Below are 56,224 nucleotides of genomic sequence, written 5' to 3'. Positions count from 1 at the left end.
TCCTTTTCAATGCCATTAACATAAACATTCTCCTCTCAATTTTGAAAATATATGATAAAACAAGTAAAACCAAATGTAATGCACAGTCAAGCAGGTACAATATTAGGAGATGTCCCTCTTGGCTGCCATTTTAAAGCTGCTCTGAGCAAGGGATACATCTATGCTCAGAAATAATCAATCTATATATCATTTACAAGTAGCTTTGCATCATTTTAAACGTCGGCATCATAACAGCCGAAACGATAGCCCCTACAACACCTGTCAACAATAAAATCATTAAAGGTTCAAGAAGCGCCTTCAGACGGTCAGCCATTTGATCTACATCGGTTTCGTAGAAATCGGCTACCTTGTCAAGCATGTCCTCCATCGCTCCAGAGCGCTCGCCGATCGCAATCATTTGCACAACCATCGGCGGAAACAGCTTGGATTGCTTTAGCGGTCCCGACATCGCTTCTCCGACGATCACTCTCTCCCTGATATCTGTGAGCACCTTTCCGATTGCCTCGTTGCCAACAACATTTGAGACGATAGTCAACCCTTGTATGAGCGGAATAGCGGCCGCTACAAGCGAGCTGAATGTTCGCGAGAAACGGGCAATCGCTTGCTTATGCCATAACGTTCCAAACACCGGTAATTTGAGAAGCCAGTAATCCACCCTCTGCCTGCTGGCAGCCGTTCGCCGAATAAGCTTCCACACCAAGATTGGCACGAACATCGCGGCGATCACGATATACCAGTAGCTCTGTATGAATTCACTAGCTCCCATGACAATGCGTGTCGGCAAGGGAAGCTCGATCCCCATGCCTGCAAAGCTCTTCACATATTGAGGAATTACAAATATCATCATGAATATTACGACGAAAAACATTACAACGAGCATAAATGCTGGATAGATCATAGCCGACTTCACTTTTTCCCGCGTGTTGCGTTCCTTCTCGTAGAAGACAGCTAGCCGATCAAGCATAGTATCCAAGTTTCCTGCTATTTCGCCAGCATGAACCATACTGACGAATATCGGAGTGAACACAGTCGGGTATACAGAGACCGAATCAGAAAACTGCTTTCCGCCTCGCATTTCTTCTGCAATGACTGTCAAAAGCTTGGAGAAGGTCTTGCTATCCGTCTGTTCACTCAATATCTGTATGGACTCTACTAAGCTGACACCTGCCCGATACATTGTAGCGAGTTGCCTGCAAAATACCGTAAACTGATTTACCTTTACACGCGGACCGCCAAACGATATATCTTTGTATAATAGAGATTTGCTTGTATCGAAAATATCGGTAACCCACAAGCCCTTCTCGCTTAGCGTCTCGCGTGCACGTTGCATCGTGTTGGCCTCAAGCATTCCGGTAGATTTCTTGCCGCTTGAAGTGACCGCTTTGTACCGATATTTCGGCATTATAACAACCCCATTGGAACTCAATTATTAATGCTAAAGCTCTCCGTGGCCGAACATCGCATCCCGCGCATCCTCTAGCTTAACGAGACCCTGCTGCACGAGCTCACGCAAAGCGTATTCCATCGTCTGCATCCCTTGCGACTTTCCCGTTTGCATCACCGAGCGAATTTGGTAAATCTTCTCAGACCGTATCAGATTCGCAACCGCAGGCGTATTGACCAGCACCTCGAAGGCAGCCGTTCTTCCTTTGCCCCCTATTTTAGGCAAAAGCCGCTGCGATATGACACCTACTAGAACAGCCGCTAGCTGTACTCGTATTTGTGCCTGCATCGCAGGCGGGAATACATCTATAATGCGATCAATCGTTTGCGGAGCGTCCGCGGTATGCAGCGTCCCAAATACGAGATGTCCGGTCTCGGCAGCGCTAATCGCCGTACTGATCGTCTCCAAGTCCCGCATCTCGCCGACAAGCACGATATCAGGGTCCTGCCGCAGCGCTGCGCGCAAGCCATTCGAGAAGGTTGTCGTGTCAAGGCCAACCTCTCTCTGATTCACGATAGATTTCTTATGATCGTATATAAACTCGATCGGATCCTCCAGCGTGATGATATGCGCATTTTCCGTCTGATTCAAATGCTCGATAATGGAGGCTAAAGTTGTTGACTTGCCGCTTCCCGTAGGTCCTGTTACTAGCAGCAGCCCCTGCGGCTTTCTGGCGAATTCAGCTGCCATTCGGGGCAGCAGCAGCTCCTCCATGGAAGGTATTCGGCTTGGCACAATTCGAATCGCAAGACCAATGCTTCCCCGCTGCTTATAGGCATTTATTCTGAATCTTGCTAGTCCAGCAACACCGTAGGAGAAGTCGACTTCGCCATTTTGCTGCAGCGTTTCATAGCTCTCGTCTGTCATCAACTGCTTGGCAAGCGCTAACGTATCATTAGGCATTAACACGGTATCATTAACCGGCCTTAATTCACCGTGGATACGAAAAATAATAGGCGAGCTGACTGTAATATGGATATCGGATGCTTGTTTTGAATGAGCTAGATATAGCAGTTCCTCTGCTTGCATGAATTGCACCCTTCCTGCTGGATGTTAACCTACTATTCACTTTGTCCAAGCACACGAAATATCTCGGCAACAGTCGTAAGACCTTCAACCGCTTTCCTCAAGCCATCCTCTAAAATCGGTATCATTCCTTGCTTTATCGCATGCTCGTAATATTCGTTGTCGGATCGCTTGGAAATAATAAGGGATCGAAGCTGATTATCGATTTGCAGCACTTCATGGATGGCCAGCCTTCCCTTATAACCGGTTTGTCCGCATTCTCCGCAGCCAGCGCCTTTGTATAAATGATTAGCATGGATGCCATGACCAGCAAGAAGCTCTAATTCCTCGTTCATCGGCGTATATCGCTGCTTGCAGAGCGGGCAAATCCGTCTAGCAAGTCGCTGCGCGACGATGCAATTCACGGTAGACGAAATAAGAAAGGGTTCTACGCCCATATCGATTAATCGCGTAATCGAATTGACTGCGTTGTTCGTATGTAATGTGCTGAGTACGAGATGTCCGGTCATCGCAGCCCTTACCGATATTTCCGCCGTCTCGGCGTCGCGAATTTCTCCAAGCATTACGATGTTAGGGTCCTGCCGCAAAATAGCCCTCAGCCCCTTGGCGAACGTAAGGCCGGTTAATGGATTTACCTGCACCTGGTTGACGCCCTCAAGCTGAAATTCAACCGGATCCTCGACAGTAATGATATTCACGTCATCTTTATTGAGATGGGCAAGCGCGGAGTATAACGTTGTCGATTTCCCGCTTCCGGTAGGTCCGGTTATGAGCACAACCCCATGGGCCATTTCAATGTTTTTGCGAAAAACCTTCTCATTGCGCTCCGATAATGCTAATTTCGAAATGTCGGCAAGCGAGTTGCCCAGATCCAACACCCGAATAACGATCTTCTCGCCATGAATAGTAGGCAGAGTCGAAACGCGGACATCAACCTTCCGATAATCCACATCAAGCTCAACTCGTCCATCTTGCGGAAGGCGACGCTCGGCAACATTCAAATTGGCCATAATTTTAATACGTGCGACAATTATGCTGTGCATGTTAGGCGGAAGCGTTCGCTCTGTCCTCATCACGCCGTCCACTCGGTAACGAATGCGAAAGCTGCCATTTTGCGGATCCAAGTGAATATCGCTCGCTCCCAATTGAACGGCTTGCAAAATAACTTGGTTGACGGTTTTGACGACTGGAGAATCCTCATCCTGTATAGCATGATCCTCATCTAGATCTCTTAGCTGCAAATTTTGAGTGATCTGCTCGATCGTATCCTGCAGACCATAATAGCGATTAATGGCGCGCATAAGCTCATCTTTAGATGCAATGACTGGTTCAACTCTAAGCCCGGTGGCAATCCGAATTTCATCAATTGCAAAGTAGTCCAGCGGATCAGCCATGGCTAGAACCAGCTTATTGCCATCCATCCGAATCGGCATGACACAATGTTGGCTTGCTAGCTTTTGAGAGATAAGCTGTATAATTTTAGGATCAATCTTTTGACGATAGATTTGCACATGAGGAATACCGAGCTGGAATTCCAACACCTCAATAAATTGCTGCTGCGTAATGTACCCTTTGGAAATTAATACATCGCCGAGCCTTATTTTTAATTCCCGCTGCTGAACTAATGCCTGCTGCAACTGCTCTTCGGTAATTACGCCAGACTCGACTAGCAAATCTCCTATTCGCTTACGGGTAACTGACATAATTTTCACCTACTATCAAATAGATTTCAAGATTGTAGAATTAATTGTGTTCAATTTGCCTTATATAAAACAAATTCCAAAACAAAAATGATACTTAAGACCTATTGTTATCGTAAATGTAGGAGTATTTTACCAATAAATAGTTTGTTGTTTTTCGTATATAGTCCTTAAGAACCAATAACATTGTACTAGTGGGAAGAATATTGGCGGTATGTGTCGAATGCTACTTTTATTTTACTACATTTTGACTTAAATTGTGCTACTTTTTTTCATTTCAAAAAATAAACTTCATCGATATAAATAATTGAATAACAAAATCATAGCCGCTAGCGATATCGCTTTCATTATGAGTAAGCTCCCTTGAGGAATTGGACATTCGGATTATGTTATACTTTGCTTATGGAACAATGGAAAAAAAATCTGGTCGTGTTGTGGTTCGGACAGTTTCTCGTTATGGCTGGGATGACGATGATCATTCCGTTCTTGTCTCTTTATTTGCAATTCGATTTAGGCTTATCGGATAAGCATGAGATCGGCGTTTGGGCTGGATTTATTTTTGCCGGAAACTTTGTAACGTCATTTATTTTCCAACCGATATGGGGCAAAATGGCCGACCGATACGGTCGTAAAATGATGCTGCTTCGCTCAGGCTTCGGCATGTCGATCGTTATGGTATTGATGGGCTTTGCCACCAATCCGTGGCATCTGCTGCTGCTTCGAATGGTAAATGGTACGATTTCTGGCTTTAATCCTGCTTCAATTGCTTTGATCTCGGCAACGACACCAAAAAATCGGATGGGCTTCGCGATGGGTACGATTCAATCCGGGGGTATTGCGGGTACGATTCTTGGACCATTCATCGGCGGTTTAATGGCGGACACTATCGGTTTCCGCCCCATTTTCTATTTGACGGGGGCTTTGCTTTTTGCGGCTTCGCTGCTTGCTTTGTTCGTCGTAAAAGAGCCCTTTGACCGGATGAAGGCCGCTGCTCGCGAGCAGGCTTCCGTTATTGAAGGATTTCGGAAGCTGAGCGTAATTCCGCAGCTAACGGCATTGTTCGCGGTCACCTTCCTCATCCAATTTGCGATGATGAGTCCGATGACGCTTATTCCGCTCTACGTGCAGGAGCTTCACGGCACAACCGCTAACCTTGCTTTCTTTGCCGGCTTTGTTGGCTCAGTAACAGGTCTCTCCAATTTGGTAGCCTCGCCGCTGCTTGGGAAGCTTAGCGACCGAATTGGCGCTGAGCGTGTGCTTGGGGTCGCGCTTGTTGGAGCCTCGCTTGCTTTTATCCCGCAAGCTTTGGCTGGAACGGTCTGGCAATTGCTGCTTGCGCGCTTTGTGCTTGGCATTTTTCTTGGGGGGCTTATTCCAGCGGTAAACTCCCTTATTCGCAAATACACACCGGACGGCATGGAGAGCCGTTCCTACAGTTTTAACACCAGCACAATGAGCCTCGGCAACATGATCGGTCCGATTACTGGCGGCGCCCTCTCCGGCTGGATCGGTATTCAAGGCTTATTCGTCCTCTCCGCGGTCATGCTAATGATTAACGCAGGGTGGGTATGGCAGTCGCTGCTGCGCAAGCGGCCACAGAAACAACAAGGCAAGGACGGCTGACGCCGTTCAATAGCAATGACGACGTGACGTGAGATGTTGGAGTATAACCAATCTCTCATGTCACTTTTCTTTTTGTGCGGCAGCTCGTCAGCATGTACATCGTCACCTTTCAGCACCATCTTTCTCGGTACGTTCATAGTTGCTTACAGCCAGCTTTCGACCAGCCGCACACGCCGAACTCACGCTGCAAGCGCACATACGTGCTCCTGTCTTTCAGAACACACAGAATTGTTGAATGGGCATCACAACCACCCTACAGCAACAAAAAAAAGCACTGTCCCCCTTCAATAAAATACGAAGTGGCTCAGTGCTTTCTTATTAAATTCATTTGACGATTGCAATCGCAAGACCGTCATATCCGGGCAGCACTGTGCTCTGCAGCCGTTCATCCGACGCGATCATCTCATTAAAGGAACGTACAGCGCGAACCGATGGCCCCTCTTTGGCTGGATCGATCGTTCTGCCTCGCAGCAAAATATTATCGCCTACAATGATAGCGCCAGGATTTGCTAAAGCAATCGCATAATCCAGATAAACCGGGTAGCCTTCTTTATCCGCATCAATAAAGAAGAATTCGAATTTTCGGCCAGATGACTTCAGCTCCTCCAAGCTTTGCTTCGCGTCGCCTACCATGTAGTCTACCTTATCCCCCAACCCCGCCGCTTCCATATGAATCTTGGCTAGATCCGCATAGTTTTGCAGAAGCTCAAGCGATACCAGCTTGCCGCCCTCTCGCAGCCCGCGTGCCAAGCAAATGCCGCTATATCCGCCAAGCGCCCCTATTTCAACGATATTCTCAGCCTTCGATAACGATACTAGCATTGTAAGCAGCCTGCCATAGCCGTCAGCAACCGATATATCGGGCATTCCGTTCGCTGCTATTCCTGCTTTTGCGCGCTCAAGATCGGCATCTGCTCCATAAAGCGAATCCACATATTGTTCGTTCTGCAACATTGTTCTTCTCTCTCCAATTTTACAATTTGTAATAACAACCTAGTTTGTCCTATACTTGATTGTAAGTTTTTGTTCACGGGGTTACAAGCTTTCGCCTTTAATGCGACAGCTTCTGTCGCCAAGAATTGATGAAAAGAGAGTGTAAAATGGAAAAGTTACAGCTAATCGCAACCGCACCGATGGGGCTTGAGGCGGTTGTCGCACGCGAGCTGAAGGATTTGGGCTATACCGATCTTCAAGTAGAAAACGGACGCGTGAATTTCACAGGCGGTCCGATCGATATTTGCCGCACCAACCTGTGGCTGCGTACAGCAGGCAGAATTCTTATTAAAATGGGAGATTTCTCTGCAACCACATTCGACGAGCTGTTCGAAGGCACAAAAGCGCTCGATTGGCCGACGTGGATTCCGAATGACGGCGAATTTCCCGTTAACGGCCGTTCGCAAAAGTCACAGCTTACAAGCGTTCCAGCCTGCCAAAGCATCGTTAAAAAAGCGGTAGTCGATAAAATGAGCGATCGTTACGGTACCGAATGGTTCCCCGAGGACGGCGGACGTTATGTTATTGAAGTTACGCTGATGAATGATCAGGCGATGCTTACTCTCGATACGACAGGCGACGGCTTGCATAAACGGGGCTACCGTAAAATAGCTACCGAAGCTCCGATTCGGGAGACGCTTGCCGCAGCGCTCGTTTCGCTTAGCCGCTGGCGTCCTGAACGACCGCTTTATGACCCGTTTTGCGGGTCCGGCACAATTTTAATAGAGGCTGCAATGATTGGATGGAATATTGCACCAGGACTTCGGCGAAGCTTTAATAGTGAGGGCTGGCCGCTTATTCCGAATGAGCTATGGGAAGAAGCCCGCGATGAAGCCTTTGATTTAGTGAAGGATGATATCCCGCTTCAAATTGCCGGTTCTGATATTGACCCCGGCGCCATTGAGATTGCGGAGGCTAACATTAAGAAAGCTGGATTTGGCAAAGAGATCAAGCTCTCCGTACAACCCGTCGCCAAGGTGAAGCTGCAAGGCGATTATGGCGTGATCATTACGAATCCGCCATATGGCGAACGGCTCGGCGATGATGTGCAAGCGGAGGCAGCGCTTCGCCAATTCGGTTTAACGGCTCTGCACTATCCGACATGGTCGTATTTCTCGATCAGCCCGTCAACGACGCTTGAGAATTATTTCAACCGTCCGGCGGACAAGAAGCGAAAGCTTTTCAACGGCCGCATTGAATGCAACTACCTGCAATTTTTCGGCCCGCTTCCCCCTCGCGGAAATCGGCAGTAAAGGAATAGAAAGGATATTTCACTTATGCTATCTAGTAGGCAAACGCCATTACGCCATGGCATGAGCACAGTTCTTATTTGGCTTGAGCGTCTTAAAGCTGCCGACCTGCTGCTGTTTGCTGGCGTAATGCTTGCCAAGCTGTATTTGTATTCGGAAATTCTTCATGTCGCTAATATGAAAATGACCGACAAAGACGCTCTGATTGAGCTCGGTGCCGTGCTGCTTTTCAGCTTTTGGACGATATGGCTGCCCGCACGCGGGCGGATTATTTCTCTTATCGCACTAAATGTGATCGCATCCTTTGTTTTATATGCCGATCTCATTTATTATCGATACTTTCAAGATTTAATATCAGTCCCTGTACTGCTTCAATTCAGCCAAGTCGATTCTCTCGGCGATAGCATCGGAACGCTGCTGCGCGCTAAAGATTTTTTGCTTTTCCTTGACTGGATAGTAATTGTACCGTTTGCGTTCTACGCGATATGGAGAGGCCGCGGTGATCTTCGCCGGGCAAATGAGCATCGTCGGAAGACTGCCATTTGGCAAAAAGCGATCGTCCGCGTCGTGCTGAGCGCAGTCATTTTTGTAATCGGCTCATCGCTTGTATTCACCAATGTGAATGAAGCCAAGCGTACGTGGGCGCAAGGCGTATTTGTCGGCAACTGGTGGAACCTGTCCATCTATAATGTTACCGGGGCGCTTGGCTTTCACGGCTATGACGTATATCGGTACGTGAAGCAGCACTGGCTCGACGCTGAGACCGTTACGGCCGAACAATCCTCCGAAGCTCAAAAATGGATCGAAACGCGAGGCGATCTTCGCGGCAAGCTCGAGGAGGACGCGCTATTCGGCGCCTATAAAGGCAGCAACGTCTTAATGATTCAGCTAGAAGCGTTCCAAAACTTTATGATCAACAAATCGATTGGCGGTCAAGAGATTACGCCTAATTTGAATGAGCTTACCCGGCAAAGCGCGTATTTCAGCCAGTTTTACCATCAAACGGCCCAAGGAAGAACGTCGGACGCTGATTTTACCGCAAACTGCTCGATGCAGCCAGTAGCGAACGGCTCCGTGTTCATCCAATATGCGCCGAATGAGTTCGATTGCATGTCCAAAACGTTGAAGGAAAACGATTATGGGACATCCGTTTTTCATTCCTATGAGGGCGGCTTCTGGAATCGGAATACGATGTATCACAATATGCAATACGATCAGTTTTACAGCTTAAAGCATTTTACGCTGGATGAGAAGATCGGCTGGGCGCTTGGCGACAAGTCTTTCTTCAGGCAATCGCTGGATGTCATATCCGAGCAGAAGCGGCCCTTCTACTCGTTCCTGATTACCCTCTCCAGCCATCACCCCTACACGATGCCTCCAGAGGAGAAAAAACTTGAACTAGGTGAGCTAAAAGGCACGATGATGGGCGATTACTTGCAGGCGATTCATTATGTGGATGCCGCGCTCGGCGAGCTTATCGATCGCATGAAGAAGGAAGGCCTCTGGAACAACACTATTCTGGCGATGTACGGGGATCACGACAATTCCATTAAGGATTGGTCGCTGTTCGAGACCTTCCTTGGCAAGGAGCTTAATGATCTTGAGCGCCAAATGATTTTGAAGCAGGTTCCTTTTCTTGTTCATTTGCCTGGGGATGAGCATGCTGGCACCTATACACAGGTTGGCGGACAGCTTGATGTAACGCCTACGATTATGCACCTGCTTGGCATTTCGACCGCTGATCAATACTTGATTGGAACGCCGCTTCTGACCGACAAACCGCTTACTGGCAAAAAAGTCGTGTTAAGAAACGGTGCATTCACCGATGGTGCCTTCTACTTCAAGCCCTCTACCGATGGTGTCGCGAGGAACGGAACCTGCTGGAACATTCAAAACAGCGCACCCGGCGAAATGAACGCATGCTTAAGCGAATACGAGAGCGCGCGCACCGAGCTGAACATGTCCGACCAAATCGTCATGAACGATTTAATCGATGACTTCAAGGAACAAACGGCTACGGAAGCGCGTGGCAATAGCGACTTGGAAACCGCTCGGCGTTAATAAATGGCAATGTCTCAGTTAAGGCTGACAGAACCCTTGAAGCACTCCGTTACTCCGTTAAGTAAACGATGTAATTTGTGTTACACCATTCTATTGCACAAACTACAACGTAACGTCTCCGTGTGCTAAGTTAGCTTATGAAGATGCCTCCTCCATAGCAGGGGCGACCAGCATAATAACGATACAACAAAAAAAGGCTGTCCCACCAAGTCATCGACTCGAAGGGAAAGCCTTTTTTTCTACTTCCCATGCTGTGCCAGCCAGCCCAGCACATCATCTATTGTCTTCACCGGCACGACTTTCAGATCAGGCGCGCTGCTGCGAGCCTCTTCTTCTAACGCCGCCGGCACAAAAAATACGTCGGCGTCCGTGCGGCTGATCGCGTACGCCTTTTGCCTAATACCGCCGATAAGTCCAATGGAGCCATCCGCTTCAATTGTACCTGTACCGGCTACCTGAATGCCATGCGTAACGCCGCCGGGCGTCAACTGATCAATTAGCGCGAGCGTCAGCATCGCGCCATGCGATGGCCCTCCGATATGCGCCATGAACCGTTTGTAATCGATGCTTCGAGGGATGTCGAGAAGCAGCTCCGTTTGTACTGAAATACCGAATATCGGCCGTATTGGATCATCATCCGATGCCCTAGTGATAACATCCACTTCGACGGATTTACCGTCTCTTCGCAGCTTAACGGCAACCGTTTCGCCAGGTTTAACGGCATTTGCCATATAGGCCGTCATGTCAACAATCGAACGCACGGCTTGTCCGTTCAGACTATCAATAATATCGCCTGCCTGAAGCCGTTGATCAGCTGGACTGTCTTTCACGATGGCAATCACTCTGACACCATCCGCCGAGATGCCCTTCCCCACGCCTGCCTTCTGCATAGCAACCGCGGCAGCCACGCTATTAGCATCCGTCTTCATAAGGACGACCTGTGCATAGGATTCCGACAGCGGAGGCTCATCAGCTGGTATTTTCTCGAAGCTGTACAACGGCAGAAGCTTCGCATACAACCAATCTGCCGGCACGGCCGGCCTATCAAATACGAGCACGCCATTAATTGTGCCAACCTGCTTGCCGCCTTCTACATGCGCGTATCTATTCATATTCAGCGTCATGCCAGGATAAGTTACGCGATAGCCTGTAGGGCAGAGCAATACCACTAACAGCACAATCGTAATGAGCAAAGCTGCTGCCCCTCTCTTTGGCAACCACAGAACCGTTAAGCGCCTTCTCCTTGCGCTTGAAGTCCGCTCCTCCAATTGCAGCAGCTTTGCCGCACGCGCGCGCTCCAGCCCCTCGCTGAGCAGCATATCCGCAAAAACAAGAGGTGCCGCAGCACCTATAATAATGAGCAGTTGAAACAGCTTCTCCGGCGCAAACAGCACGAAGCTCGCCCCGATAATTCCTAATACGGCTATAAAAAGCCGCAATAGCTGCAATAAAACAAAAAAGCCCAGCTTCCTGCGCTGCTGCCACGCGCCTAACAAAGCGCCAAACGCCCAGCTGAGCGGAACGAGCGCAAGCAAGTTGAACAGCCGATCGATCATTTCGATCCACTGCATCCCACTTCCGGTTCTAAGCGGCGCCGGCAGCCAAATAAGCTCTGCCCCAACCAAGCAAGCTAGGGCAAGAGCGAGTCCAAATAAATAATAGCATGCTGGCTTCAGCATCTGTTCTTCCTCCTAAGCTTCCATTGACTAGCCTATGTCTCAGCCGTAAAACAAACAAAAGACCCGACGATCCGAATCGCGGGTCCTACTTCGTTTGCAAATATTGGCGCTCTTCCGATTCAATGCCCCTGTCTCTCAGCTCGCCCTTCTCTATATCTTGAATACGCTCAAGCCACTGCGAAGGGGGATGGTTCATACGGCGCGCATGATCGAGCAGTTGCGCATATTGACCGCAATTGTCATAGCCTCCGAGCTTGCGCACGACCTCGATATATTCGACGACAAGCACTCTTGCCTCTGCAGGCGTGTAGCCATATTCGGCTGCCAACGCCTCAACAATTCCACGCTCATACAAGCTTAACCTGACCTGCGTTTTCGCTTTCATGATAGATCCACCTGCTTCCCGTATAAATATGGTAGCCGACAAGCTTCAAATGAGCCTCCCACCGTTCGGAGCAAAAGACGACCTGATTGCCGAGCCGAAGCGAATCCAGCTTCGTGCCTTTGCGAGAAATCGTAATTTGTTCATAAAACCAATGCTCATCTTTATTTAATTGTACTGCTTTATGTACGATTTTTCCAGTGTCATTGTCCGCCATCGGACCTATTATAATGTCCGGATGGGATTCGCAAGGGTCGCTCCCTTTGACCGCCGCCTTACGGTGAGCATAGATGAAGGAAGCCCATGCCGGCGAATCGGACAAAAACAACAACGGCTCTACTCGCTCTGGCACCGACGTCAGCTCAACAACCAGCACGCATGGACGACCTCCATCCCATGACTCCTTTGCCGCCTTATGCGACCATTTGCGAGCCTGCGCTATCGATATCGTCGTATAGAAGCCCTCTCCAAAATCTTTGCCTGGCCGCCAATATGGCGAATTCAACAGCTTTTGACTAAACGATTGCACCGTATCGCTTGTCGTGCCGTGATATAACAGCTGCGGCGTCGTTATGTCCACCCTTGTACTCCTTTCGAATGGCAATAGCCTATATTTGCGCAAAGACCCTGCGATGAAAGCTATCGCAGAGTCTCGTTGTGTGTTCAGCCATATAGATCATGTTATTTTTTAATATACGGAAGGATCTTCTGGATCGCTTCATCCTCGGATGCCGCCTTTATATAACGGCCGTTAACAAATATGAATGCGTACCGGGCACAGGGCCCGCAGTAAGATTTGCAGCCGACACGCACTTCCGTGTCAGGCACCAGCTTTTGCAGCTTGGGAACAATTGATTTCATCTTCATGTGCTTGCATTTGTCGCAAACCATTATATCGTTAGCCATTATTCAACTTCCTATTTCAACCAGATTCGGATGATGCTTAGTGATCGCCGTGGTTGCCCTTAGTTGGATTCGTAACGGCAAAGCCTTCTTCAGGCACATAGAAATAATCGATGCGTACGCCGTCTAGAAAAGCGTTATCCTTCTCCAAAATAACGTCGATTCCTTTGTCAGTCGTGACGACAACATCTTTCTCCGTCGGTTCGTCGATGCCCATGCCGTAATGCGCATGATCACCGTGCGAGTGAGTAACGTACACGCGCAGCTTTTTACCTGCATTCTCAGGCTTGTCCAGCTCTTCTTGAATAACTTTTGCAGCGTTCTTGGAAATTTTGCAGTTCATCCTTTTTTCCAGCTCCTCTTATCGTTATGCCTTGAGGCAATGATCATAATTTCATATTATACTTGGTCTCCATTCTACGGGCAAACCATTCCGCCAGCAGCATCGTCACCGCAATATCATCTATTGGCAAAAAAGGCAGCGGCAGCACATCAGGCAATACCCAGTAAAGGAAAACAGGTATGGTAAAAATCAGCTTGTCCAGCAAGGAAACGTTCTTAGAACGAAGCAGTTGGAATATTCGAACAAACGTCCGCTGCCAATGGCGCAGCGACAGCATTTTACGCATCAGAAATCCCTCCTTCGCTGTTCTTTTCCGATTATTATAGCATAACCATGTCTTCCATACCTACTCCGCACCAACGCGGCCGATAGCCGCTAAAGACGAAGCGCCTCTAGCAGCAGCGGCTGCAGCTCAACATAGATGTTGTCAAAATTGCTTATCGGCAGCGGATTTTCGCCATAGCCCGCTTCTACCGTAAATCCCGGCCTGCGAAAATGTTGAATGAACCAGTCCTTATAGCCCGCATCGCTGCCCGTCAGCTTGACCGGCACATAGCCGCTAACCTGCCCTAGCCTTCGTGCAAGCTCCTCCGCCTCTGCCGGCTCGTAATCACGATAGTTCCAATAGATTTCCCGACCCTGCGTATGAAGCGCCACAACAGCATCAAATCCAATCGTTTGCGTAAAACGAGCCATCGCGATTGCCTCCGGCTCGCTTAGCGGAAACGGCCCAGGGTAGTCTCGCGGTCCAGGTCCTGCGATTCCTCTGCGCTTGCATTCCTCTTCCCAGAACGCAGGAAATTGATCATTTAGATCAACGCCCCTCACATTCGCTTTCCAGCCGTTAAACTGCTCGGAGCCTCCGTTCCATTCCATCAGCTGTCTATAAAATGGATGCGTCGGCATTGCGCCGTACTGCGCAAGCTCAACGCCATCGGGATTTACCATCGGGACTGCCCATAGCGTCACTTTCCTGCACAGATCCTCCACTTGCTGATTGCCGATCGGGTCGCCGGTACAATAGGCTGCGGACAAATCCGCGACAAATCGCATAAGCAGGGCAGAGGTTATCCATTCGTTCGCATGAAAGGAGCCATTCATATGAATAAGGCGCGGACCGTTTCCGCAGCGAAGCGCTAATATCGGCTTGCCCATCACGCTTTGTCCAATGACATGCGCCGACAAAAAAGGGTATTTGCCCGTCAGCTGCCTTACGCCCTCCGTTAAATCGAGATAGCTATAAGTTTGTAAGGAATATATCATGATCGCCTCCTGACGCATCAATTTATTCCTATCATGCTATGCGGCGAAGCACATGTCCTATGAAGCAAATGAAAAAAAGAAGCCGTGCCTTTGGCAGGCCCGGCTTCCGCTCTTCCATTTAACCGCGTATTATGCTTAGACGATATTTGGTATTTGCCAGACGACAGGCGTTAGCTCAATTTGCTCGCCAAGCCACTGCTGGGTAATCGATTGGAACATTTTCGTATCGCCGCTGCAAAAAAACTGATGGATCGGCACAATGCCGCCTCGAGACAGCTTGCTTTGGTTATGCAAAATCGTACTGATCTCTCGTGCAGTCTCGTCTGCTGAGCTGATCAGTTTAACGCTCTCACCCATTACCTCGGATATCGTCTCCGACAGAAATGGATAATGCGTGCAGCCGAGAATTAACGTATCCATCGGGTATCCGCGCAAATGGCCAATGGAGCTGCGCACCGTCTCATACGTTTCAAGCGAACGGAATTTTCCCTTTTCCACCAGCGGCACGAAGCTCGGACACGCCAAGCTGACCACCTGCACATGGGGAGACAGCTTGCGCAGTGCCTGTTCATATGCGCCGCTCTTGATCGTGCCTTCCGTGCCGATAACGCCGACGCAGTCCGTCACCGTCAGACCAATTGCCGCCCTAGCGCCAGGATTAATAACGCCTACAACGGGAATTGCCACTCTAGAGCGGATATCGTCAAGTCCTGCTGCGGTTGCTGTATTACATGCTATAACAATCATTTTCGGATTAAACTGTATAAGATAATCAACAATCTCTCTCGTAAAGCGGACGATCTCCTCAGTAGAACGTGGACCGTAAGGCGTCCGAGCCGTGTCTCCGAAGTAAAGGATTTTTTCGTGCGGTAGTTGGCGCATGACTTCTTTGGCAACGGTTAGGCCGCCTACGCCTGAATCTAGTATCGCAATCGGTTGCTGCACAAACACACCGCTTTCCTAAACAAAGTGTAATGAATCGAGACAGAATAGCATATGAAAACAGGCACAAAAACGTACCTACATCTTATCTTAAAATTGGACAAGGTTCAACGTAGATTCATGATGAAAAACACGGCAGCCGCTGCTCATCTATGGCCGAAAAGGCTGTAAAAAATGGGCTGTCCACCAGCTCTTTTTTCTTGTTGACAGCTTAAATGTCGTCGACGCTTGGAACTGGCGCTGGGTGTTTCACATCAACTTGCCTGTATGTATCCTTGCAACGATATTAATTGCAATTTCACTTAGCGGCAAGAAAGCAGAAGGCCCTTCATGGTTATTTTAGGCATCGGAATCGGTCTCGTTATGCCGCTTCTCACGCTCGTCCTGCGGGATCGCCTAAAGCGCCATATCTGCTTTAAGAAGGACCGCGAATGACTACGCAATGTAGCTTCGGGGTCTCTTTTTGTTCTAGCAGCTTGTTTCGGTAGCTAGATTTCGGGTACATACAATTAAAACCATTTCAAGCAGCGTAATCCCACTTATACATTCAAGGAGGAAATTTTGATGACAAAAAATCCACAATCGATTGGCCGCTTGCAAGGAAAAGTAGCACTCATTACGGGGGCTGGCTCCGGAATTGGCAAAGCAACCGCTTTGAAGTTCGCACAGGAAGGCGCGAGCTTAGCTCTCCTTGATGTCAAGGAAGCCGCAATGGAAGAGGTTTGCCTCAGCATCCGGAAGTATAACGTAGATTGCCTAGCGATCGAAGCCGACATCTCGGATGAAATTCAAATGGCGAACGCCTATCGGCAAGTACAAGAACATTATGACAAGCTGGATATCGTCTATGCCAATGCTGGCATTAACGGCGTTTTGACCCCGATCGAGCTTATGGATTTCGACGACTGGAATACGACGCTGCAAACTAATTTGAGCGGTACCTTCCTCACCGTTAAACATGCTATCCCTTTATTGAAGGATAAAGGCGGCAGCATATTAATTACGGCTTCCATAAACGGCAACCGCGTTTTTTCCAATATTGGCTTCAGCGCTTACAGCAGCACCAAGGCGGGACAGGTCGCGTTCGCCAAAATGGCAGCGCTGGAGCTTGCCAAGTATAAGATTCGCGTCAATGCGATATGCCCTGGCGCAATTGAGACGAATATCGAAGAAAACACCGAGCGGATGCCCGAGCTTGCGCGCGTAACGATTCCCGTTGAATATCCGCAAGGGAGCCAGCCGCTTGAGCACGGACCCGGAAGCGCAGACCAAGTAGCCAAGCTTGCTTTGTTCCTCGCTTCAGAGGAATCCAGACATATCTCAGGCACAGCTGTCTACATTGACGGTGCAGAATCATTGCTTCGCGGATAATGCTTATTTTTTGCTAGCCAAAATCATATATACAGGAGTGGGAGCCAATGTTCAAAGAATGCTTGCACCATTCGCCCGATCTCAAATGGGCTTATGCTTACGACCGCGATACCTATCATCTCAGGCTCCGCACCAAAAGAAACGATGTCGAAGAAGCTGTAGCGGTAACGGGTGACAAATACGACTGGGATAACTATCGTCTGGATGTTCAGATGGAGAAAATTGCGGCGGACCCTTTATTTGACTATTGGGAGGCGGTGGTTAAACCGAAGCAGCGGCGCTTTTCTTACGGGTTTCGCGTTCGCAGCGGCGAAGAGACGCTATGGCTTATCGAGAAAGGCATCTTTGAGGAGCAGCCTGCCCCAGCCGGCGGGTATTTTGATGTTCCATACATACATGCCATCGATCTGTTTGACGCGCCCGAATGGGCTAAGGACGCGATATTTTACCAGATCATGCCGGATCGCTTCGCTAACGGCGATACAAGCAATGATCCCGATGGCGTGCGCCCTTGGGGCGAGCAGCCAAGCGAAGAATCTCACTTTGGCGGCGATCTGCAAGGTATCATCGATAACCTTAGCCATCTAACGAATTTAGGCGTTAATGCAATTTATTTGACGCCTATTTTCACTGCTCCCTCCAATCACAAATACGATACGGTCGATTATATGCAAATCGATCCGCAGTTCGGGGATGCAGAGCTGGTTAAGCAGCTGGTGAAAGCATGCCATGACCTCGATATTCGTGTCGTGCTTGATGCCGTATTCAATCATGCCAGCGAGCAGTTTCCTCCTTTCCAGGATGTGCTGAAGCACGGCGAAAGCTCCAAGTACAAGGACTGGTTCCATCTGAACGGCTTCCCCGTAGAGGTCAAGGATGGCGCTGCCAATTACGCAACCTTCGGCTTTTATGGCAATATGCCCAAGCTGAATACGGCAAACCCCGAAGTAAAGCAATATTTGCTTGATATCGCTGTTTACTGGATGAAGGAAGCGGATATCGACGGCTGGAGGCTGGATGTAGCCAATGAAGTCGATCACGCCTTTTGGCGGGAATTCCGTACTGCTGTCAAAAAGGAGAAAGCCGACGCCTTCATAATCGGAGAAGTATGGGGCAATTCGCTCAATTGGCTGCGTGGGGATGAATTTGATTCCGCGATGAATTATCCGTTCACGAATTGCGTTTTGGACTTTTTCAGTTCGTCTGAGCGAAGAGCCTCGGATTTCGCCGATCAAATTAATCGGTTGCTCATGAGGTATCCTCAGCAAACCAATGAGGCTCTATTTAATCTTCTATCCAGCCATGATGTCACGCGTGCGGCAACTGTGCTTGGCGGCAACAAGCTGCGTTTAAAGCTTGCCGTCGTATTTATGTTCACTTCTATGGGTATTCCTTGCGTTTATTATGGCGATGAAGTCGGTTTGGATGGAGGGGACGATCCGGATTGCCGCAAATGCATGGAGTGGGACCAAGGCAAGCAGGACCGCGAGCTGTTTGACTTTTATCAGCTATTGATTGCGCTGCGCAAGCAGCATGCTGCCCTCCGCGACGGGCGGTTTCGCTTCCTTCATGCAGATAATGAAAAGGGAGCTTTGATTTTTGAGCGTTTGAATAATGAGCAGCATTTTACGCTGTGGATCAATAATACGGAGGACTCCCTAACGCTTGCGCATGTCATGGAAACAGACGATTGGCGTGATGCCTTTACAAATGATGAGGTTGCGACGATCGATAATCAGCTTCAACTCGAGCTCAAGCCGCTCGACTTTCGAATTTTATACCGGGACATTTAATTTTGTCGCTTCGGTTTCAAAGCTGCATCTATAAGGTTAATGGATCCTAATCGTTAACGGACGCTCGCAGCAATTACTCATAATGGATTGGGGGAAATTTATTTGAAAACACATACTGATTGCATTGCCATGTTATTAGCTGGCGGAGAAGGACGTCGCTTAGCTCCGCTTACGAGTCAGTCAGCCAAGCCTGTCATTCCTTTTGGCGATCGCTTTCGCATGATCGATTTCCCGCTGAATAACTGTGCAAATTCCAATATCTCGACAATTGGCGTCCTTACGCAATACTGCGCGGATACAGTCCATCAATATATAGCAAACGCTAAATATGAGTTTTCCGAAATTAACGCTTCCGGCGGTGTCACTCTACTTCCCTCCTCGCGCAAGTGCTTGGCAGGTTATGCAGGAACTGCTGACGCGATTTATCAAAACATGGATTATATCGACAAGCAAGCACCTGAGCATGTACTTATTCTCTCTGGTGACCATATTTATGAAATGGACTATACGCCTATGCTGGAATTTCATAAGAAGCAAAGGGCAGCAGCTACCATTGCCGTCAAGCAAGTGGCTTGGCGCGAAGCAAGCCGCTTCGGCATCCTTACAACCGATGAGCAAGCTCGCGTTTGCTCCTTTCAAGAGAAGCCTGAAGAACCGCAAAGCAACTTAGCATCCATGGGCATTTATTTGTTCCGATGGGCGGATTTAAAGAGGTACCTGCTGGAGGATGCCGCTAATCAAAGTTCCAGTCACGATTTTGGGAAGGATGTCATTCCGTCCATTCTCTCTTCTAAAGCTCATATGGCAGCATACACATACGACGGCTATTGGCGGGATGTCGGTACAATCGAAAGTCTATGGGAGGCAAACATGGACCTTTTGGATGGCGAGCTGCGTCTGGCTGCTAACGACAATCAAGTGCTGTCCGAAAGTCATTCAGCCGCCGATAAGAGCTATTTGAATCCCATTGCAACGATTACGGATTCCATTCTTCATCCGGCATCCACCGTGGAAGCGGAAGTGACCCGCTCCATCGTATGCGCTGGCGTGTCGATTGGGCTAAACAGCGAGATTTACGAAAGCATCATTATGCCTGGCACAACAATCGGTAGAAATGTCACCATTCATCGCGCCATTATCGGTGAAGGAGCCGTTATTCACGACGGAGCCTACATCGGCCGATTGAATGACGAAATATGTGTAGTTGGACCCGGTGAAGCGATTACCGCAGCGTCTCCATCCAGAAACGATTACAATATGGAGCCGCTCTCAACCCTTCTTCGTGCAGACCCCATACATCATCACACCAATATTGTTGGCTGACTCGCGACTATGCAACGAACAAAAAGGCAAGCTGCCGGAGCCTCAGCTCAGAGCAGTTTGCCTTTTTCTACAACCTTATCACGCATGCCTCGTCAACCTTTGCTTGATTAAAGCTCCTTCGATGCCGCCGCTTCCGTTCCTCCAGCTTCTACCGCTTCGATCGCGCTCGTTTCTTGCTTTTCCACCGCTTCTGATAGGTCAACAATAACTACGGAGTCAGCAATTGCTTCTGTCTCTTCTGTTCCTTTGGCGCGTGCTTTTACACTGCTGACGACATTGCTGGCCGCTTGCTTCGTTTTGTCAGCGATTTGAACCGCTTGATCCCCAATTTGCTTGGCAATGCGGCCAGTCGTATCGCTTACTTGACCAGCAACCTTCACTGTCGTATCGCTTACCTTCTGCGCTTGAACCGAAATATCCTGACGCAGCTCTTTGCCAGGTTTCGGCGCCAATAATAAAGCAGTAACAGAGCCTACGACACCTCCAGCTATTGCGCCAAGCAAAAATCCTTTTGATTGTTTTCGTGTTGACATTATAGTTGCTCCTTTCGTTGTTAGCGTGCTATTCGTCTTAAGCTATTGATCAGGGTTCCGATTCTGGTACGGGTTCAAGTCATCTGCAGAAGGCGCCGCTGCCTTTCGGCTAGTTTGCCACAGCTGCCAAGCCGCCATTCCTAGCTCAGCCCATTCAAGCGCATCACCGACCTGCCGCTTCGTCTCGTACCGCTTCGCATGCTGCTCAGCTGATTCCGACAATACGGACGTTACGCGCTCAACAGCCGATGTCGTATGCGTGATCGCTCCACCAACCTGCCCAGCAGCTTCGAACAGCTTGCTCGCCGATTCCAGTTGCCGATGAGCAGCTTTAATCGTTTCCTCTGCCGGCGTTACTAACCCGCTAAGCTCGAGCGAAAGCTTATGCAAATCCTGCTGCACCTTGTCAGCCGCTGCCTGCATCTGCCCAAGCCTGTTAAGCGCTGATCGTAATACCAATAGTATGCCTGCTACCAGAACAACAAATGCACCAGCTGCAATGGCCGCACTCCATGTTATGACCATGACCGTATCCCTCCTCCTTCATCAATCGCAGAGCCATACGTATGTGCCTCTATGTGCTTCTAGACGAACGCCCACTTGCGTAATGACAGTATAAGCAGCATGGGCTCGTCATGACACAACCGACATAAAAATCCTTTTTTGCCTAATCAAAAAGGCCGCCTCAGCAAATCTTCTACGATTTGCCAAGACAACCTTCAATTACCCTATCTATTCCGTTAACCGATGCGATAGCTGCACTTGCCGCCGCCCTTAGCCAAACATTCCGTTCGTTCTACGGGCACATCAAGCAATGATTTAAACAAAGCTAGCTCGCATCTGCATGCCTGCTGGTACTTCCCGGCAACCTGTGCGATTGGACAGTTATACTCGTAGAGCATATAGCTGCCGTCGCTCTTCGTCTCCACTTCTGCCATGTAGCCCCCGGCATTTTGGATGACAGCAAGCTCGCTGACCTTCTGCTCCAAGCTTTTGCCCGCCATACGCGGCTCGTAGCGATCAAGCAGCTTCTTCTTCCTGCCTTCAAACATCCGATCGATAAGCGCTGCAGTATCCGGGTCGTCCGCCAGCTCGTCAAGCAAATCCAAGGCGAGAACATGATAATTTTTTGGAAAAAGCTCGTCCGCTTCCGCCGTCAGCTCGTAAGCATGCAGCGGTCTGCCCATCGCTTGGCGCACAGCAACGATGCTTACGCTGCCTTCGCTCTCGAGCGCATACATATGCCGCCGAATCGCCATTTCTGTCAAACCCAGCTCGCTCGACAAGTCGCCGGCATTCAATCTGCCGTTAGTCTTAAGCAGCATCAATATTCTCTCGCGCGTCGAGCTGTCTCTTCGCGTTTCAACCGTCATGTCAGCTGTTCCTATTGCTCTTGTCCGCTTCAACCCTTCACCACCTTTGCAGGCTTGATAGCGTCATTGTAACGTATTTTGACTTTTTCGTAAATCAAGCATATTTTCCCTACAGCTCGCGTTCCAAGTAGCCCTCTACCGCTTCCTTGAAGGCAGGCATCAGCGTGGACAGCACCTCGGTAAGCGGATGAAGCTCCGTACGCTTCCAGACGTAATAATCCTGAACAAGCGGCTTGCGCAGCTTCACAAGCTCGGTAAGCGTCGCCTGCATATCCGCAGGAAAGGCGCCTGCTTCGCCTGTAATTTCGATGATGTCCTCATAGCTGCTTGCATCCCTTAAAATAAACCCATCGATCAGGAAGCTGCCGACATCCGTCACCGTTTCAATGGCTAGATGCAGCGCTCTCTCCTGCGCCAAGCCTTCAAGCACTGTACCCTGCCAATTAGCGGCTAGCGATTGCAGCGCTGAGGCAACCTCAGTTATCGAATTCAACCGTACGGCAATTTGTTCGCGATTCACATAATACATCAATCAGTCGCCCGCTTTCAGCCTTACTTCTTTTTTTTCGCCTTGCGTTTAAGCCATGCCACCATAATAATACTGCTAAAGATAATGACTAACAAATACGTCAGTATTTCATATACGTCTCTCATGTCGCTCATAAGCCTTTAACCTGCCTCTCAGCTCTCAAAATCAACGCTGACGGAAGCTTCGCGAACTTGCATCATATGCTCGATTACTTTTTTATGTACAGGGTGCACTTGGTAAATCTCCAATGCTTCCAACGATTCGAATTTGGTAACAAGCGCGATATCATAAGAGCGTTCCGAGTGTACAACGTCGATGCCTACCTCAATGTACTTAAGCACTTCAATCTTGCCTTCCATATCTCTAAGCACCTGTGCGGTACGTGCCACGCTCTCTTCGCTGCCATCCTTTAATTTAAAAAATACGATGTGAGTAATCATTTGTTGTTCCTCCTCTGAATTTGTCGCATGACTTTCGTCCTTTTGTCACATAATAACCTATGCAGTCGCATTACGGCAATCTTTAACGCGAAGGAGATCGGTACGTTATGCGCTATCCGGTAACAATTGTTGCTACCTTGATTGGGCTTGCTATTTGTTTGTTTAATTACACGGGTTACGACCCGCACAACATGGTTTTTTTCATGTTTAGCATACCTGCATGGGTTGTTGATTTATTTGTCGACGTGCATGAGGTAAGCGTCCTGCTTATGTACACCCTTACCGTCCTCACTTGGGCACTGCTTGGCTTTATCGCCGATGCGATCATTGCACGCGGCCGTGAAAGCGATCGTCATTCCCGTTCTGCACGATAACTATTGATTTCAACAAAAAGGAGCCTTTCGGCTCCTTTCGCATGTTTGCAATCCATCAATCGGTTTTGGCTTTAAGCAGCTTCAACAACTAATGTAGAATGCATCGTTGTATGTCCTTGGCCGCACGGAATGGAGCAGTAGATCTTGTAAGTGCCTGGTTCCGTAAATTCCAAGTCCGTTTCCGGGTGGTCATTATCAAGAGATACTTTAAGCTCGTCAATATTTATCCCGTGAATGCCGCTTTTATTGGATAGCTTAAGTCTAACTTTGTCTCCAACTTTAACTTTGTACTCCGGTTGGTCAAATACGAAATCATTGGATGCTACTACTTTCAACAAACTCATTCCCTCTGGCAGCGAGGCTGACTCGTCAACAGGCTTAGCGGGCAAGGCGAATGTGAGCAAATATAAGCCCAGCAACGACGCCGCTGCAAATAAAGTAAACATAATCCACTTATGCATTGCTATGTGCTCCCCTTTGCATTCATAATGTCTACCTCTTATATTACATAAGATCGTCCGATGTTCTCAACCTTAAACTACAGAAAGAGGAAAAGTTTTTTCGTTATTTTGACAAAACCATGAACAAATCCAAATTTAGCTGGACAAATACTGTTTTAAGACTCGCTCGGATTCCGCCTTCACAAAGCCCCACAGCATAAAAAACTTGTGATGGTAGCCCCTGCAAACATATTCGGCATGCAAGCCATCCGTTTCCCGCTTCTCCTCATACACTTTAATGCCCATCTCTCGAAACTGCCTGCGGATTGCAGCGAGCTCAAGCAGTACCCGATCCTGCATGCCGCGCAGCATAGAATCATAAAACCGCGGGAGCTTAATAGCAGAAGTGCCGATCACTCGTATATCATGATCCAAAATACGCATAACGATTCCAAGCAGTACGTAGCGCTTCACCAGCTCGAGCTCTTCCTCGGTCTGTATCGGCGGATGCGATGCCGTTCTGACTCTGCCGCGGGCCTCTTTCTCATTAGCGGCCATTGCCACCCCTCCAAATAAGAACATCTGTTCTTATTATAGCCAAGGACTGCGATTTCATGCAAGTCCATTTAAATCCATCCAATATTTACTTCTTATCCTTAAGCACTTCGATTATTTTGCGAAGCTGCTCGGGGAGAGGAAGCCCCATCCGCCCATAATTTTCCGTAATGGAAATCAACTCGTTGGCGACATAAAAATAGATGGCGGCACCCATCGTCGCATTGTTCAGCTCAAGCAATACATCGATTCGATGCGTTAATAAAATCACGAGCAGCATTAATCCTTTTCGCGTCAATCCCCATGATCCAAAAACGCTGTTTAAGCCTTTCCCCTCTTTGATGGATGCCGCCATTCCAGAAATATAATCAATGCCCATCGCAACGACTAATAAGGTAAGCGACTCCACCCAGCCTCCGAAAGCAAACGTGATAACCGCGCCTGCCAGACCGCTAATCGAACAAATCCATAATTGGGGCATAATCCCCACCTCTCCTTCATTCTACGTACCATATGATATGCATGAATGACAAAGGTTGTCCGTCTTCACTATGTTCGCCAAGCCGATGCTGCGAAAAAAGCTCTTTGCTTTAAACAATTTCGTATTGGAAAATGCTAGGAAAGATAGTATGGTGGATAAAGCAATATTTGAAGCGAGGGTGACTGGCATGCAGCTGTTTTTGAAACTTACGGTTAAGCTTCTACGATTGAACCATTACTTTGTCGTTTTTGCAACGCTATTGCTCGTACTTGTTAGCTCCACGATTGCATTCCTGCTTGAGCCCGGCACCTTCGGCCATTGGTTCAATGCTCTCTGGTGGGTAATGACCACGGTTGCTACGGTTGGTTATGGCGATTTTTTCCCGAAGACGGTGCCTGGCAAGGTGCTTGCTATGCTGCTCTATGTGTTTGGAATTGGTCTGCTCAGCTTATTGATCGGCAAAATTATCGATTCGATAGCTGAACTTCAGCGAAGAAGAGAAGGTGGAAAATTGATATTTCAAGGTCAAGGCCATATTATCGTCATCAATTGGAGTAAAAAAGCGCAGCTGGCGGTAGAGGATTTGCTCGACTCGGATTCTAAGGCAGCCATTATTATTATTGATAACAGCGACAAGCATCCGTTCGATGTTCCGAGAGTACACTTTGTGAGCGGCGATCCGACATCGGTTGACGTGCTGGAGCAGGCTAATCTTCAAAAAGCACGCTCGGCGATCATTTTTGCCGATCCTCGCATCGACGACACCTCGCTAATCGACGGCAAGTCGCTGCTCATCGCATCCAGCATTGAACAGGCTGCCCCCGCTGTCCATACGACGGTAGAAATCGTGCTGGAGAAGCATATTGTTAATTTCCGTCACGTACAAGTAAATGATTTCATTTTATCGCATGATGCCGTATCCAGGCTTGCTGTGCGGTCCGCTTTAGAAGGAAACGTCGATATCTTCATGCAGCTGCTCAGCAGAAAATATGGTGAGGACGTATTCGAAATCGCCGTTGACCCGAGTTGGTCCACATACGACGACGCCTTCCAAGCGCTGCTGCGCAAAGGGGCGACCCTTATTGCCGACCGCGCCGACATGAGCATTAACCGCAAGCTGGATACGCCAATTCCGGCAGATGCCCGTTTATTTGTTATTTCAAATGACGAAACCATCGCGAAGATAAGATCAGAGGGGCGGTAGTCCAAGTGAATTACTCGCTATCCTACATGGAATGGTCCGAACTGGATCAGCGTGTAGTACGAACCATTACGGATGCTGTAGTAACGCGTGACGATATTTTTGTACGCAAGCTCGTAAATGCAACCTATTTCCGCAACAGCCTGTTTGAGCATACGGCTAACGAATGCGAGAACGGCATACGCCATCTTATTTACGCGAAGCCGTACAATGAATACGATGATACCTTATATGGGCAAGCCATCCGCACCGCACTTCACGAATTCGTTACTGTCTCCCCTTATATGGAAGTCGAGTATTTGCTATGGAACGGCTATCGTTTTAATCCTTATAAGTTGGCACAGCCATCCCCGGCAAGCCCGCTCGAATTTGCTCAGCTCCTGCTCGATCATTATATTGTGAACGAACTGAGCACCTTTGAGACGATCTATACGATTTATGATATGGATCGGAGCAAAATTGTCGTTTTTTTGAAAGGAGTGAGTATATAGATGTCGGATGTGAAAGCACAGCAGCTGACAGCCAGCGGCAAATTCAAAGCAAATGGCCAAAAGGCGCTCGCCTTCGCCTTGATGCTGACTGTACCCGTCGCTTTAAGCGGCTGCAATACGACGAGCGCTAAAGATTGCGTCGACTACGACAAGGATGGTTACTGCGACGATAACGGCAGCAGCCGCGGCACTTATATATCAAACGGCAAAACGCACAAAAAATCATCAAGCTACAAATCCGGCTCCAGCTCATCAAAAGGCTTCGGAAGCTCCGGCATTGGCAGCAGCGGAGGGTAGACATTTGCAGCGCGTCATTTCGCTTCCATTGACCCACGACGAGCTGTTTCAAGGAGAGCTTGAGCAGCGAATTCCGTACCATCGCATGCATGGCAAGCAATATTGCCTGCCATCCGTAACGCTGTACACACGTGCAGAATATGAGGAGCTTCAAGCCGCATCTGAGCAGGTGGACCAGATCTATTGGAAATCGCTGCGGTTTGCGCAGCAGCATTTGCCGGATGATTTTCTAAATAAACAATTAGGCATTCATCCCTCTCTTATCCGAGCAGCGCGTATGGAAACTCCTTCACACGGAATTTCCCGTCAGGACTGGATCGTAACCGCACATGGCTTGAAATGTATCGAAAATAACACCGACACGCCCACTGGCATTCCGGAGACGGCTTTTCTAGGAAATGCAATCGTTAGCCGTTATACCGCCTATCGCTCCGCCTCCGAAGGTATACGCAAAGCGCTGAAGGCATCGCTTGAGAAGCTCATTGCCCACTATCGCAGCGAAGGATTAACCAGTATGATCACCTGCACCTGCTACGACTGGCATGTCGAGGACAAGTGCAATACCGAATATGTAATGGATGTCATTCATGAGCTTGGTTATCCCGTTATTTTCGTGCCACTTGATCAGCTCGTTATTATAGAGGGTGACGGCTTGTACAACGATGGCAAGCGCATTGATATACTGTACCGCCTTTATCCTTTAGAGTATTTAATTCATGATACCGATGCTGACACCGGCTCGCCGATCGGCGAGGCGCTTATAGAGCTCGTTGAACTAGGGCAGCTTGCGCTCATTAACCCGCCGCAAAGCATTATTACACAAAGCAAAGGCTTCATGGCGCTCATTTGGGCATTACATGAACGAAATGATCAATCGGTGGACGTGCTGGGACATCCACTTTTTGACGAAGTGGAGCTCGAAGCGATTCGTAAATATCTGCTTCCTACTTATTTTGAGAATACCTTATTCATTCAGCGGAAAACCCCTTATGTCGCCAAAAGCTACTGGGGACGCGAAGGCAAGGGCACCGCTCTCTTCGCAGGAGACGGCACCATCGAGAGTGTAGAATGGGGCATTCAAGATAGTGAAGAGGAAGCCGTAGAAACCAAGCTGTATTACAACGAGCAGCCAAAAATTTATCAGCAGCGCTTCACGATGGAAGAAGTCGCAGTACATACAGAAGAAGGCCAGTTTAATGGCTGCTTGTTAACCGGCGCTTATGTAGTCGGCGGAAGCTTTGCCGGCCTGCTGCCTCGAGTTGGTGCCAAAATAACCGGCGACATGGCTTATTACTGCCCTGCTGCTATTGTCGAGTAATGGATTGGTGGGAAAATCCGGACATTGAGCTTTCGTTGCTAGTTTTTGTTTACAAAACTTTGAGGAGGGTCAATATGAATGAATTTTTACAAAATTCCGCTAATGTTGGAATCGGTCTTGTTCTCCTGCTCATCATTTTAGGCGCGGGCGCATTCATTTTCAGTAAATTAACTCGTTACAACGATTCCGAGCAAATAAGCAAAGGCAATCAAGCGGCAGGCATGTATATGGGCAGCAAGCTGCTGGGACTATGTATCATCGTCGCAATGGTTTCATACAGCTCTCATTCATGGGTCTCGATGCTGATCTGGTCAGCCATCGGCATAGCCATTCTATGCATCGTCTATCTCGTATTCGATTTTTTTACGCCGCGCTTTAAAGTTTGCGAGGAAATCGAAAAGGGCAATATGGCTGTTGCGCAGCTTCTCCGCTCCGTGATCATCGGCGTATCCATCGTAATCGGCACATTTCTCATCTAACTGCCGCTTAAGAAATGAAAAAAGAGGAACCACAAAGCTGCGATCGCTACTTTGTGGTTCCTCTTTTTCAGTTCGAGATTTAACATCCGCCGCACATTGCGCCATCTGGCCTCTATAAATGCAAAAGGAACCATCGCTGTAATTTGCGTGATTCCTTCGGTGTTTCTTATTAAGTTTTGCTTGCTTTTCCTGCAGCGTTGGTGTGCGTTTAATCGTTGGAACGACGCCCTGCCAGCTGCCTCGCAGTACATCCGGCGTTAAGCGCCCCTGCTGCGCCAGCTTTTGTCTTGTTTTTTTCGCCTTGCTGATGGACATGATTTTGCCCTCCTAAAAAGTTTTAGTAAGCATTCGCTTCGTTTTGTGAAGAAAAACGTTACTCCGCAAGCGTTAGCTCACTCCCACTATTATACGCGCTTCGCCTCCGTTATGAAAGCCGCTTAACGCTTTTCCAACATAGAAAATTCCTTCCGCAGCAGCGTGAAAACAAGCAGCTCAACGATAGTACCTTTCTCGATCTCAAATTCCTTTACATCGACAGCCTGCTTGAATCCAAGCTTGGACAGCAGACCAATCGAGGCATCGTTTCCCGAATCCACCTTCGCTTCGATGCAGTATAATTTCATGGTGTTGAAGCCAAATGCGATAATCGGCGCGGCCACCTCACTCATAATGCCTTTGCGCCAATAGCTTGGAGCCAGATCATAACCGATTTCGGTACGGGCAAATTCCTTCAAATAATGCAAAAAACCGCATGTTCCAATCACTTTTCCTGTGCTTTTCTCCTCGATCAGCCATCTAATTCCGATTTGCTGAGCGAAAATCTCCATATGCCAGTTCATTTCCTGCCACGCTTCTGCCTCCTCAGTGAAAGGCATTAGCGGAGTATATTTTACGACGTCCTCATCCGAATAAAGCTCAAACAAATCCTTCTTATCCCGGTCCTCCGTCTTGCGCAAAATAAACCGTTCCGTCTCCATCTGCGGAAACACTTGAAATGAGTATGATAATGCCATCCACCCAGCCCCTTTATTCAGAAAAGCACATAATCGGCATGCCGCTATTCAACTGACTGCCGCTTTTCCTCTTCATGATCAGATAACATACCACAATCTCCTTTGAAAGTGAATGCATTGCATGTAAGTGCCATATATAACGATTAAACAAGAAATCGCGAGGAATGTTGATCAAGATGCCCTTACATATAAAAAAAAGAACAGGTAAGCTAGTATGCTAGCCATCCAGTTCTTTTTCATATACCGTCGTTCGGTTTCGACCCCTCGCTTTGGATTGATACAGCGCTTTGTCCGCCATCTCGATGATATCCTTAGCATCCGCAGTACCTGGAGTCGACAATGAAATGCCTATGGACACGAAGATCGGACTGCCAGCCGGACTTACAGTAACCGAGATTGCTTTTCTGAGACGCTCAGCCATTTGCTCTGCGATTTGAACATTTCCATGATTGACCAAAATGCCAAATTCCTCGCCGCCGTAGCGGAAGCACAGATCATCGCTTCTGGAATAGGCAACTATTTGAGAAGCCAAATGGATCAATACTTCGTCTCCAATGAGATGCCCTTGCTCATCATTAATTTTTTTGAAATAGTCGATATCCAGCAGAATAAGCGCGAACGGAATATCCTCCTCCAGCCACTCCTGGAGAGTCAAATCAAATGTCTTCCTGTTCGCAAGACCTGTTAATCCATCTAATCGAATTTCCTTATTCAACAAATTAATATGGTTAATTATACTCTGATTAAGCTGTCGCACTTCATAAATATACGACTTTGCTTTTGGCATTTTGGTGCGTACCGCCTTCGTGGACAAAATGGCATCCTCCGAATAAGCAGCTAGTTGAAAAAGAGGTTTGGATATGACATAGGAAACATACCATGCCGCAAGCAATATCACAAGAAAGAGCGGGAGCGATTGCAGCAATATGCTCCATACTAACTCTTTTAAAGGCTTATCTACTATAGAAGTAGGCGTTTGCGCTACAATCGCCCAGCCGGATATAGGCTCGAAAGCGTAGCCTGCAAAGTATGATTTGCCTTTTGAATTAACGATTTTCTGAGATCCGCTAAGACCTGTTATCGCTTGATTAATGACCTTGTTGTTTGTAATGGTTTCATTTAGCCGTTTTTTATCCGGATGGTAAATAAGATGGCCATGCTTATCTGCGACATAGACATACGAGCCGTTGCCGTAAAAATGTTCACTTAGCAATTTGTGTATCGCATTGCTCTCATCCAAGTAAATCGTGCCAGCAGCAAATCCGGCGTACTCGCCGCGGTCATCGAAGATGGGAGACGAGATCAGAACAAGCAGACGATTCGAAATTGGCGCTACGTATGGTTCGGAAATGAGTGAACGCTTCTGTTCTATAGCTTGAAATGATGCTGCGGAGGTCAATACTAACCCTTCCGTGACCCCGCTGTCCATGATGCTTGTAGCTGTTACTTTTCGATCTTGATCTGCAATCAGTATCGAATTGAAATAATGCTTGTTCGACTGATACCAAATATTCAATTCCTTTTGCGATAAGTTTTTCTTGCCTGCCCTTGCGGCGATCTCACCGATATTGCTGCGCATAATTTGCAATAATTCACTCGTATTGGAGGACAGCTTCTTGGCGTAGTAATAATTGCTGTCCAAATAACCGGAAGACATTGAGTCCTTATTTGCTTTCCATGCAAAATAACCGCCGATAACGGCGGTAATGAGAACGGAGCTTATTACTAATAGCCCTAGTACAAATCGAAGCCTAAAGCCCTTGTGTTTTCTCACAGATATTCCTTCTCTCGTTGCCAAAGTACAGCTTTATTTTAGCGTAAATGGACGAGAAAATAAATAACTTTTCCATTCTTTTATATAGAGGCAGCCTGAATAACAGCCTCCAGAAGCCCGGGAAAGCGCAAATTCAAATCCTCTAACCGCAGCGTCAAAAAATGCTGGGTGCCTTGCTTGCGAACGTTGAGCACACCCGCCTCGCGCAAAGTACGAACATGATGCGTTATTGTAGACTTCGCGACAGGAGAATCAAAGTGACCGCAGGGCTGCTCGCCGCTCTTCATGATATCGATGACAATGCTGAGCCGGATTGGATCGCTTAATGCATAGAGCACGGAAGTAAGCTCAATATCATCGCGATTGGGATGAAACAATATTTTCACGCACATTCGCTCCTTTCTTATCAAGCATTATTGCCTGATATTACAGATCATGCTATATTCTCATAGTACGATAATAATCGTACAATGAAAACAAGAAAAAAAAGACTATTATTTCCATTGGAGGTTCCATGAGAAACGCTGCAACGATTACCGCCCCACCACTATCCACCGAGGCACAGCCCGCCTTTCGAGACGGCCTTGTTATCCCTCTGCTTGGCTTAACCGTCATTATAGTCATCATGAATACGATGATGTTCAATTTGGCACTTCCACAAGTAACGACGGAATTTATGCTTTCAACCTCGGCCGCTTCTTGGATTATAACCGGCTATTCCATCGTCTTTGCCATTGCATCCATAACCTACAGCAGGTTGTCCGATTTTGTGCCCATTCGCTTACTGCTCACAATTGGATTAATAGCCATGGGCGGCGCGTCTGTGCTAGGTTTTTTTAGTCATCATTATCTATTGCTGCTTGTCGCACGGCTCATTCAAGCATCCGGTGCGGGCTCCGTGTTCAGCTTGACGATCGTCCTTATTACGAGATTCATTCCACTTGCCAGACGCGGCAAATCGATGGCGCTCATTACATCCGCCGCATCGCTTGGTCTTGGGCTTGGGCCTGTAGTCGGGGGTGTGATCACGCAGTATTGGGGCTGGAACGATCTGTTCATCGTAACCGGCATCTCGCTGCTCTTAATTCCGCTCTTCTACCGACTGCTTCCAGATGAAGCGGTAAGCAAAGGCTCCTTCGACATCTTGGGCGCTTCGCTTGTCGGAATCGGATCAACCGGCGTGCTATTGTATTTGACTAACCATTTTTGGATTGCGCTAATTGGCGGGATTACAGCGCTCGTTTTATTTTGGATTCGCATTAATCGCGCGGCAAATCCGTTTGTACAGCCAGCTTTGTTCCGCAATAAAAGATATATCCGTCTTATCTCGCTTGGCGTCGTCTCGTATATTAATAATTTCGCAACGTTGTTCTTGCTGCCGCAGGTGCTCATTCATTTGTTCAAGCTTACACCCGGTCAAGCCGGCCTAATCATTTTCCCAGGTGCGCTCGTCGCTATGCTGTCCTCGAACCGAGTAGGCAAAATCATCGATCGCTCTGGCAACAGCCTGCTGCTTCGTCTCACTCCTTTGCTTTTGCTGGTCGCAGCCGTTTCCTTCGCTTTGTTTGCGGATCTTTCCATCTATGTCATTATGGTTATTTATATGGTGATGAGCGTTGGATTCTCTGCTTTAAACTCGAGCGTTTCCAACGAGCTGTCGCGAATACTGCCAGGCGAGCATGTTGGCGCTGGGATGGGCTTATTCCAGTTATCGCAATTTATTAGCGGCGCCTTCAGTGTTGCGATTAGCGGCATCGTGCTGGCCTCGCAAAGCGAGCTCCCGCTTAGCCGCGCTTTCTCGAATATCTTTTGGGGCATGGCCGTCATTGCCGTATTTGCCATAGCTGCCTCTTGGCTATACTATTCATCATCAAGGCAGACGCTCAAAGAACACAAGCCTCAATAGTCTACCGCATATGCTTCAGCGCTTCCTTCCTGCTTAGCGGGGAAAGCGCCGTATTGCTCACGAACCGATGCACGCTGGGTGCATCGGTTTTTGCATATTCCCGCAGCGCCCAGCCAATTGCCTTGCGAATAAAAAAGTCGCTCTCATCCTTTGTTCGACATATGTAGTCAAACAAACGCTCCGTGTCGGTATGATGCTTATATCTCAGCTGAAACAAAATCGCCGTTCGGCGCAGCCACAGGTTATCCGACATAATCCAGCGCTCCGAATAATCCGCTATTAATTCCGGATACTTCGACAGATGAAAGCCAACAAGATGCGACGCTATGAAATCAACCGTGTCCCACCATGAGTGGGTCGTCACCCACCGCTCCAGCCTATCGATATGCGCTGGCGCCGCCTCTTTGCAGTATTTCTCAAGCAGCCCCATCGCGACATAATGGAATTCACGCTCATTCAGCATCCACAGCTGCTCTGCAGTTTGCAAAAGCTCTTCGCCCTTCGGCTTTTCTTTATGCTTCCAGAACTCTCGCAGCAGCTGCGTTCGCTCCGGTGTTTTAATACCCAGAAATACGAATTGGCCGCGCATATATGCCTCCATAGGCACAGCATTCTCTGGGTTAGCCTGTTCCCTAAATTGTGCTTCAAGCGCCTTTGCAATCGCAGTCATAGGATAAGCAGCTCCTTTTCCTTGAACGATAACATAAAGCAGCCCCAACCATCAATGATGGTCAGAGCTGCCAAGTTGTTTTTGATTAATTTTTGTTAAACCGCCTCTCCATGCAAATATCTATAGAACGGTTTATCTACCCAAAATTGAATTGGCGTAACATTAACATTCGGATCGATCGCTTTCAAGCCTGCAATTACCTTCGCGGAATCTTCATTAAGCGAGAACGGATTTACCGTATACGGGCTATCCTTGTCCGTAATAAAGTTGTTCGTAATAATTTCATAGTCCTTCAGTTCCGTTTGCGAATAGTACAGCGGCTGGAACCATGATTCAATGATCAGCCCCGTTTGATCAGCCTTGTCTTTTTTCGCATATTTTAAAATAACGTCCTGGAAAGCTGCTTTATCTGCCGCATTCGCGAATTCGAAGGCAAGATCATATTCTTTGGCGTAAGAAATATAGTTGCCATTTTCAATTTGAACCACATTAGGTCCAGGAGTGCCCCACTCTGCTAAAAAGATAAAGGCTGATGTTTTTGGCTCAAACTGCACCTTTGCGTTCAGACCTTCACTGCGAAGCAGGCCAATGAGCTGAATCGCATGTTTGAAATCGGAATGACCGTAAATGAGGGACAAGGAATCCACAAAGTTTGCGTTGAAACGGGAATCCTTGAGGTTGTAGCCAGTAATCAAATCCTGCTTCAGCGCCGTATTTACAAGCGTCTGCAGCTTAGGAGCATCAATAATGTCCGATGTGTGGTATGCATTGTTTAGCTTCGCGTAAATATCGCCATCGTTAACATATCCGATATACTTTTTGTAAAGCCCTTTTGTAATCAATACTTTGCCAAGCAGCGTGTTGATCAATTGCTCGCCGGCTGCATTTTTTGGCTTAAAGCTGGCATACAAGTCAGCTGTCAGCAAGCCATTGTCAACGGCAACAGCTACCTCTTGAGCCAATTTAGTGCCAAGCACACTGCTTTTTACGTTCAGCTTAGTCAAAGCTTTATCGACTTTAGATGCCGGGTATGTATAAGCAAGCTCCTTCAGATCAGTTGCTCTAACCGCAATCGATACCGCTACGGAAATCGTTAGCACCTGTTCGCCCTGAATGGCAGGTCCTGACAAAATCCCTTTCTCATACAAAGCCGCAGCTGCTGTATACAAATCGCTGCCTGACTTTAGATCGGAGAAGGTTACTTCTTTGCCAGACGGCTTGTAGCCGAGGATATCTGCTACCGCCTCAATGTAGTCGCCTTTGGTTACTTTTCCCGAGAGACTGACATCAAATTTTCCCTTCAAAAACTGCTTATACTGTGCTGCGCCATCCTCCTGCAGAGTGGCTGATACAGCAGGCGATTCGGCAAAAGCTGCTGATTGAGTGAAAATGATAGAGAAGGACAAGAGAAGGGCTATTAGCCATTTGGCGTAAGATAACTGCGTTTTTCTCATGAACAAAACCTCCATTTAATTAAATTCCGATAGATTTAATCGGGAATATGTAATGTTCCATAGTATACCAATTGAAAAACAGTAGTGTCAATACAATTATTTAAAGCCGAAAAACGATGCGCTATCGTTTTTCGGCTTATATTTATTTCTTTATGAGCGTAGAGATTTTAATTCCCTAATCGCCATATCCACTCGCTTATCTGGATATTCTACATCGATAACATAATAAAGAACAACATTCCCTATGTGATACCTGTTGTGCGCTACAACATCTGCTGTTGCTGTTTTATTCTCAAAATCCTTTAATCCTTTTTTGGCATCTCTGCTGGAGCGATAAACATACAGGCTGATTAACTGGTTATCATTTATAACAAATTGTTCAGGCAGAACACCATTATACGCTCGTGAGAAGACAGCTTTTGGATTTGCTTCCGTTTGCTCTACGAGCAAAACGCCATGCTTGTTGAATGCCTCTTTTACCTGTGCTGACGTTATGTTTTTTTCGGCGTATATACATCCCGTAACCATCAGGCATAAGACGATTGCGATTATCGCCATTATTCTCATAAAACCCGCCCCACTTATCCATAATGACGAATCCGTTTGATTACTTATTAAATATTTCTGTTCAGCTTCAGCTCAAACTGAGGTTTTGTTACATATTCCATATAAGCTATTTTTCCACAAAAGTCCAAATAAGCCTGATAGCGAGTGCGGATGGCGGGAGCAGCAATTCGATCAAGCACTTGATCCTTAGCGATCCAACAGCTTTCTGATGTCTCCTCCGATGTGCACAATTGTCCACCTACCGGCTTGCATACATAGTCGAGCATAACTTTGGTAGGCACGTCTGTTATACCGTCATGCCATTTATATATCGCAGTGTTGGAATATACGCCAATCAAGTGAGAGACAACGGTGTCTATCCCGCTCTCCTCTTTTATTTCTCTGCTTAATGCATCTATTAGATTTTCACCCGCCTCCACTTGCCCGCCTGGAAATACCCAACCGCCATGCTGAGTTTTCACTAAAAGAATATACCCTTGCTCATCCTCTACGATACCGCCTACTGCCACTATATGTGTCGGCATTGCCATAGTCATTACCTCCTGCACAGATATGATCGAACCTTATTTCGCAAATAAATCCACCTCAAAATAAGCTGCTTGTTAATGATCGCGATCAATTGGCTTCCAATTATTTTTCACGAAGAGAATGACCATGACGAGCACAAATAGCCCAGCTAAATAAAACAATATTTTTTTCCAGCTAAAATGCTTTCCTTCATATTCAGCCTCATAATTTGCTTTTATAAATATTTCGTCGCTTACCTTTATCGCAATGGCCTCATTGATGTCAACGCCTTTGACTGCGTAGTATTCCGTGCCCTTCGGATAAGAGTTGGAGAAATTGCCAGAGTATGTCCCCTCCTCATCCGAATAGGAAGTAACCTTGCCGACCTTATCACCAATTTGTTCCGGTTCAACTTGGACTTCCGAGAGAACATAAATCTTCCCGTCATTTACGACAAAAGAGTAGGCCCAGCTTGCCTGAACCGGATTAACAGCCATAAAAGTGCCTGCCAACAACAGCATAACCATCAATAACAAACCTTTTCTCATATGATGCCCCCCTCCTAATTACGAACTCCAGCGTTTTTCTGTAATGTCAGCAGCACTTCAAGGCATTTTGCGCTCATCGGTTGAGCAACGAGACGCAGCGGCACAATCATACTTCCGCTTACTAGATAAATATTAGACGTCAATATTGGCAAAAAGTTACAAGCACATCGTTTGATCCCCTTATCTTTTGGGTACATACATTGAAACAATGAAAAGAGGTGGACAAGCATGAATGAATTCGAGAAGGATGCAGACGGTGCAGTGAAGAAGGGCAATCGCGATCATCCCGAGCAATACCCGACGGAGAAGGAGAGCTTGTTCGATAAGTTTAAGAGCGAGCAGACGGTTGATCCTATCCCCGTGGAAGACTTGAAGCTTCAAGTGCAGGATGAGAAGCACAAGGAAGAGACTAAGCACAAGTCATCCAGCGCAAATAAGTTTGATTGAAGCGGATTTCCTATTGCCACCAAGAAGCGCAAATTTTTCTGAGCTGAAAAATATCCAAAAAAACGAGCACTTAGAATCGCTTCTAAGGCTCGTTTTGCGTATTAGGCGTTGTATTCGAATGCCCTGATCTCGCCTTTCCCTCAAACCATTGCATCTGAAAAGAAATAACAGGAAAAAGTCCATCTAAAATTTCTTTTGAGGCAGCGATTGATCATTTAGATGGAAAACCTCCCGTTAAAAGGATCAAATTCACCCGAACTAGGTAAAAAATTGAAAATTAACAGGAGAAAATCCATCTAAACACCATTTTCGCTTGAAATGTTTTGAAATAACAGGAGCTTTTCCCGTTAATCATACACTAGTTTGTTAATCGTTCATTGGTTTGTTAATCACACACTAGTTTGTTAATCATGCTGTTTGTTGAGCTTGCTGCTTCTATGACTAAAATGTCCTACATCGACGCTTTCACATCCTCCGCTCGCCTATTTGGACGAAATCCGAAGCCGAGCATTGCAAAAATGAGGAATGTAGCGCCCAAGAATAGAAAGTTTACAGAATCGGAAATATAGCGTATGCCATAACCTCCGAGAGTCGGCCCCATGATGCTGCCAAGGCTGAAGTGGATCGATGCGATCACATTCGCCGCTGGCAGTATAGCGCGAGGCAATATATCCGCGGCATAGGCAAGACCGAGCGAATAGAACGATCCGACTGCTCCTCCGGCAATTACGAATAGCACGAGAAGCATTGCAACATTGCCGCCAGCAGCAGGTATCGCGAAGAAAGCTAGCGATCCGATTATACCGCAGGCAATTAGCACCGGCTTTCGCCCGATTCGGTCGCTCATGATGCCAAGCGGCAGCTGCAGGATCAGGCTTCCAACGCCGAAAGCCAATAACAGCAGGGAGATCCAGTGCTGGCTTAAATCGATGCGCAAGCCGTACAGCGGGAAGCTGCTGTTCATGGAAGCTTCCATCAAGCCGTACAGGAAGCCCGGTATAAGCACAAACCACGCCATGCGATACGTTCTCACGAACCGATTTTCCGCCGCAGCGCCTCTTGCAGCTCGCTCGGGCATCTCAGTTTTCATCCGCAGAACTAACAGAAGAACCGTGACAAAAAATAGGCAGGAAACAACAAACGGAACCGATCTTCCAAGCGGTAGAAGATTAATGCCAAGCGGCCCTATACTGAAGCCAAGACCGTATGCCATACCGTATAGAGAAATATATCTCCCTCTCCGATCAGCGGGGCTTGAGCTTACAATCCATAGCTGAGTTGCATAATGGAGCGAGCTGTCGCCTACGCCGACAAGCAGACGCAAGACGAACCATATAGCTAGCGACTCTGTGAATGGGAAGAGCAGACTCGCAAGCGTAACTAACGCAATCCCTGCTACGATCACTTTTTTGTAACCAAAACGCATGACCGGCTTCTCCACGAAAAACATCGTACAGAAAATGCCGATATACATAGCAGCCGAGTTAATACCGTTCATATCCGATGAAATGCCGGAGTCCTCCAGCATAATAGACAGCAGCGGCAGCAACAGCCCTTGGCTCATGCCCGCGACTACGACGACCAGCAGCAAAGTAATTAAACGAAAACGAAATGAAACCGAACCTCTTGCAATTACACCTGATGACAAACCTCTTGCACTCTCCTTGAATAATTATTGTCTATTTCCCCTTACACATTGTATACTTGGCGGAAATGCCTGACAACAGCCTTTCATTGCCAGCTTGCTCGCGAAGCCCCTGTACTGCCGTTTATAATACTTTGACGAAAGTTACCCAAGCAACATTTTTCCGCAAAAATCTTATCAGTTTCTCGCAGCAGTGTAGTAGGGATAATCCATCTTTTCTTGAATTTGCCTAGCTGCCTCAGCGCTAATAAGAGATTCCACGACATATAGACCCAAATCAATAGAAGCCGAGACGCCTCCGCCCGTAAAAACATTCCCATCCCTCACGTAACGCTCCTTAATCACCTCTGCGCAATAAGGCGCCAGCAGCTCGTAAGCAGACGGATTTGTTGTCGCTTTTTTGTCATGCAAATAACCCGCAGCACCCAAAATTAATGCTCCTGTGCACACCGACACCTTGTACTCCACATCACGTGCAGTTTGAATCCATGCTATAAAATCGGCATCATATCTTAGCTGCCTTGTCGAAAAGCCGCCCGGGATAAATAGTAAATCATAGGCTGACAGGTCAGGAAGAACCCGGTCTATCTTCATAGTCAGTCCGCGATCATCCGTAATCAGCTCTTTGTTCGAACAAAAATCCCATGACATCTTCATTTCTGCTTCGAACTTCCCTAATCTCGTTACTGCATCATAAAAACCGACAAAATCCAGCGTAGTCATCTGATCATATAGAATGAATGCGATCCTCATACCAGAACACCTGACCTTTCATCATCGTTAAAATAAAAAAAGCACTTGATCGAGGATCAAATACTTTGCCCAGGCGTACGGCGATATGAATATATGCTCCCTTGTGGTTGTCCACGTTTACGCCAGTCGCACATACCAGATATTTACTTTATTGTATGAGGAAAATGGGCAGAATGCAATGTTTTTTTCTGAAAACGATAGCCTTGCATCCAAAAACGAGCTTTCGAGCGGACAGTAGTTCTGGTATATTTGCGTTTTGACCCTTTTAGCGTAATAAGAGGACAGGAGATCCGTCCCTCCATCTAAACGAGGTTAGAATGGGGTTTTCTGAGTGATTAGCGGATCCTGAGTCCGCGAATGCCACAATAATCGTTGAATTAGAAAAATAAAGGATTCTCTGTCCGCTGCAGCTCTCTTTTCCATCACCGCCCTCTGGCACAGGAATAGCCCATGCACCACGATTTCGAGTTTAGTCCTTATGAGACAGCTCCTTTTTTGCTATGCATTGGGAAGCATTAGGCTTGGATTAATTCGACGTAGAAAGTGCTCTGCATGCTCCAACTGCTTGAATGCAAATGCCAAATCCCCATCTCCTGCCAAAGCTAAATCCAGGTTGGATACAGTAGCCGCAAGGGTCCTTGCCGTAAGGGCGAACGTAAACGACGGTTGGCCGGCAATGATTTCCGTACTGCTCATCATGTATGCGTAGGTTGGCTCTTGTAATCCTCCAAATAAGACAAGATTACTGACATAAGAGGCTAGATCCCAATAAGCCGGCATGTAGCATACATCCTCAAAATCGATCCATTTCCAGCCTTCTGGACTCGGGAGCAAGTTTCGGGCATGCGCATCTCCATGAGCTGGCATCAGAGCTTCAGGTTCAAGCCTTCGCATTTGGTTGTCTATCTCCCAAAAAATCGACAGCAAAGCTTGGATACGAGGATCTGTCTGTTCAATGAGCCTTGAAGCCGACTCATAGGCCCTTTCCCATACACCGAGAACAGGGATGGTACACGCAGTGAAGCCACTCATCGCTAAGGTAAGAGCATTAACGAGTTCAACTGCCTCGCTTGGCGAAAGCGGCTCCAATGGTGCAGGAGGCGCGTAATGCCAAAATGTCGCCCACCTGCTCCCAACACGATGAGGTCCTGCATTTGGAATCGGCAGCAGTACTGGTACGCCATTATGGTGCAAATGATTGGCCACCTGCAGCTCGCGCTCGAGAATATCATGTGCAAGCTCTGCGTTTTTCTCAGAAAGAACAACAGCCACTCGAACAGTAATCGCATGAGGAGCCAAATGAATGATCAAATTTCCGCCTTCACTTAAAATAACGGGATCAATGTCCGTAAACCCAAGCTTCTCCGCAGTAATCAGCACCTGTGAAACAAGTTCACCTCTATCAGACAATCGAACAGCTCCCTTAATGGATGGAATACGTTCATCTTAGCCCGATTGCTCCAAATTTTACAGGCACAAAACAGGTATATTTAATTTTTCCGCCAGCTTTAAGCTAATGTCTCCCATTTTGCCCACATTTCTTGCGGGTTCAGTTCGTAAATATCGTTTTCTCTAAACATGAATTGATGCATAATAAATTCCCGCCGGATCGTAGCGAAATCGTCATGGAAGCCTTTAATAAACGCGTTTATTTCCTTTTCCGTATACTTCTGCCCTCTCGTCAGGTGCGATACGATATGCTGAAGCGCGATCAGTTTTTTCTTATGCTGGGCGGGAATATGCTTCAGCTTTCCCTCCGCCGTAAAAAAATTGCGGATAACCGATTCCTTTAGACGCTTGCTGCTTTCCTCCATACTCTCCAATCCCCTCTCCGTTCCCGCATTCCGATAAATGAGCTGCTCCGCAGCGCTGGCGTTGCTCTTAATAAAATAATGGTTCAGCGAAAAATAAATCGTATTCTTTTCTCTGCGCTCATTAATTAAGCTGGCCTCCCGCAGCTTAGTCGCATGATGCGTGACCGTTGCTGGCGTAACGCCTAGCTTCTCTGCAAGCTCTTGCCCGTTAAGCTCGCCTTCTGCCAGCATGATCAACAGCTTAATTCTCGTCGCATCAGCCAGCGCCTTATGATAAGCCACAACCTTATCCAGCTGCATATTTTTATTCCCCTTTGTTTTAAATTTAACATTTATCTAATTAGATATTTATCTAATCAGATAATAACGGGTAACCTATGATTTGTCAAATCATAAGTTTCGTATTTTTTTGTAACCATCATGAATGCTCGGAATACAAATTGTCATCATCCGCGATGCTTTGGATATCCTCCGAGCTGATGCTTATATATTCGTAGCCTTCTGCTTGCTGCTTCTTCAGCGCCCGTTCTTTAAAAAACTTCGGACTGCCTTCGCCTGCATCCTCGTCGTAAACGAGCAAAATGCCGTCCGTTCTGCGAAACAGCAGCTCGTCCCGCGCCGTAAATTGCCAAATCCCGTTATATGGCTGATTGCTGACGGAAGCGTAATAATCGACCCCTTTTAGCACCTGCTGATAAAATTCCTTTTTATCGTCCTTCCACTTCTCTTCCGGATTAGCGTATGCGGAAATAATCGAAAGCCGCAGATGAGGATACATCTCCTTGAGCGCGATCACGACCTCGCAAGCCCAAAGGTCAACGCCGTACTGGCCTGGCGTAATTACCCATTCGAGACCATCCTCTATGAGCGGCACCAGCTTGCCCGTCAACGCTTTTTTAATATAAACGATGCCTTCATGCTTCTGGCTAAAAATATTAAGCTCATGCGCGCGATAGCCCGTAACGAGTAAATTTTTCATTAGTTCAACGCCTTTTCGGATAATTATGGTTTACATCTTTCCAGTGTATGCTATAGTAGAAAAAATACAAATTGAATATGGACCAATTTATTTCACTAGGGGAGTCTAACGGCTGAGATGGAGCGCATGCTCCGGACCCTTTGAACCTGATCTGGATCATTCCAGCGGAGGGAAGTGGAGCAGAAACAGCATTCATTCACGCGCGCAAGCCTTGTATGATCGTTAGACCCGCTCATTTCCTTTCGGAAATGAGTGGGTCTTTATTCGTTTACGGGGAGATGAGTCGATGAAAGTATATAAAGCGTTAACGATTGCAGGCTCGGATAGCGGCGGCGGCGCAGGCATTCAAGCTGATCTGAAAACGTTTCAAGAGCTTGGCGCCTACGGCATGTCAGTCATTACCGCGGTTACTGCCCAAAACACGCTCGGCGTCCAAGGCGTATATGCGATGGAGGCTGCTGCCGTCAGAAGACAGCTTGATTCGATTGGCGAGGATCTGACACCTGCCGCGCTCAAGACGGGCATGCTGTTCAGCAGCGAAATCGTTGAAATTGTAGCCGCAAAAATAAAGCAATATCAGTGGCAGAACTTGATCATTGATCCTGTTATGGTTGCCAAAGGCGGCTCTTCCCTGCTGCAGCAGGAAGCTATTCAAGCTCTCATCAAGCATTTGCTGCCGCTCGCGCTCGTGACGACGCCAAACATTCCGGAGGCAGAGCTGCTTGCACGGATGGCTATCCGCACGCTCAGCGAACGGGAGGAAGCAGCGAAAATCTTGTTCCAGCAAGGCTCTCGTTATGTCGTTATCAAAGGCGGCCACGACTCGGGCTGCTCACAGCTCGTCGACCTCATTTATGATGGTGAACGTTTCGATTATTTGGAGAGCCTACGAATCGATACTCGGCATACTCATGGTACAGGGTGTACATTCTCGGCAGCACTTACCGCTGAAATTGCGCAAGGAAAAACAGTTCCCGATGCGATTAGAACAGCCAAAGCCTTTATTCAAGCTGCGATGGAGGATCAGCTTGGGTTCGGCAGCGGCCACGGGCCTACGAATCATTATGCCTATCGGCGTAGACTTCAGGGCGCGAGATAGATTAAGAACAAAGCAAAAGCCGCTTCCGGTATGGAAGCGGCGTCAGCTTTTTCACCCTAATTAACGAATGTATGCGTTCGTAAGCTTAAGCTTCTGAAGAGCAAGACCAATCTCGCCGTGCCAACTGCAAGCAGCACAATCGATGAGACAAACAGAAGATGCGTAATGCCTGGAACAAACGCAAACATCAGCTTCCAAGACGCATCGAGTAGACCTGGCAATACGATCAAGGCAATAGGCAGAATCAAATGGAAGAGTCCTATTGAAATAAAATGAAGCGTGATGGCTGAATCATTTGGATCAGTGACGTTGAAATCCGGCAAATACCGCTGAACAGGCGCATCCAGCTCATCCTTTACCTCATCTACAAGCTGCATGACAGCCAGCGCTGTAAATGACTTACTTGTCGATCCGAGAATAAACGGCGTTTGCGGCGTAATCGGTGTGTTCTTGGAATCCGCTGTTCCGTAGCCTTTTATGTACAGCGGGGAATCCTTCTTAACGACTCCAATCGCTGCTCCTGGAATGTTGTACTTCTTCATCGCCGACTCGATATAGCGATCTAATTCGGCATACACCGCTTGTTCTTCTGTCGCGGCAGCATGGACTCTTTCGGGTACAATGCCAAAGCTCGTTAGCGCCGCTGCTATCGTGCAAAGCAGCACTGACATACATATCACGTTTCTGATCATAGTCGTTCCACTCATTTCCTCACATATTCATTGGCCTTTCTATTCAACAGTATAGGTCAATGAAAAAGAAAAGGAATGGACTTCAGGTATGATCGCTGCCTAGACTTTAGGCGGGCGAAATGGGTTGTAGCAAGCTCAATCTAGCGATTGTCCACTTTCTCCGGATAAAGATCATGGTTCATGAGGCGATGCTCCGCGATTTGCTCATATTTGGTGCCAGGCTGGCCCCAGTTGCAATAAGGGTCGATGGATATGCCTCCGCGCGGCGTGAATTTGCCCCAAACCTCGATATATCTTGGGTTCATGAGCGCAATCAAATCATTCATAATGATGTTCATGCAATCCTCATGGAAATCGCCATGGTTGCGGAAGCTGAACAAATACAGCTTGAGCGACTTGCTCTCTACCATTTTGCTGCCGGGAATATAGGAAATATAAATGGTTGCAAAATCAGGCTGCCCCGTCATGGGACAAAGGCTCGTAAATTCCGGACAGTTGAACTTTACGAAATAATCGCGGTTCGGATGCTTATTTTCGAATGCCTCTAAAATTTCCGGCGAATAGTTAAACAAATATTGCGTTCCTTGATTGCCGAGCAGCGTCACGCCGTTCAGCTCTTCCTTGCTTCTTCCTTCCATGCTCGTCTCCGCCTTTCCTTTCTATTAAACGCCCTTCTTATTGCCCCATACCCAGGTATGGAGCTGCGGCAGCACATGAACCCGCTTCAAATCCGCATTCGGCATCACGCGCTCGATCAGCCAATCATAACGCTCCACCAAATAAGGAAGCATACGCTGCGGCTCCGTTTCCTGCAACTGACCATTTCCAGCTTGCAAATAAAAGGGAACCTTCGGATAACGCAAATGAACGGTGGTCGCATATGCAAGATCCTCATCATCGAAGACGACCGTCTTCAAGCAAAAGCTTGATGCCCGCTCGTTCAGCTTGGATACGATATCGTCCAGCACCTGCCAATCCGTCTTCATGCCGGAGCTTGGCGGCTTAGGCGACAAGGTCAGCTCGTCAATGGTCCAAAACCAATCCTGCCAGCGGCTGCCCTGCGTCTCCAGCGCGACGCTAATTCCCCGCTCATGCAGCTCTTCAATAAAACCGCCCAGCTGCGGCAGCAGCGCGGGATTGCCGCCTGAGATCGTCACATGCTCAAATGCGCTTCCGCCGATTGCCGTTAATTCCTCTATAATTTCATTCGCTGTCAGCATGCGAATATCTGCTTTCGCGCTTCCGTCCCAAGTAAACGCGGAATCGCACCAAGAGCAGCTGTAGTCGCAGCCTGCGGTACGAACGAACATCGTCTTCCGGCCAATAACCATGCCTTCGCCTTGTACAGTTGGACCGAATACTTCCAAGACGGGAATCCGTTTAGTTGCTTGCATTCGAATCCGCCTTTCTCTTAGGACGGTAAATACAGTAGCTTGTCGGCGTTTCACGGAGATAAACCTGAACGCACTGCGGACGATTCACCGTACCGTCCAAATAAAGCTGAACGATCTCGCAAATCGTACGCGCCACAACCTCAGTCGTGGGAAAACGCTCCGGCTGCGTGTCGCTGAAACTTTCCTTATCGTCATTGAGAAGCATATGATCGAACCGATCATGAATAAGCTGCTTAATAATCGCGAAATTGACTAGAAAGCCTGCCGTATCAAGCTCATCACCGGCTACCGTGACGTTGGCAAAATACGTATGCCCATGCAGTTGACGGCATTTGCCGGCTTCCTCGGCTGGTACAAAATGGGCTGCTGCGAACTGAAAATCCTTGTTCAGCTCATAGCTATAAGGGTGCACGGCTGCTGGATAGATCTGCTGCAGCATTATTGTTTCACTCCCTGATTCCGTTTGACCAAATATTCGTCAAGTCCATTTCTTCGAAGCACACATGCCGGGCATTCGCCGCAGCCTTCAGCAACAATGCCGTTATAGCAGGTGAGCGTCCGCTCCCGTACGAATTCAAACGCGCCGAGCGTCTCGGCAAGCTCCCATGTCTCGGCTTTATTCAGCCACATGAGCGGTGTATCGATGACAAAAGGATAATCCATGGACAAATTCAGCGTTACATTCAACGATTTCACGAATATGTCCCGGCAATCCGGATAGCCGCTAAAATCCGTTTCGCACACGCCGGTTACGATATGCTTCGCGCCAAGCTGCTTTGCCAGCACTGCCGCGAAGGTGAGAAATAAGAGATTCCGTCCATCGACAAAGGTCGTAGGAAGCTCCCCTTCTTTTTGCTCAATGGCAATGTCATCTCTAGTAAGCGCGTTAGGCGCCAATTGATTAAGCAGCGACATATCGAGAATATGATGCTTAATGTTAAGCTCCTTGGCAATTTCCGCTGCGATATCCAGCTCAAGCTTATGCCGCTGTCCATAATTGAACGTAACAGCTTCAACCTCCGAGAAGCGCTCCATTGCCCAAAACAGGCAAGTCGTGCTGTCTTGGCCGCCGCTGAATACGACGACCGCCTTTTCTTTTTTCATGCTGCATCTCCCTCTCTGGTTTGAGAAGAAAGAGCTCGCCTGACATCCTTCATAGGTAGCTAAAAAACCAAAGAAACGGCGCGAAGCGGCAAGAGCCGGTTCGCGCCGAACGCAAAAACGACGATGTCACCTGACGGGACAATCGTTTCGCATAGTTTTTTATAGAGGGAGTTCGCGAACCTCTCCCGGCAGCCGTTTGCGTCAATGGGCAAAGCTCCGGAATTTCTTCTTTAGTTATATATCCTCAAGTACTATAGCATAGCTTGGAGCAAATGGAAACAGTCAGTATTTAACTGAGCGGCTTCCATTCCAAGCATCTGGAACAGTCGAATATTAAACGATTTCCTCTAGCTTCTCAAGCGTCTGAAGAACATGCTGAGTAAGCTCAGGAATGTCATCCATTTGCTCCTCGCTTATTTTACGGTTAAAGCCCAGCTCGATGACATTCGAATAGCTCGGCGTTTCGGCGCCGAATATATAGCTTATCGTTTGCGTGGGAGCGATTTCCGGTTCCCAAATCCGCTGAATAGCTTGCTCCGCCAGCTTACACTGCTCTTCGACATGATGCACCTGCATATAGAAGCGCAGCCGCAGTGTACATGCCGGCGTCTCTCCTTTTAGCTCCAATAGCTCAGCCGCCAGATCCTTAAGCGTTGCGGTGAGCTGTATTTCTGCAGACACCTCCGGGCGGCCAGCCAGCGTGAATTGAAGCGCAAATTCCCGCGACATAACGGCTAGCTCCAATCGGTCTACCCGATTGATAATATCTACCTTCCGGTCCAGCGTATCCAGGTCATAAATCTGATTCTCGAAAGCTACCTTCAGGTTTTCAAATACGGTTGGATCAAACATGATGTATACCTCGCTTTAGAACAATATCTTCTAAGCTATTGTAGACGATAAGGACTATAGAATCGAGCTTTCTTTTTGCAGCTGTTGCAAAATAGTAAGAGGCCAGCCCCTACGTTCTGGCTGACCTATCCTAAGCGTTCGCTGTACAAGGCGAGTGCTATCCTCTTAAATAGAAGCAAAGCGGCGATAATCCAAGCTCGCGCACGCCTTCAACAACCAATCCGGCAATTTGAATGCCGCCAAGCTCTTGGAAATGCGTATCATCCTGGGCGCCATCCGGAAAATGAATAAATTCGCCGGGGTATGCCCACATGAACAGCGCCTTTGAGGGCTCGTCGCCCAATTGCTCGTACAAGGCTTTGCTTTTGGCAGCCAAATCAATGAGCGGGACGTCCAGCTCTGCAGCCAACTGCTTCATGCCGAGCAAATAATCGCCATGCGTGTCGATGATCTGCCCCTGTTCATTGAATTTTCGGCGATGCATCGGCGTAATCAGTACGGGTCTCGCGCCTCGTGCTATTGCCCCCTCTACGTAGACGGCAAGCATCTCCTTAAAGCTGCCGAAAGGCTCCGTTGCCCGCTCCACGTCCGGCTTCTCGTCATTATGGCCAAATTGAATCCACAGGTAGTCGTTTGGCTTAATTTGCTCCAATATGACATCGAGGCGCCCTTCGTTAATGAAGCTTCTCGAGCTTCTTCCCGACATCGCATGATTGTCAATCGCCACATCCGTCTTAAAATATAACGGCAGCATTTGGCCCCAGCCTGCATACGGGAATGTGTCCTGATCGGTCACGGTGGAGTCGCCAGCCAAGTAAATGGTCGTCGCTTGCTTCGCTTCATCTATCCGCAGCGCATTAATGCGCGGCGCGATGCCAGAGAAGGCAAGCCGAAGCCGCCCATCGGTTACTTTGACCGTAAAGCTGTGCACGGCATACTGCCCTGCCAAGGTAACCGCCTGATGGAGCACCATGCGTCCTGCGCCATATTTTAACGTGGTTGAGGTAGGTGCAATCGCATCGCCAATCGTTGCGGTCACCGTATAGCAGCCGTTAGGCAGATCGATGGTAAACACTGCATCCAGCGGGATGCAGAAAGCGCCGCGCAGACGATCCTGCTCGTCACGATTGCGCGAGCTGATCCGCTCGCAGGATTCAAAGCCGTAACCCAATTGTTCGTCATAAAGGGTATCTGGCAGCACTTGTATATAAGGGGCAGCAGTCGCGCTGCCGATTCCAAAATCAAAGTTGAACGAAATAGTCATGCGAGCACCGTCCTATACGTAGTTTGTTCTACTATTAGTAGAATAACAAATCGCGAGAGGATAGGAAGCGAATAAATCGTCTATTTTGTTCAAAATTCAGACTCGCTGCGCTTGTTCGCTAGAACGTGACGTGCCCAAGCTTCATCAGCTCGCCTGCCTTCACAAATAACGAATTTTTATGCTCGCTCAACATCACGCAAATATTTTCATCGCCACCGCTGTTTTCAAATTCTCCTCTTCCAAGCAAGGATTGCCTCGCGAGGTGAACATGGAATGGCAGCGCGCAGCAGGAAATGACAAATGACCGGATATACGCCGTCAAAGTTTGCGTTACCTGTGTGGAATTCCGTATACTAATAGATAGGAATGATGCAGGAGCTACTTTAATTGAGGTGACAGAAGTGGAAGAGTTGAAACAAGCCTATGAAACGATGGGGCTGCCAGAGCTTGCTGCGAAAGAGGAAGTAGAAAAACGCTATACGACGCTCATGCGTCAAGCGCGCTCCAGAACGCAGCAGCAGAAGGACGACGCGGGAGACGGGGACGATTCTTTTGCGAAGATTACACAAGCGTATCGGCTGATTTTAGAGTATGAGGACCGCAAGCTGACCGAAGCCTTCAACGAACAGGAATACGGCAAGTACAAGAAGATGGCTGGACAAGCTCAGAAAATGGATCATTTCTGGCGCTATTACAAATTTCATACGCTTGGCGCAATTGCAGCAGTAGCACTTATCATTTATGGAGTGATCAGCTTTATGAACTACCGCGAGGAGCAGGAACGGCTTGCCAATCTGCCGCCTGTCGATTTGAACGTTTCCTTCATGGGCAATTATATGCTGAAGGATGACGCGCCTAAGGAAGAGCCAATTGAAAACGCGCTTTTGACAGCGTTTCCCGAATGGAAAAGATTCGTTTCTACGCTGACCTTCGTGCCTACGGACGAGCAATCACAAATGGCTTATTTGCAAAAAGCAGTATTGATCCTGGCGACCGAGCATCCGGATGTTTACATTATGGATCGGAATATTTTTGAGTGGATCGGCAATCAAGGCATCCTCATGAATCTCGATAACGACGTCAACGGCGAGCTAAAGCCGCTTTTGAAGGATGGGCTGACGCTGAAGACGAGGACTGACGAGGATACCGAAGAGCATGTGTACGGCATCGACCTAAGCAACAGCGCACTTGTGGATCAGCTTCCGCTATACAAAGAGAACATGATCATCGGGATACGCTTGGACAGCAAGAACCCGGATAAAGCAAGAGCATTCATTAAGAAGTTTTTAGCTACAGTAAAATAGCATAAATGGAAGTAAGCCCGATTGCCGCAGCCATCTTAATGATGTCGGCGGAAATCGGGCTTTAAAATTTGTTGGGAGGCTAATTATGGATTTATCTAGCGCAGCAATTGGGCTGAAGTTACTATAAAAACGATTCAGCTCGAAATATGCTAACTCGTTACTTTGCTGCGTTGCAGTTTCTGCAGCAGAATTGTCACTCCATGGAGAGTTACCGAGCTACGTTGCAGTTTCTACAACAGAATCAATCAATCCCGCCTCATTTAGTACTTTTCAGCCTATTTCTGATGCATTTCTGCATTGTAGCTTCTCATTTCGGATGCCATGTCAGGTTTCTATTGCAGTTTCTACAGCAGAATACTTCACATTCAAAACATAGCCTCCTTACTACATAGCAGTTACTTCCATTTAGCCCTCTCCCAAATGCTTCAGCACAATGCTCTCAATATGCTGCAAATGCTGCTTCATTCGCTCAGCCGCACGCTCAGCATCCTGCGTCTCAATCGCTTCATAAATCGCTGAGTGCTCCATATAAAGTCGCTCCGCTACAGCTGTGCTTGCATACAGCTCAACACGCCTAATATCGTGGATAGCCGTTTCAATGTAATTCATAATCGACTCGAACAACCGCACCATAATGGAGTTATGTGTCGCCTTCGCTAGTGTTAGATGAAATTGGAGGTCAAGCCGTTCACCTTCAGCCTCATCGCCAACCGTACGCTTCATCTCTTTGATCAAATCGCCTAACTGCAATAAATCCTCATCTGTCCGCTTCACAGCAGCTATCGCGGCGCCTGATACCTCAAGTGCTTCACGTGCCTCTAGCAGCTCGAGCACCGTTTTGCGGTTCAAGCGAAGAGACGCAAGCTCTGGAAGCTCCATTTCGACCGGCGCGTTGCGAATAACGCGGCAGCCGCCGCCCTGCCGAATGTCGATCAGCCCCATCGCTTTAAGCGCGCTTAGTGCCTCCCTGGTAGTCGAGCGGCCAACTCCAAATTGCTCGGACATTTGCTTCGTGGAAGGCAGCTTATCTCCGACTTTTAGCTTGCCATCCAATATTAGCTGCTTGACCTGATCCGCAATTGCCTCGTAATGGTTGCGCTTTGACAGCTTTTCTACTTCTAAGGACGGCATAATCTGCCACCTCCTACACGTAAAGGGCACGCGCTATCCTGCAGCAACGCCCCGCTAAACGTTCATATTTTACAACTATCCGACTAAAAGCGCATATACGATTCCTGGACCATGAACCCCGATGGTCAGATCATTTTCAATGTCAGAGGAGCGGCTTGGGCCGGAAATAAAGTGAATGCCGGCTGGCAGTTGCTCTCTCCCCGCTTCATCAAAAGTGACCAACACTTCGCCAAGCCTCGTTTTCAGCCGCTCAATCGGAATGATAATCATAAGTACAGTCGGCAGCAGGCTTACTGATCGCCCTTTATTCGGCGCTGACAAAACGGTTACCGAACCTGTATAGGCAACGGCATGATCCGCGATTACGATTCCAAAATCAGCCTCAGCCGCACGCGCGCGCCAGTATTGCTCCTCATCCGTATTCCATACGGAAACTTTTGAATCCGCGAGGGAGCCTTCAAGATCCAGCGCATCCAGCTCCGGCTGATTTTGACGGATGACGTATTTAGCGCTCATTTCCCCAGCCTTTTGCACGATAAAAGCTTTTGCTTCCTCCATCGTTTGAAGACGAGCCACGTGACCGCCTACGGACAAAAAATTATCGGTAAACTGTTGAATTCGTTCCTCCTCCGTCCACTCGAACGCGTTCCAGAAGTCAGGCGCGCCACGGAACGGATGCTGCGGCTTGTTCTCCATTCTCGGATGTCTCAGCTTAGCGGCAATATCATTCATAAAATGCTCCTGCTTCACACGCGACTCTGCCTCAAGCTTATCCAACCACTGCTTATGCGTTTCAGCCATGACCGTGTCCACCTCCTTTGCCCCGCTTCTCTTCCAGCTCGCGATTGCGTACTAGCTCCTCCATCCGATTTTGCATCGATGGCTCCATCTTCTTGAGGCCTTGCTTCAGCTCTTGATCAAGCGTATCCCAACGATCGCGGAATGACTCCTTCGGCAAGCTAGGCGTAACGCGGTACGTGTTCCAGCCTTTGAGCGGACCAAGCTTCGTCTTGATGACGCCGCTGCGGACAACAAGCTTTTGCCCAAGCTTGCCCAGCCGAAGCATGCCGCCAAGGCGCGAGGAATTACCCATGACGGTGGCGAAGCCTTGCATGCCGATCGACTCCATTTTGCTGCCGTTGCCGCTCTCCACCTTGCGCCTGCGCAAATAGACGAGCATGTCGTGCAGCGGTATTTTGACCGGACACGCTTCATAGCAAGCACCGCATAAGCTGGAGGCATTGGCGACATCGTCCCATTCCGCAATATTTTTGTTCAAGGAAGGGGTCAGTACAGCTCCGATCGGACCGCTATAGGTACTGCCGTAGGCATGGCCGCCAATATGGCGATAGACGGGACAAGCGTTTAGGCAGGCGCCGCAGCGAATGCAGTTCAGAAGCTCTTGAAACTCAGGATCGCCAAGCTGCAGGGAACGGCCATTATCGATGATAATAATATGCATCTCGTCCGGACCATCCGCATCCTCCGAGCGGCGCGGACCTGTAATGCCGGACATGTACATTGTCAGCTTCTGTCCCGTTGCCGAGCGCGGCAGCAGCGTTGCCATGACCTCAAGGTCTGCCCATGAAGGAATAATGCGTTCCATTCCCATGAGCGTAATTTGTGTTTTTGGAACCGTGCTAACCATCCGGGCATTGCCTTCGTTTTCAAAAAGCACCATCGACCCCGTCTCCGCAATCGCGAAGTTGCAGCCGGTCATGCCAATTTCCGCCTCGAGAAACTTCTCGCGCAGTTTTTTGCGAACAAAGCCTGCAAGCGCCGTCGTATCCGGCGGCAGCGTGTAGCCCGCCTCTTTGGAGAGGAGATGGGCGATTTGGTAGCGATTTTTGTGAATCGCTGGAATAACGATATGCGACGGCATTTCACCGGCAAGCTGAATAATGTATTCGCCCAAATCGGTTTCTACCGCTTCCACGCCGATTGATTCAAGCGCATGGTTGAGATGCAGCTCCTCCGACACCATCGACTTTGATTTTACGACTGACTTGGCTTTTGCATGCTCGGCAATATCAAGCGTCAGCTTAACGGCTTCCTCGGTATTACCTGCAAAATGTACATGAACGCCGTTCGCACGGGCATTATTTACAAACAAATTTAAGTAATAATCCAGATGAGCAATCGTATGCAGCCGGATTTGCTTGCCGCGCTCCCGCCATTCCTCCCAGTTGCCGTGCTCTTCAGTCGCTTTCTTTTTTCCGTTGCGAAGACGTTCCGTCGTAAACCGCACCGCTTTGCGCAGAAATTCGTCATTAAGCGCAAGATCCGCTCTAGCTTTTACAGTAGCCTCCGTTTTTGCTCCAGCCATGCTTATTTCACCCCTTCATATAGAAGCTCTGCCAAATGCATGACACGAACGGGCTCGTTGCGATAGCGCAGGTTGCCGGCAATGTTGAGCAGACATGCCATATCGAGTCCAACCAGCACTTCCGCCTCCGTCTCCAGCACGTGATCAACCTTCTCTGTCACCATTGCCCCTGAAATATCGGCCATTTTGACCGCAAACGTGCCGCCAAAGCCGCAGCAATCCTCAGCGAACGGGAGCGGCACAAGCTCAAGGCCCCTTACGTTTTGGATAAGCGCGAGCGGCTCGTCCTTGACGCCGAGAATTCGGCTGCCGTGGCAGGATGGATGGTACGTCACCTTATGGGGGAATGCGGCGCCAACATCCGTAACACCCAGCACCTGCACCAGAAACTGAGTAAATTCATACGATTTGCTTTGCAGCTTATTCGCACGCTTCAGCATAACCGGATCATCCTCAAACAGCTTCGGATAATGATGAATCATACCTGTGCAGGAGCCCGAGGGCGAAATAACGAAATCGCTGTCTTCAAAAGCATCCAAAATCGTTTTCGCCGACTCCCTCGCTTCCTTCCAATAGCCGCTGTTGAAAGCTGGCTGTCCGCAGCAGGTCTGTACCATTGGAAACTCCAATGAAACTCCGTACTTCGCCAGCAAGCGCACCATCGCTTCACCGACTCGAGGATATAGCGCATCGCTTAAGCAAGTAATAAATAAAGAAACCTTCATACCTGCACCCCTTTCGTTACTTATAATGTTATTTTATCAGGTTGTCAGACAAGTTTGGTTAAAAAGAGAATGATTTTTAAAAAATGTTCTGATTTATATGAGCATTGTTTGAGCAAGCTCGGTTTGTGGTGCTGTCGGTAGTTCGCAGTTTCTAAAAACATATTGGTGTTTTCAGGAACTGCGAACAAGTTACTTTGAGCGCTGTAAGAACGCATATGCGCTTAAAGCCCCCCAATCGAGCGACTGCAGACTACTTTCTAGCTCTTTAAGAACCTATAGGTTCTTAATGCCACCTTAAAATGTTACTTTGAGCGTTGTAAGAACGCATATGCGCTTAAAGCCCCCCAATCGAGCGACTGCAGACTACTTTCTAGCTCTTTAAGAACCTATAGGTTCTTAATGCCACCATAAGATGTTACTTTGAGAGCTATAAGAACACATATGCGCTCAAAGCTCCCAATCGAGCGAATGCGGACTACTTTCTAGCTCTTTAAGAACCTATAGTTTCTTAATTCCACCTTAAAATGTTACTTTGAGTGCTATAAGAACACATATGCGCTTAAAGCTCCCAATCGAGCATCTGCAGACTTCTTTCTAGCTCTTTAAGAACCTATAGGTTCTTAATGCCACCTTAAAATGTTACTTTGAGCGCTGTAAGAACGCATATGCGCTCAAAGCTCCCAATCGAGCGAATGCGGACTACTTTCTAGCTCTTTAAGAACCTATAAGTTCTTAATGTCACCAAAAATGCTACTTTGAGTGCTGTAAGAACGCATATGCGCCTAAAGCTCCCAATCGAGCGTCTGTAGACTTCTTTCTAGCTTTTTAAGAACCTATAGGTTCTTAATGCCACCTTAAAATGTTACTTTGAGTGCTGTAAGAACACATATGCGCTTAAACCTCCCAATCGAGCATCTGCAGACTTCTTTCTAGCTTCTTAAGAACCTATAAGTTCTTAATGCCACCATAAGATGTTACTTTGAGTGCTGTAAGAACACATATGCGCTTAAAGCTCCCAATCCAGCGAATGCAGACTACTTTCTAGTTCTTTAAGAACCTATAGGTTCTTAAAGCCACCTTAAAATGTTACTTTGAGTGCTGTAAGAACACATATGCGCTTAAAGCTCCCAATCGAGCGAATGCAGACTTCTTTCTGATTCTTTAAGAACCTATAGGTTCTTAATGCCACCATAAGATGTTACTTTGAGTGCTGTAAGAACACATATGCGCTTAAAGCTCCCAATCCAGCGAATGGCCTACTTTCCGACGCTTTAAGAACCTATAGGTTCTTAAAGCCACCTTAGAATGTTACTTTGAAAGCTGTAAGAACGCATATGCGCTTATAGCTACCAATCGAGCGACTGCAGACTACTTTCCAGCTCTTTAAGAACCTATAGGTTCTTAAGTTCACCTTAAAATGTTACTTTGAGACCTGTAAGAACGCATATGCGCTTAAAGCTCCCAATCGAGCGACTGCTGACTACTTTCTAGCTCTTTAAGAACCTATAGGTTCTTAAGTCCACTTTAAAATGCGGTTAAACACCCTTATTGTGGACACTGCACCTCTTATTCGATGTCGATCGTAAAATTGCTTTAATTTTCTGCCATTTACTCTAAAATGAACGTTTCGAACTTGATCAGACTTTAAC

61 protein-coding genes and 3 riboswitches (1 of these 64 cut by a window edge) are annotated in these 56,224 nt (G+C 47.9%); of the genes, 16 read left to right on the top strand and 45 right to left on the bottom strand.

The window, feature by feature from the left end:
- The 4 genes from AC1TPC_RS22005 to AC1TPC_RS21990 form a co-directional block, all read right to left on the bottom strand.
- Positions 1 to 22 carry the 5' end (the start) of a prepilin-type N-terminal cleavage/methylation domain-containing protein gene (locus tag AC1TPC_RS22005; RefSeq protein WP_482068950.1) on the bottom strand. Its footprint begins 338 nt before the window's first position, so 22 of the gene's 360 nt are visible here — the first part of the coding sequence; it begins with the start codon at positions 20 to 22; its stop codon lies beyond the left edge, outside the window.
- Between the two features lie 168 nt (positions 23 to 190).
- Positions 191 to 1,402, bottom strand: a complete 1,212-nt coding sequence (locus AC1TPC_RS22000) for a type II secretion system F family protein (RefSeq protein WP_482068949.1) — start codon at positions 1,400 to 1,402, stop codon at positions 191 to 193.
- A gap of 33 nt (positions 1,403 to 1,435) precedes the next feature.
- Positions 1,436 to 2,473 (bottom strand): type IV pilus twitching motility protein PilT, encoded by a 1,038-nt coding sequence (locus AC1TPC_RS21995; RefSeq protein WP_482068948.1) that lies wholly within the window; start codon positions 2,471 to 2,473, stop codon positions 1,436 to 1,438.
- A gap of 32 nt (positions 2,474 to 2,505) precedes the next feature.
- Entirely contained in the window at positions 2,506 to 4,173 is a 1,668-nt protein-coding gene (locus AC1TPC_RS21990) for a GspE/PulE family protein (RefSeq protein ID WP_482068947.1), read from the bottom strand.
- A gap of 399 nt (positions 4,174 to 4,572) precedes the next feature.
- On the opposite strand from AC1TPC_RS21990, the gene AC1TPC_RS21985 reads away from it, so the two are divergent.
- Entirely contained in the window at positions 4,573 to 5,793 is a 1,221-nt protein-coding gene (locus tag AC1TPC_RS21985) for an MFS transporter (RefSeq protein ID WP_482068946.1), read from the top strand.
- A gap of 324 nt (positions 5,794 to 6,117) precedes the next feature.
- Here the strand turns inward: AC1TPC_RS21985 and AC1TPC_RS21980 are convergent, their stop codons facing one another.
- Complete coding sequence (locus AC1TPC_RS21980) at positions 6,118 to 6,747, bottom strand: O-methyltransferase (protein WP_482068945.1); 630 nt, start codon at positions 6,745 to 6,747, stop codon at positions 6,118 to 6,120.
- Positions 6,748 to 6,893: 146 nt separating this feature from the next.
- On the opposite strand from AC1TPC_RS21980, the gene AC1TPC_RS21975 reads away from it, so the two are divergent.
- The gene (locus AC1TPC_RS21975; RefSeq protein ID WP_482068944.1) at positions 6,894 to 8,039 is read left to right on the top strand and encodes a THUMP domain-containing class I SAM-dependent RNA methyltransferase; all 1,146 of its coding nucleotides are present in this window, start codon (positions 6,894 to 6,896) and stop codon (positions 8,037 to 8,039) included.
- A 24-nt stretch (positions 8,040 to 8,063) separates the two neighbouring features.
- The gene (locus tag AC1TPC_RS21970; RefSeq protein WP_482068943.1) at positions 8,064 to 10,097 is read left to right on the top strand and encodes an LTA synthase family protein; all 2,034 of its coding nucleotides are present in this window, start codon (positions 8,064 to 8,066) and stop codon (positions 10,095 to 10,097) included.
- A gap of 239 nt (positions 10,098 to 10,336) precedes the next feature.
- Here AC1TPC_RS21970 and AC1TPC_RS21965 read toward each other — a convergent pair whose 3' ends face one another.
- From AC1TPC_RS21965 to racE, 8 genes are all read right to left on the bottom strand, one after another.
- A complete protein-coding gene (locus tag AC1TPC_RS21965) occupies positions 10,337 to 11,776 on the bottom strand; it encodes a PDZ domain-containing protein (RefSeq protein WP_482068942.1) in 1,440 nt (479 codons plus the stop codon).
- A gap of 85 nt (positions 11,777 to 11,861) precedes the next feature.
- Complete coding sequence (locus AC1TPC_RS21960) at positions 11,862 to 12,161, bottom strand: hypothetical protein (RefSeq protein WP_482068941.1); 300 nt, start codon at positions 12,159 to 12,161, stop codon at positions 11,862 to 11,864.
- Positions 12,124 to 12,738, bottom strand: a complete 615-nt coding sequence (locus AC1TPC_RS21955; RefSeq protein ID WP_482068940.1) for a DUF3990 domain-containing protein — start codon at positions 12,736 to 12,738, stop codon at positions 12,124 to 12,126. The genes AC1TPC_RS21960 and AC1TPC_RS21955 overlap by 38 nt, the downstream gene beginning before the upstream one ends.
- A gap of 101 nt (positions 12,739 to 12,839) precedes the next feature.
- Complete coding sequence (locus tag AC1TPC_RS21950; protein WP_482068939.1) at positions 12,840 to 13,064, bottom strand: YuzB family protein; 225 nt, start codon at positions 13,062 to 13,064, stop codon at positions 12,840 to 12,842.
- 37 nt (positions 13,065 to 13,101) lie between these two features.
- Entirely contained in the window at positions 13,102 to 13,404 is a 303-nt protein-coding gene (locus AC1TPC_RS21945) for an iron-sulfur cluster assembly accessory protein (RefSeq protein WP_482068938.1), read from the bottom strand.
- A 43-nt stretch (positions 13,405 to 13,447) separates the two neighbouring features.
- Positions 13,448 to 13,690, bottom strand: coding sequence for a hypothetical protein (locus tag AC1TPC_RS21940; protein ID WP_482068937.1), 243 nt, complete (start codon positions 13,688 to 13,690; stop codon positions 13,448 to 13,450).
- 89 nt (positions 13,691 to 13,779) lie between these two features.
- Positions 13,780 to 14,667: a M14 family metallopeptidase gene (locus AC1TPC_RS21935; RefSeq protein ID WP_482068936.1), complete on the bottom strand. Its 888-nt coding sequence runs from the start codon at positions 14,665 to 14,667 to the stop codon at positions 13,780 to 13,782.
- A gap of 135 nt (positions 14,668 to 14,802) precedes the next feature.
- A complete protein-coding gene (gene racE, locus AC1TPC_RS21930; RefSeq protein WP_482068935.1) occupies positions 14,803 to 15,612 on the bottom strand; it encodes a glutamate racemase in 810 nt (269 codons plus the stop codon).
- Positions 15,613 to 16,173: 561 nt separating this feature from the next.
- Here racE and AC1TPC_RS21925 point away from each other — a divergent pair.
- From AC1TPC_RS21925 to AC1TPC_RS21915, 3 genes are all read left to right on the top strand, one after another.
- Positions 16,174 to 16,980 (top strand): SDR family oxidoreductase, encoded by an 807-nt coding sequence (locus AC1TPC_RS21925; protein ID WP_482068934.1) that lies wholly within the window; start codon positions 16,174 to 16,176, stop codon positions 16,978 to 16,980.
- Positions 16,981 to 17,027: 47 nt separating this feature from the next.
- The gene (locus AC1TPC_RS21920) at positions 17,028 to 18,773 is read left to right on the top strand and encodes an alpha-glycosidase (RefSeq protein WP_482068933.1); all 1,746 of its coding nucleotides are present in this window, start codon (positions 17,028 to 17,030) and stop codon (positions 18,771 to 18,773) included.
- A 102-nt stretch (positions 18,774 to 18,875) separates the two neighbouring features.
- A complete protein-coding gene (locus AC1TPC_RS21915; protein ID WP_482068932.1) occupies positions 18,876 to 20,096 on the top strand; it encodes a sugar phosphate nucleotidyltransferase in 1,221 nt (406 codons plus the stop codon).
- Positions 20,097 to 20,203: 107 nt separating this feature from the next.
- On the opposite strand, the gene AC1TPC_RS21910 is transcribed toward AC1TPC_RS21915, so the two are convergent.
- The 5 genes from AC1TPC_RS21910 to AC1TPC_RS21890 all read right to left on the bottom strand — a co-directional run bounded on the left by AC1TPC_RS21910 (position 20,204) and on the right by AC1TPC_RS21890 (position 22,971).
- Positions 20,204 to 20,629, bottom strand: a complete 426-nt coding sequence (locus AC1TPC_RS21910; RefSeq protein ID WP_482068931.1) for a YtxH domain-containing protein — start codon at positions 20,627 to 20,629, stop codon at positions 20,204 to 20,206.
- Positions 20,630 to 20,671: 42 nt separating this feature from the next.
- A complete protein-coding gene (locus AC1TPC_RS21905) occupies positions 20,672 to 21,154 on the bottom strand; it encodes a DUF948 domain-containing protein (RefSeq protein WP_482068930.1) in 483 nt (160 codons plus the stop codon).
- 215 nt (positions 21,155 to 21,369) lie between these two features.
- Positions 21,370 to 22,002 (bottom strand): helix-turn-helix transcriptional regulator, encoded by a 633-nt coding sequence (locus AC1TPC_RS21900; RefSeq protein WP_482068967.1) that lies wholly within the window; start codon positions 22,000 to 22,002, stop codon positions 21,370 to 21,372.
- Between the two features lie 109 nt (positions 22,003 to 22,111).
- The gene (locus AC1TPC_RS21895) at positions 22,112 to 22,531 is read right to left on the bottom strand and encodes a DUF86 domain-containing protein (RefSeq protein WP_482068929.1); all 420 of its coding nucleotides are present in this window, start codon (positions 22,529 to 22,531) and stop codon (positions 22,112 to 22,114) included.
- A gap of 152 nt (positions 22,532 to 22,683) precedes the next feature.
- A complete protein-coding gene (locus AC1TPC_RS21890; protein ID WP_482068928.1) occupies positions 22,684 to 22,971 on the bottom strand; it encodes a Dabb family protein in 288 nt (95 codons plus the stop codon).
- 107 nt (positions 22,972 to 23,078) lie between these two features.
- Between AC1TPC_RS21890 and AC1TPC_RS21885 the strand changes: the two genes are divergently transcribed.
- Complete coding sequence (locus tag AC1TPC_RS21885) at positions 23,079 to 23,345, top strand: hypothetical protein (protein ID WP_482068927.1); 267 nt, start codon at positions 23,079 to 23,081, stop codon at positions 23,343 to 23,345.
- A gap of 71 nt (positions 23,346 to 23,416) precedes the next feature.
- On the opposite strand, the gene AC1TPC_RS21880 is transcribed toward AC1TPC_RS21885, so the two are convergent.
- From AC1TPC_RS21880 to AC1TPC_RS21870, 3 genes are all read right to left on the bottom strand, one after another.
- Positions 23,417 to 23,806 (bottom strand): cupredoxin domain-containing protein, encoded by a 390-nt coding sequence (locus AC1TPC_RS21880; RefSeq protein WP_482068926.1) that lies wholly within the window; start codon positions 23,804 to 23,806, stop codon positions 23,417 to 23,419.
- A 135-nt stretch (positions 23,807 to 23,941) separates the two neighbouring features.
- On the bottom strand, positions 23,942 to 24,343 hold the full coding sequence (locus AC1TPC_RS21875; RefSeq protein ID WP_482068925.1) for a YhjD family protein: 402 nt from the start codon (positions 24,341 to 24,343) through the stop codon (positions 23,942 to 23,944).
- A gap of 85 nt (positions 24,344 to 24,428) precedes the next feature.
- Positions 24,429 to 24,821 (bottom strand): phage holin family protein, encoded by a 393-nt coding sequence (locus tag AC1TPC_RS21870; RefSeq protein WP_482068924.1) that lies wholly within the window; start codon positions 24,819 to 24,821, stop codon positions 24,429 to 24,431.
- A gap of 148 nt (positions 24,822 to 24,969) precedes the next feature.
- Here AC1TPC_RS21870 and AC1TPC_RS21865 point away from each other — a divergent pair, with 148 nt between their 5' ends.
- From AC1TPC_RS21865 to AC1TPC_RS21845, 5 genes are all read left to right on the top strand, one after another.
- Positions 24,970 to 26,025, top strand: a complete 1,056-nt coding sequence (locus AC1TPC_RS21865) for a potassium channel family protein (protein ID WP_482068923.1) — start codon at positions 24,970 to 24,972, stop codon at positions 26,023 to 26,025.
- 5 nt (positions 26,026 to 26,030) lie between these two features.
- Entirely contained in the window at positions 26,031 to 26,513 is a 483-nt protein-coding gene (locus tag AC1TPC_RS21860) for a hypothetical protein (protein WP_482068922.1), read from the top strand.
- Positions 26,514 to 26,810: a hypothetical protein gene (locus AC1TPC_RS21855; protein ID WP_482068921.1), complete on the top strand. Its 297-nt coding sequence runs from the start codon at positions 26,514 to 26,516 to the stop codon at positions 26,808 to 26,810.
- Positions 26,791 to 28,128, top strand: coding sequence for a glutathionylspermidine synthase family protein (locus AC1TPC_RS21850; RefSeq protein ID WP_482068920.1), 1,338 nt, complete (start codon positions 26,791 to 26,793; stop codon positions 28,126 to 28,128). Before AC1TPC_RS21855 ends, AC1TPC_RS21850 begins: the two co-directional genes overlap by 20 nt.
- Before the next feature lie 74 nt (positions 28,129 to 28,202).
- The gene (locus tag AC1TPC_RS21845) at positions 28,203 to 28,607 is read left to right on the top strand and encodes a DUF350 domain-containing protein (protein ID WP_482068919.1); all 405 of its coding nucleotides are present in this window, start codon (positions 28,203 to 28,205) and stop codon (positions 28,605 to 28,607) included.
- A 437-nt stretch (positions 28,608 to 29,044) separates the two neighbouring features.
- Here AC1TPC_RS21845 and AC1TPC_RS21840 read toward each other — a convergent pair whose 3' ends face one another.
- The 3 genes from AC1TPC_RS21840 to AC1TPC_RS21830 all read right to left on the bottom strand — a co-directional run bounded on the left by AC1TPC_RS21840 (position 29,045) and on the right by AC1TPC_RS21830 (position 31,780).
- Entirely contained in the window at positions 29,045 to 29,620 is a 576-nt protein-coding gene (locus AC1TPC_RS21840; RefSeq protein ID WP_482068918.1) for a GNAT family N-acetyltransferase, read from the bottom strand.
- Positions 29,621 to 29,837: 217 nt separating this feature from the next.
- Complete coding sequence (locus AC1TPC_RS21835; protein WP_482068917.1) at positions 29,838 to 31,394, bottom strand: sensor domain-containing diguanylate cyclase; 1,557 nt, start codon at positions 31,392 to 31,394, stop codon at positions 29,838 to 29,840.
- A gap of 80 nt (positions 31,395 to 31,474) precedes the next feature.
- Complete coding sequence (locus AC1TPC_RS21830) at positions 31,475 to 31,780, bottom strand: ArsR/SmtB family transcription factor (RefSeq protein ID WP_482068916.1); 306 nt, start codon at positions 31,778 to 31,780, stop codon at positions 31,475 to 31,477.
- Positions 31,781 to 31,908: 128 nt separating this feature from the next.
- Here AC1TPC_RS21830 and AC1TPC_RS21825 point away from each other — a divergent pair, with 128 nt between their 5' ends.
- The gene (locus tag AC1TPC_RS21825; protein ID WP_482068915.1) at positions 31,909 to 33,300 is read left to right on the top strand and encodes an MFS transporter; all 1,392 of its coding nucleotides are present in this window, start codon (positions 31,909 to 31,911) and stop codon (positions 33,298 to 33,300) included.
- Between the two features lies 1 nt (position 33,301).
- Here AC1TPC_RS21825 and AC1TPC_RS21820 read toward each other — a convergent pair whose 3' ends face one another.
- The 5 genes from AC1TPC_RS21820 to AC1TPC_RS21800 all read right to left on the bottom strand — a co-directional run bounded on the left by AC1TPC_RS21820 (position 33,302) and on the right by AC1TPC_RS21800 (position 37,046).
- Positions 33,302 to 33,970 (bottom strand): DNA alkylation repair protein, encoded by a 669-nt coding sequence (locus AC1TPC_RS21820; protein ID WP_482068914.1) that lies wholly within the window; start codon positions 33,968 to 33,970, stop codon positions 33,302 to 33,304.
- A 95-nt stretch (positions 33,971 to 34,065) separates the two neighbouring features.
- Positions 34,066 to 35,424, bottom strand: a complete 1,359-nt coding sequence (locus tag AC1TPC_RS21815; RefSeq protein WP_482068913.1) for a hypothetical protein — start codon at positions 35,422 to 35,424, stop codon at positions 34,066 to 34,068.
- Positions 35,425 to 35,574: 150 nt separating this feature from the next.
- Positions 35,575 to 35,991 (bottom strand): hypothetical protein, encoded by a 417-nt coding sequence (locus tag AC1TPC_RS21810; protein WP_482068912.1) that lies wholly within the window; start codon positions 35,989 to 35,991, stop codon positions 35,575 to 35,577.
- Between the two features lie 47 nt (positions 35,992 to 36,038).
- A complete protein-coding gene (locus AC1TPC_RS21805; RefSeq protein WP_482068911.1) occupies positions 36,039 to 36,521 on the bottom strand; it encodes an NUDIX hydrolase in 483 nt (160 codons plus the stop codon).
- 72 nt (positions 36,522 to 36,593) lie between these two features.
- Positions 36,594 to 37,046: a hypothetical protein gene (locus AC1TPC_RS21800; protein WP_482068910.1), complete on the bottom strand. Its 453-nt coding sequence runs from the start codon at positions 37,044 to 37,046 to the stop codon at positions 36,594 to 36,596.
- Positions 37,047 to 37,274: 228 nt separating this feature from the next.
- On the opposite strand from AC1TPC_RS21800, the gene AC1TPC_RS21795 reads away from it, so the two are divergent.
- Positions 37,275 to 37,493, top strand: coding sequence for a hypothetical protein (locus AC1TPC_RS21795; RefSeq protein ID WP_482068909.1), 219 nt, complete (start codon positions 37,275 to 37,277; stop codon positions 37,491 to 37,493).
- A 451-nt stretch (positions 37,494 to 37,944) separates the two neighbouring features.
- On the opposite strand, the gene AC1TPC_RS21790 is transcribed toward AC1TPC_RS21795, so the two are convergent.
- The 5 genes from AC1TPC_RS21790 to AC1TPC_RS21770 form a co-directional block, all read right to left on the bottom strand.
- Positions 37,945 to 39,141: an MFS transporter gene (locus AC1TPC_RS21790; RefSeq protein WP_482068908.1), complete on the bottom strand. Its 1,197-nt coding sequence runs from the start codon at positions 39,139 to 39,141 to the stop codon at positions 37,945 to 37,947.
- A 174-nt stretch (positions 39,142 to 39,315) separates the two neighbouring features.
- Positions 39,316 to 39,891: a DJ-1/PfpI family protein gene (locus tag AC1TPC_RS21785; RefSeq protein WP_482068907.1), complete on the bottom strand. Its 576-nt coding sequence runs from the start codon at positions 39,889 to 39,891 to the stop codon at positions 39,316 to 39,318.
- Positions 39,892 to 39,951: 60 nt separating this feature from the next.
- Positions 39,952 to 40,031, bottom strand: a riboswitch (ZMP/ZTP riboswitch).
- A 358-nt stretch (positions 40,032 to 40,389) separates the two neighbouring features.
- Positions 40,390 to 41,301: a phosphotransferase gene (locus AC1TPC_RS21780; RefSeq protein ID WP_482068906.1), complete on the bottom strand. Its 912-nt coding sequence runs from the start codon at positions 41,299 to 41,301 to the stop codon at positions 40,390 to 40,392.
- Between the two features lie 98 nt (positions 41,302 to 41,399).
- Complete coding sequence (locus tag AC1TPC_RS21775; protein WP_482068905.1) at positions 41,400 to 42,005, bottom strand: DUF2087 domain-containing protein; 606 nt, start codon at positions 42,003 to 42,005, stop codon at positions 41,400 to 41,402.
- A gap of 118 nt (positions 42,006 to 42,123) precedes the next feature.
- Positions 42,124 to 42,684, bottom strand: a complete 561-nt coding sequence (locus AC1TPC_RS21770) for an SLOG family protein (RefSeq protein ID WP_482068904.1) — start codon at positions 42,682 to 42,684, stop codon at positions 42,124 to 42,126.
- A gap of 87 nt (positions 42,685 to 42,771) precedes the next feature.
- Positions 42,772 to 42,874, top strand: a riboswitch (TPP riboswitch).
- Positions 42,875 to 42,970: 96 nt separating this feature from the next.
- Here AC1TPC_RS21770 and thiD point away from each other — a divergent pair.
- The gene (thiD, locus tag AC1TPC_RS21765) at positions 42,971 to 43,783 is read left to right on the top strand and encodes a bifunctional hydroxymethylpyrimidine kinase/phosphomethylpyrimidine kinase (RefSeq protein WP_482068903.1); all 813 of its coding nucleotides are present in this window, start codon (positions 42,971 to 42,973) and stop codon (positions 43,781 to 43,783) included.
- Between the two features lie 56 nt (positions 43,784 to 43,839).
- Here the strand turns inward: thiD and AC1TPC_RS21760 are convergent, their stop codons facing one another.
- From AC1TPC_RS21760 to AC1TPC_RS21730, 7 genes are all read right to left on the bottom strand, one after another.
- Positions 43,840 to 44,475, bottom strand: a complete 636-nt coding sequence (locus AC1TPC_RS21760) for a serine hydrolase domain-containing protein (RefSeq protein ID WP_482068902.1) — start codon at positions 44,473 to 44,475, stop codon at positions 43,840 to 43,842.
- Between the two features lie 140 nt (positions 44,476 to 44,615).
- Positions 44,616 to 45,113, bottom strand: a complete 498-nt coding sequence (gene queF, locus AC1TPC_RS21755) for a preQ(1) synthase (RefSeq protein WP_482068901.1) — start codon at positions 45,111 to 45,113, stop codon at positions 44,616 to 44,618.
- A 24-nt stretch (positions 45,114 to 45,137) separates the two neighbouring features.
- A complete protein-coding gene (queE, locus tag AC1TPC_RS21750) occupies positions 45,138 to 45,869 on the bottom strand; it encodes a 7-carboxy-7-deazaguanine synthase QueE (RefSeq protein WP_482068900.1) in 732 nt (243 codons plus the stop codon).
- A complete protein-coding gene (locus AC1TPC_RS21745) occupies positions 45,856 to 46,308 on the bottom strand; it encodes a 6-pyruvoyl trahydropterin synthase family protein (RefSeq protein ID WP_482068899.1) in 453 nt (150 codons plus the stop codon). Before AC1TPC_RS21745 ends, queE begins: the two co-directional genes overlap by 14 nt.
- A complete protein-coding gene (queC, locus tag AC1TPC_RS21740) occupies positions 46,308 to 46,973 on the bottom strand; it encodes a 7-cyano-7-deazaguanine synthase QueC (protein ID WP_482068898.1) in 666 nt (221 codons plus the stop codon). The genes AC1TPC_RS21745 and queC overlap by 1 nt, the downstream gene beginning before the upstream one ends.
- A gap of 145 nt (positions 46,974 to 47,118) precedes the next feature.
- Positions 47,119 to 47,162: riboswitch (PreQ1 riboswitch) on the bottom strand.
- A gap of 144 nt (positions 47,163 to 47,306) precedes the next feature.
- Entirely contained in the window at positions 47,307 to 47,825 is a 519-nt protein-coding gene (locus tag AC1TPC_RS21735; protein WP_482068897.1) for a hypothetical protein, read from the bottom strand.
- A gap of 157 nt (positions 47,826 to 47,982) precedes the next feature.
- On the bottom strand, positions 47,983 to 49,089 hold the full coding sequence (locus AC1TPC_RS21730) for a rhamnogalacturonan acetylesterase (protein ID WP_482068896.1): 1,107 nt from the start codon (positions 49,087 to 49,089) through the stop codon (positions 47,983 to 47,985).
- Between the two features lie 401 nt (positions 49,090 to 49,490).
- Here AC1TPC_RS21730 and AC1TPC_RS21725 point away from each other — a divergent pair, with 401 nt between their 5' ends.
- A complete protein-coding gene (locus AC1TPC_RS21725; RefSeq protein ID WP_482068895.1) occupies positions 49,491 to 50,393 on the top strand; it encodes a J domain-containing protein in 903 nt (300 codons plus the stop codon).
- Between the two features lie 405 nt (positions 50,394 to 50,798).
- Here AC1TPC_RS21725 and AC1TPC_RS21720 read toward each other — a convergent pair whose 3' ends face one another.
- From AC1TPC_RS21720 to AC1TPC_RS21705, 4 genes are all read right to left on the bottom strand, one after another.
- Positions 50,799 to 51,524 (bottom strand): FadR/GntR family transcriptional regulator, encoded by a 726-nt coding sequence (locus tag AC1TPC_RS21720; protein WP_482068894.1) that lies wholly within the window; start codon positions 51,522 to 51,524, stop codon positions 50,799 to 50,801.
- Positions 51,525 to 51,599: 75 nt separating this feature from the next.
- Positions 51,600 to 52,325 carry a LutC/YkgG family protein gene (locus AC1TPC_RS21715; protein ID WP_482068893.1) on the bottom strand — a complete coding sequence of 242 codons (726 nt, stop codon included), beginning with the start codon at positions 52,323 to 52,325 and terminating at the stop codon, positions 51,600 to 51,602.
- A complete protein-coding gene (locus AC1TPC_RS21710; RefSeq protein ID WP_482068892.1) occupies positions 52,318 to 53,850 on the bottom strand; it encodes a LutB/LldF family L-lactate oxidation iron-sulfur protein in 1,533 nt (510 codons plus the stop codon). Before AC1TPC_RS21710 ends, AC1TPC_RS21715 begins: the two co-directional genes overlap by 8 nt.
- Positions 53,851 to 53,852: 2 nt before the next feature.
- Positions 53,853 to 54,575, bottom strand: a complete 723-nt coding sequence (locus AC1TPC_RS21705) for a (Fe-S)-binding protein (RefSeq protein ID WP_482068891.1) — start codon at positions 54,573 to 54,575, stop codon at positions 53,853 to 53,855.
- Positions 54,576 to 56,224 lie beyond the last annotated feature (1,649 nt).

The organism is Paenibacillus sp. Y280, assembly GCF_056786335.1.
The sequence above is the reverse complement of the archived record's forward strand: the minus strand, read 5'-3'. Positions and strand labels throughout refer to the sequence as shown.

Bases quoted from the DNA above. Each gene is read 5' to 3' on its own strand.
- AC1TPC_RS22000 (WP_482068949.1), bottom strand. From the start codon at position 1,402: ATGCCGAAATATCGGTACAAAGCGGTCACTTCAAGCGGCAAGAAATCT.
- AC1TPC_RS21995 (WP_482068948.1), bottom strand. From the start codon at position 2,473: ATGCAAGCAGAGGAACTGCTATATCTAGCTCATTCAAAACAAGCATCC.
- AC1TPC_RS21990 (WP_482068947.1), bottom strand. From the start codon at position 4,173: ATGTCAGTTACCCGTAAGCGAATAGGAGATTTGCTAGTCGAGTCTGGC.
- AC1TPC_RS21985 (WP_482068946.1), top strand. From the start codon at position 4,573: ATGGAACAATGGAAAAAAAATCTGGTCGTGTTGTGGTTCGGACAGTTT.
- AC1TPC_RS21980 (WP_482068945.1), bottom strand. From the start codon at position 6,747: ATGTTGCAGAACGAACAATATGTGGATTCGCTTTATGGAGCAGATGCC.
- AC1TPC_RS21975 (WP_482068944.1), top strand. From the start codon at position 6,894: ATGGAAAAGTTACAGCTAATCGCAACCGCACCGATGGGGCTTGAGGCG.
- AC1TPC_RS21970 (WP_482068943.1), top strand. From the start codon at position 8,064: ATGCTATCTAGTAGGCAAACGCCATTACGCCATGGCATGAGCACAGTT.
- AC1TPC_RS21965 (WP_482068942.1), bottom strand. From the start codon at position 11,776: ATGCTGAAGCCAGCATGCTATTATTTATTTGGACTCGCTCTTGCCCTA.
- AC1TPC_RS21960 (WP_482068941.1), bottom strand. From the start codon at position 12,161: ATGAAAGCGAAAACGCAGGTCAGGTTAAGCTTGTATGAGCGTGGAATT.
- AC1TPC_RS21950 (WP_482068939.1), bottom strand. From the start codon at position 13,064: ATGGCTAACGATATAATGGTTTGCGACAAATGCAAGCACATGAAGATG.
- AC1TPC_RS21945 (WP_482068938.1), bottom strand. From the start codon at position 13,404: ATGAACTGCAAAATTTCCAAGAACGCTGCAAAAGTTATTCAAGAAGAG.
- AC1TPC_RS21940 (WP_482068937.1), bottom strand. From the start codon at position 13,690: ATGCGTAAAATGCTGTCGCTGCGCCATTGGCAGCGGACGTTTGTTCGA.
- AC1TPC_RS21935 (WP_482068936.1), bottom strand. From the start codon at position 14,667: ATGATATATTCCTTACAAACTTATAGCTATCTCGATTTAACGGAGGGC.
- AC1TPC_RS21925 (WP_482068934.1), top strand. From the start codon at position 16,174: ATGACAAAAAATCCACAATCGATTGGCCGCTTGCAAGGAAAAGTAGCA.
- AC1TPC_RS21920 (WP_482068933.1), top strand. From the start codon at position 17,028: ATGTTCAAAGAATGCTTGCACCATTCGCCCGATCTCAAATGGGCTTAT.
- AC1TPC_RS21910 (WP_482068931.1), bottom strand. From the start codon at position 20,629: ATGTCAACACGAAAACAATCAAAAGGATTTTTGCTTGGCGCAATAGCT.
- AC1TPC_RS21905 (WP_482068930.1), bottom strand. From the start codon at position 21,154: ATGGTCATAACATGGAGTGCGGCCATTGCAGCTGGTGCATTTGTTGTT.
- AC1TPC_RS21900 (WP_482068967.1), bottom strand. From the start codon at position 22,002: ATGACGGTTGAAACGCGAAGAGACAGCTCGACGCGCGAGAGAATATTG.
- AC1TPC_RS21895 (WP_482068929.1), bottom strand. From the start codon at position 22,531: ATGTATTATGTGAATCGCGAACAAATTGCCGTACGGTTGAATTCGATA.
- AC1TPC_RS21890 (WP_482068928.1), bottom strand. From the start codon at position 22,971: ATGATTACTCACATCGTATTTTTTAAATTAAAGGATGGCAGCGAAGAG.
- AC1TPC_RS21885 (WP_482068927.1), top strand. From the start codon at position 23,079: ATGCGCTATCCGGTAACAATTGTTGCTACCTTGATTGGGCTTGCTATT.
- AC1TPC_RS21880 (WP_482068926.1), bottom strand. From the start codon at position 23,806: ATGCATAAGTGGATTATGTTTACTTTATTTGCAGCGGCGTCGTTGCTG.
- AC1TPC_RS21875 (WP_482068925.1), bottom strand. From the start codon at position 24,343: ATGGCCGCTAATGAGAAAGAGGCCCGCGGCAGAGTCAGAACGGCATCG.
- AC1TPC_RS21870 (WP_482068924.1), bottom strand. From the start codon at position 24,821: ATGCCCCAATTATGGATTTGTTCGATTAGCGGTCTGGCAGGCGCGGTT.
- AC1TPC_RS21865 (WP_482068923.1), top strand. From the start codon at position 24,970: ATGGTGGATAAAGCAATATTTGAAGCGAGGGTGACTGGCATGCAGCTG.
- AC1TPC_RS21855 (WP_482068921.1), top strand. From the start codon at position 26,514: ATGTCGGATGTGAAAGCACAGCAGCTGACAGCCAGCGGCAAATTCAAA.
- AC1TPC_RS21845 (WP_482068919.1), top strand. From the start codon at position 28,203: ATGAATGAATTTTTACAAAATTCCGCTAATGTTGGAATCGGTCTTGTT.
- AC1TPC_RS21840 (WP_482068918.1), bottom strand. From the start codon at position 29,620: ATGGCATTATCATACTCATTTCAAGTGTTTCCGCAGATGGAGACGGAA.
- AC1TPC_RS21825 (WP_482068915.1), top strand. From the start codon at position 31,909: ATGAGAAACGCTGCAACGATTACCGCCCCACCACTATCCACCGAGGCA.
- AC1TPC_RS21820 (WP_482068914.1), bottom strand. From the start codon at position 33,970: ATGACTGCGATTGCAAAGGCGCTTGAAGCACAATTTAGGGAACAGGCT.
- AC1TPC_RS21815 (WP_482068913.1), bottom strand. From the start codon at position 35,424: ATGAGAAAAACGCAGTTATCTTACGCCAAATGGCTAATAGCCCTTCTC.
- AC1TPC_RS21810 (WP_482068912.1), bottom strand. From the start codon at position 35,991: ATGAGAATAATGGCGATAATCGCAATCGTCTTATGCCTGATGGTTACG.
- AC1TPC_RS21805 (WP_482068911.1), bottom strand. From the start codon at position 36,521: ATGGCAATGCCGACACATATAGTGGCAGTAGGCGGTATCGTAGAGGAT.
- AC1TPC_RS21800 (WP_482068910.1), bottom strand. From the start codon at position 37,046: ATGAGAAAAGGTTTGTTATTGATGGTTATGCTGTTGTTGGCAGGCACT.
- AC1TPC_RS21795 (WP_482068909.1), top strand. From the start codon at position 37,275: ATGAATGAATTCGAGAAGGATGCAGACGGTGCAGTGAAGAAGGGCAAT.
- AC1TPC_RS21785 (WP_482068907.1), bottom strand. From the start codon at position 39,891: ATGAGGATCGCATTCATTCTATATGATCAGATGACTACGCTGGATTTT.
- AC1TPC_RS21775 (WP_482068905.1), bottom strand. From the start codon at position 42,005: ATGCAGCTGGATAAGGTTGTGGCTTATCATAAGGCGCTGGCTGATGCG.
- AC1TPC_RS21770 (WP_482068904.1), bottom strand. From the start codon at position 42,684: ATGAAAAATTTACTCGTTACGGGCTATCGCGCGCATGAGCTTAATATT.
- thiD (WP_482068903.1), top strand. From the start codon at position 42,971: ATGAAAGTATATAAAGCGTTAACGATTGCAGGCTCGGATAGCGGCGGC.
- AC1TPC_RS21760 (WP_482068902.1), bottom strand. From the start codon at position 44,475: ATGATCAGAAACGTGATATGTATGTCAGTGCTGCTTTGCACGATAGCA.
- queF (WP_482068901.1), bottom strand. From the start codon at position 45,113: ATGGAAGGAAGAAGCAAGGAAGAGCTGAACGGCGTGACGCTGCTCGGC.
- queE (WP_482068900.1), bottom strand. From the start codon at position 45,869: ATGCAAGCAACTAAACGGATTCCCGTCTTGGAAGTATTCGGTCCAACT.
- AC1TPC_RS21745 (WP_482068899.1), bottom strand. From the start codon at position 46,308: ATGCTGCAGCAGATCTATCCAGCAGCCGTGCACCCTTATAGCTATGAG.
- queC (WP_482068898.1), bottom strand. From the start codon at position 46,973: ATGAAAAAAGAAAAGGCGGTCGTCGTATTCAGCGGCGGCCAAGACAGC.
- AC1TPC_RS21735 (WP_482068897.1), bottom strand. From the start codon at position 47,825: ATGTTTGATCCAACCGTATTTGAAAACCTGAAGGTAGCTTTCGAGAAT.
- AC1TPC_RS21730 (WP_482068896.1), bottom strand. From the start codon at position 49,089: ATGACTATTTCGTTCAACTTTGATTTTGGAATCGGCAGCGCGACTGCT.
- AC1TPC_RS21720 (WP_482068894.1), bottom strand. From the start codon at position 51,524: ATGCCGTCCTTAGAAGTAGAAAAGCTGTCAAAGCGCAACCATTACGAG.
- AC1TPC_RS21715 (WP_482068893.1), bottom strand. From the start codon at position 52,325: ATGGCTGAAACGCATAAGCAGTGGTTGGATAAGCTTGAGGCAGAGTCG.
- AC1TPC_RS21710 (WP_482068892.1), bottom strand. From the start codon at position 53,850: ATGGCTGGAGCAAAAACGGAGGCTACTGTAAAAGCTAGAGCGGATCTT.
- AC1TPC_RS21705 (WP_482068891.1), bottom strand. From the start codon at position 54,575: ATGAAGGTTTCTTTATTTATTACTTGCTTAAGCGATGCGCTATATCCT.